The organism is Streptomyces sp. NPDC045026 (assembly GCF_056432625.1).
On record NZ_JBWKIS010000021.1, the window covers coordinates 1 to 54,976 of the forward strand.

General features: G+C 70.6%; 55 protein-coding genes and 1 pseudogene (1 of these 56 cut by a window edge). 31 read left to right on the plus strand and 25 right to left on the minus strand.

The features are described 5' to 3' along the window. Together AC07EJ_RS32605 and AC07EJ_RS32610 are read left to right on the plus strand one after the other, a co-directional pair. Window positions 1-213: pseudogene (locus AC07EJ_RS32605) on the plus strand (glucose-6-phosphate isomerase); the annotation flags it as partial. 87 nt (window positions 214-300) lie between these two features. After that, complete coding sequence (locus AC07EJ_RS32610; RefSeq protein WP_389475351.1) at window positions 301-780, plus strand: DUF2087 domain-containing protein; 480 nt, start codon at window positions 301-303, stop codon at window positions 778-780. A gap of 64 nt (window positions 781-844) precedes the next feature. Here the strand turns inward: AC07EJ_RS32610 and pgl are convergent, their stop codons facing one another. The 5 genes from pgl to tkt are packed head-to-tail and all read right to left on the minus strand — an operon-like array spanning window position 845 to window position 7,471. Next, complete coding sequence (gene pgl, locus AC07EJ_RS32615) at window positions 845-1,624, minus strand: 6-phosphogluconolactonase (RefSeq protein WP_389475353.1); 780 nt, start codon at window positions 1,622-1,624, stop codon at window positions 845-847. Beyond that, window positions 1,624-2,697, minus strand: coding sequence for a glucose-6-phosphate dehydrogenase assembly protein OpcA (gene opcA / locus AC07EJ_RS32620; protein WP_389475355.1), 1,074 nt, complete (start codon window positions 2,695-2,697; stop codon window positions 1,624-1,626). The genes pgl and opcA overlap by 1 nt, the downstream gene beginning before the upstream one ends. Beyond that, the gene (zwf, locus tag AC07EJ_RS32625; RefSeq protein WP_389475357.1) at window positions 2,694-4,226 is read right to left on the minus strand and encodes a glucose-6-phosphate dehydrogenase; all 1,533 of its coding nucleotides are present in this window, start codon (window positions 4,224-4,226) and stop codon (window positions 2,694-2,696) included. The genes opcA and zwf overlap by 4 nt, the downstream gene beginning before the upstream one ends. A 4-nt stretch (window positions 4,227-4,230) precedes the next feature. Continuing rightward, window positions 4,231-5,349 carry a transaldolase gene (tal, locus tag AC07EJ_RS32630; RefSeq protein ID WP_389475359.1) on the minus strand — a complete coding sequence of 373 codons (1,119 nt, stop codon included), beginning with the start codon at window positions 5,347-5,349 and terminating at the stop codon, window positions 4,231-4,233. A gap of 34 nt (window positions 5,350-5,383) precedes the next feature. Continuing rightward, window positions 5,384-7,471, minus strand: coding sequence for a transketolase (gene tkt, locus AC07EJ_RS32635; RefSeq protein ID WP_389475361.1), 2,088 nt, complete (start codon window positions 7,469-7,471; stop codon window positions 5,384-5,386). Between the two features lie 312 nt (window positions 7,472-7,783). On the opposite strand from tkt, the gene AC07EJ_RS32640 reads away from it, so the two are divergent. The 3 genes from AC07EJ_RS32640 to AC07EJ_RS32650 all read left to right on the plus strand — a co-directional run bounded on the left by AC07EJ_RS32640 (window position 7,784) and on the right by AC07EJ_RS32650 (window position 10,405). After that, window positions 7,784-8,737, plus strand: coding sequence for a heme o synthase (locus tag AC07EJ_RS32640; RefSeq protein ID WP_389475363.1), 954 nt, complete (start codon window positions 7,784-7,786; stop codon window positions 8,735-8,737). Between the two features lie 94 nt (window positions 8,738-8,831). Beyond that, window positions 8,832-9,179 (plus strand): hypothetical protein, encoded by a 348-nt coding sequence (locus AC07EJ_RS32645; protein ID WP_266565591.1) that lies wholly within the window; start codon window positions 8,832-8,834, stop codon window positions 9,177-9,179. A gap of 95 nt (window positions 9,180-9,274) precedes the next feature. Beyond that, the gene (locus AC07EJ_RS32650) at window positions 9,275-10,405 is read left to right on the plus strand and encodes an amidohydrolase family protein (RefSeq protein ID WP_389475366.1); all 1,131 of its coding nucleotides are present in this window, start codon (window positions 9,275-9,277) and stop codon (window positions 10,403-10,405) included. A gap of 22 nt (window positions 10,406-10,427) precedes the next feature. On the opposite strand, the gene AC07EJ_RS32655 is transcribed toward AC07EJ_RS32650, so the two are convergent. The 4 genes from AC07EJ_RS32655 to AC07EJ_RS32670 all read right to left on the minus strand — a co-directional run bounded on the left by AC07EJ_RS32655 (window position 10,428) and on the right by AC07EJ_RS32670 (window position 14,053). Then, on the minus strand, window positions 10,428-11,432 hold the full coding sequence (locus tag AC07EJ_RS32655) for a COX15/CtaA family protein (protein WP_389475368.1): 1,005 nt from the start codon (window positions 11,430-11,432) through the stop codon (window positions 10,428-10,430). Window positions 11,433-11,512: 80 nt separating this feature from the next. After that, window positions 11,513-12,283, minus strand: coding sequence for an ABC transporter permease (locus AC07EJ_RS32660; protein WP_389475370.1), 771 nt, complete (start codon window positions 12,281-12,283; stop codon window positions 11,513-11,515). Continuing rightward, window positions 12,280-13,203 carry an ABC transporter ATP-binding protein gene (locus AC07EJ_RS32665; RefSeq protein ID WP_389475372.1) on the minus strand — a complete coding sequence of 308 codons (924 nt, stop codon included), beginning with the start codon at window positions 13,201-13,203 and terminating at the stop codon, window positions 12,280-12,282. Before AC07EJ_RS32665 ends, AC07EJ_RS32660 begins: the two co-directional genes overlap by 4 nt. Before the next feature lie 55 nt (window positions 13,204-13,258). Beyond that, window positions 13,259-14,053, minus strand: a complete 795-nt coding sequence (locus tag AC07EJ_RS32670) for an AAC(3) family N-acetyltransferase (protein WP_478885628.1) — start codon at window positions 14,051-14,053, stop codon at window positions 13,259-13,261. Between the two features lie 160 nt (window positions 14,054-14,213). Between AC07EJ_RS32670 and AC07EJ_RS32675 the strand changes: the two genes are divergently transcribed. The 10 genes from AC07EJ_RS32675 to AC07EJ_RS32720 all read left to right on the plus strand — a co-directional run bounded on the left by AC07EJ_RS32675 (window position 14,214) and on the right by AC07EJ_RS32720 (window position 22,767). After that, entirely contained in the window at window positions 14,214-14,975 is a 762-nt protein-coding gene (locus AC07EJ_RS32675) for a helix-turn-helix transcriptional regulator (RefSeq protein WP_393585873.1), read from the plus strand. Continuing rightward, window positions 14,972-16,396: a Fe-S cluster assembly protein SufB gene (gene sufB, locus AC07EJ_RS32680; RefSeq protein WP_100592406.1), complete on the plus strand. Its 1,425-nt coding sequence runs from the start codon at window positions 14,972-14,974 to the stop codon at window positions 16,394-16,396. Before AC07EJ_RS32675 ends, sufB begins: the two co-directional genes overlap by 4 nt. Before the next feature lie 60 nt (window positions 16,397-16,456). Continuing rightward, a complete protein-coding gene (gene sufD, locus AC07EJ_RS32685) occupies window positions 16,457-17,635 on the plus strand; it encodes a Fe-S cluster assembly protein SufD (RefSeq protein WP_389475379.1) in 1,179 nt (392 codons plus the stop codon). After that, on the plus strand, window positions 17,635-17,967 hold the full coding sequence (locus AC07EJ_RS32690) for a non-heme iron oxygenase ferredoxin subunit (RefSeq protein ID WP_362908019.1): 333 nt from the start codon (window positions 17,635-17,637) through the stop codon (window positions 17,965-17,967). The genes sufD and AC07EJ_RS32690 overlap by 1 nt, the downstream gene beginning before the upstream one ends. Window positions 17,968-17,974: 7 nt before the next feature. Beyond that, entirely contained in the window at window positions 17,975-18,739 is a 765-nt protein-coding gene (sufC, locus tag AC07EJ_RS32695; RefSeq protein WP_100592409.1) for a Fe-S cluster assembly ATPase SufC, read from the plus strand. Next, on the plus strand, window positions 18,736-19,992 hold the full coding sequence (locus AC07EJ_RS32700) for a cysteine desulfurase (RefSeq protein ID WP_383886175.1): 1,257 nt from the start codon (window positions 18,736-18,738) through the stop codon (window positions 19,990-19,992). Before sufC ends, AC07EJ_RS32700 begins: the two co-directional genes overlap by 4 nt. Before the next feature lie 16 nt (window positions 19,993-20,008). After that, window positions 20,009-20,470, plus strand: coding sequence for a Fe-S cluster assembly sulfur transfer protein SufU (sufU, locus tag AC07EJ_RS32705; protein ID WP_389475383.1), 462 nt, complete (start codon window positions 20,009-20,011; stop codon window positions 20,468-20,470). Continuing rightward, window positions 20,467-20,799 carry a metal-sulfur cluster assembly factor gene (locus AC07EJ_RS32710; protein ID WP_100592412.1) on the plus strand — a complete coding sequence of 111 codons (333 nt, stop codon included), beginning with the start codon at window positions 20,467-20,469 and terminating at the stop codon, window positions 20,797-20,799. The genes sufU and AC07EJ_RS32710 overlap by 4 nt, the downstream gene beginning before the upstream one ends. 157 nt (window positions 20,800-20,956) lie before the next feature. Next, a complete protein-coding gene (locus AC07EJ_RS32715; RefSeq protein WP_389475385.1) occupies window positions 20,957-22,351 on the plus strand; it encodes a hypothetical protein in 1,395 nt (464 codons plus the stop codon). Window positions 22,352-22,401: 50 nt separating this feature from the next. After that, on the plus strand, window positions 22,402-22,767 hold the full coding sequence (locus AC07EJ_RS32720; RefSeq protein WP_389475387.1) for a VOC family protein: 366 nt from the start codon (window positions 22,402-22,404) through the stop codon (window positions 22,765-22,767). Between the two features lie 17 nt (window positions 22,768-22,784). Here AC07EJ_RS32720 and AC07EJ_RS32725 read toward each other — a convergent pair whose 3' ends face one another. Next, window positions 22,785-23,837, minus strand: coding sequence for a DUF7847 domain-containing protein (locus tag AC07EJ_RS32725; protein WP_389475389.1), 1,053 nt, complete (start codon window positions 23,835-23,837; stop codon window positions 22,785-22,787). A 184-nt stretch (window positions 23,838-24,021) separates the two neighbouring features. Between AC07EJ_RS32725 and AC07EJ_RS32730 the strand changes: the two genes are divergently transcribed. The 3 genes from AC07EJ_RS32730 to dapD all read left to right on the plus strand — a co-directional run bounded on the left by AC07EJ_RS32730 (window position 24,022) and on the right by dapD (window position 26,138). Beyond that, a complete protein-coding gene (locus tag AC07EJ_RS32730; RefSeq protein WP_266669279.1) occupies window positions 24,022-24,342 on the plus strand; it encodes a DMT family transporter in 321 nt (106 codons plus the stop codon). Beyond that, window positions 24,342-24,893, plus strand: coding sequence for a TetR/AcrR family transcriptional regulator (locus tag AC07EJ_RS32735; protein WP_389475392.1), 552 nt, complete (start codon window positions 24,342-24,344; stop codon window positions 24,891-24,893). The genes AC07EJ_RS32730 and AC07EJ_RS32735 overlap by 1 nt, the downstream gene beginning before the upstream one ends. Window positions 24,894-25,136: 243 nt before the next feature. After that, window positions 25,137-26,138 (plus strand): 2,3,4,5-tetrahydropyridine-2,6-dicarboxylate N-succinyltransferase, encoded by a 1,002-nt coding sequence (gene dapD / locus AC07EJ_RS32740; RefSeq protein ID WP_116502754.1) that lies wholly within the window; start codon window positions 25,137-25,139, stop codon window positions 26,136-26,138. 230 nt (window positions 26,139-26,368) lie between these two features. Here the strand turns inward: dapD and AC07EJ_RS32745 are convergent, their stop codons facing one another. After that, window positions 26,369-27,427 carry an autotransporter outer membrane beta-barrel domain-containing protein gene (locus AC07EJ_RS32745; protein ID WP_389475394.1) on the minus strand — a complete coding sequence of 353 codons (1,059 nt, stop codon included), beginning with the start codon at window positions 27,425-27,427 and terminating at the stop codon, window positions 26,369-26,371. Window positions 27,428-27,685: 258 nt separating this feature from the next. Next, a complete protein-coding gene (gene dapA, locus AC07EJ_RS32750) occupies window positions 27,686-28,588 on the minus strand; it encodes a 4-hydroxy-tetrahydrodipicolinate synthase (protein WP_389475396.1) in 903 nt (300 codons plus the stop codon). A 207-nt stretch (window positions 28,589-28,795) separates the two neighbouring features. Here dapA and AC07EJ_RS32755 point away from each other — a divergent pair, with 207 nt between their 5' ends. After that, complete coding sequence (locus tag AC07EJ_RS32755) at window positions 28,796-29,035, plus strand: hypothetical protein (protein WP_393585863.1); 240 nt, start codon at window positions 28,796-28,798, stop codon at window positions 29,033-29,035. Window positions 29,036-29,149: 114 nt separating this feature from the next. On the opposite strand, the gene AC07EJ_RS32760 is transcribed toward AC07EJ_RS32755, so the two are convergent. The 4 genes from AC07EJ_RS32760 to AC07EJ_RS32775 all read right to left on the minus strand — a co-directional run bounded on the left by AC07EJ_RS32760 (window position 29,150) and on the right by AC07EJ_RS32775 (window position 32,484). Continuing rightward, window positions 29,150-29,944, minus strand: coding sequence for an ABC transporter permease (locus AC07EJ_RS32760; RefSeq protein WP_389475400.1), 795 nt, complete (start codon window positions 29,942-29,944; stop codon window positions 29,150-29,152). Then, window positions 29,941-30,951, minus strand: coding sequence for an ATP-binding cassette domain-containing protein (locus tag AC07EJ_RS32765; RefSeq protein WP_389475402.1), 1,011 nt, complete (start codon window positions 30,949-30,951; stop codon window positions 29,941-29,943). The genes AC07EJ_RS32760 and AC07EJ_RS32765 overlap by 4 nt, the downstream gene beginning before the upstream one ends. An 81-nt stretch (window positions 30,952-31,032) precedes the next feature. Next, entirely contained in the window at window positions 31,033-31,878 is an 846-nt protein-coding gene (locus tag AC07EJ_RS32770) for a DUF4097 family beta strand repeat-containing protein (protein WP_362908033.1), read from the minus strand. A gap of 66 nt (window positions 31,879-31,944) precedes the next feature. Further along, on the minus strand, window positions 31,945-32,484 hold the full coding sequence (locus AC07EJ_RS32775) for a hypothetical protein (RefSeq protein ID WP_393585859.1): 540 nt from the start codon (window positions 32,482-32,484) through the stop codon (window positions 31,945-31,947). 385 nt (window positions 32,485-32,869) lie between these two features. Between AC07EJ_RS32775 and AC07EJ_RS32780 the strand changes: the two genes are divergently transcribed. Next, a complete protein-coding gene (locus tag AC07EJ_RS32780; RefSeq protein ID WP_393585857.1) occupies window positions 32,870-33,490 on the plus strand; it encodes an ArsR/SmtB family transcription factor in 621 nt (206 codons plus the stop codon). 27 nt (window positions 33,491-33,517) lie between these two features. After that, a complete protein-coding gene (locus AC07EJ_RS32785) occupies window positions 33,518-34,261 on the plus strand; it encodes an SRPBCC family protein (protein ID WP_478885629.1) in 744 nt (247 codons plus the stop codon). Window positions 34,262-34,334: 73 nt separating this feature from the next. On the opposite strand, the gene AC07EJ_RS32790 is transcribed toward AC07EJ_RS32785, so the two are convergent. Continuing rightward, the gene (locus tag AC07EJ_RS32790) at window positions 34,335-36,158 is read right to left on the minus strand and encodes an endonuclease/exonuclease/phosphatase family protein (protein ID WP_389475410.1); all 1,824 of its coding nucleotides are present in this window, start codon (window positions 36,156-36,158) and stop codon (window positions 34,335-34,337) included. A gap of 215 nt (window positions 36,159-36,373) precedes the next feature. Here AC07EJ_RS32790 and AC07EJ_RS32795 point away from each other — a divergent pair, with 215 nt between their 5' ends. Together AC07EJ_RS32795 and AC07EJ_RS32800 are read left to right on the plus strand one after the other, a co-directional pair. Beyond that, complete coding sequence (locus tag AC07EJ_RS32795) at window positions 36,374-37,825, plus strand: hypothetical protein (protein ID WP_389475412.1); 1,452 nt, start codon at window positions 36,374-36,376, stop codon at window positions 37,823-37,825. Window positions 37,826-38,056: 231 nt separating this feature from the next. Continuing rightward, window positions 38,057-39,532 (plus strand): alkaline phosphatase PhoX, encoded by a 1,476-nt coding sequence (locus tag AC07EJ_RS32800; protein WP_393585850.1) that lies wholly within the window; start codon window positions 38,057-38,059, stop codon window positions 39,530-39,532. Between the two features lie 111 nt (window positions 39,533-39,643). Here AC07EJ_RS32800 and AC07EJ_RS32805 read toward each other — a convergent pair whose 3' ends face one another. Then, window positions 39,644-40,534 carry a serine/threonine-protein kinase gene (locus AC07EJ_RS32805; protein WP_478885630.1) on the minus strand — a complete coding sequence of 297 codons (891 nt, stop codon included), beginning with the start codon at window positions 40,532-40,534 and terminating at the stop codon, window positions 39,644-39,646. Window positions 40,535-40,701: 167 nt separating this feature from the next. Between AC07EJ_RS32805 and AC07EJ_RS32810 the strand changes: the two genes are divergently transcribed. The 3 genes from AC07EJ_RS32810 (at window position 40,702) to AC07EJ_RS32820 (ending at window position 42,848) form a co-directional block, all read left to right on the plus strand. After that, complete coding sequence (locus AC07EJ_RS32810) at window positions 40,702-41,352, plus strand: GntR family transcriptional regulator (RefSeq protein WP_389475418.1); 651 nt, start codon at window positions 40,702-40,704, stop codon at window positions 41,350-41,352. A gap of 105 nt (window positions 41,353-41,457) precedes the next feature. Further along, on the plus strand, window positions 41,458-42,477 hold the full coding sequence (locus AC07EJ_RS32815; RefSeq protein ID WP_478885631.1) for a 1-aminocyclopropane-1-carboxylate deaminase: 1,020 nt from the start codon (window positions 41,458-41,460) through the stop codon (window positions 42,475-42,477). 143 nt (window positions 42,478-42,620) lie between these two features. Next, window positions 42,621-42,848, plus strand: a complete 228-nt coding sequence (locus AC07EJ_RS32820; protein WP_116502770.1) for a CarD family transcriptional regulator — start codon at window positions 42,621-42,623, stop codon at window positions 42,846-42,848. A gap of 253 nt (window positions 42,849-43,101) precedes the next feature. On the opposite strand, the gene AC07EJ_RS32825 is transcribed toward AC07EJ_RS32820, so the two are convergent. The 6 genes from AC07EJ_RS32825 to AC07EJ_RS32850 all read right to left on the minus strand — a co-directional run bounded on the left by AC07EJ_RS32825 (window position 43,102) and on the right by AC07EJ_RS32850 (window position 49,394). After that, the gene (locus AC07EJ_RS32825) at window positions 43,102-44,346 is read right to left on the minus strand and encodes a TerD family protein (RefSeq protein WP_389475660.1); all 1,245 of its coding nucleotides are present in this window, start codon (window positions 44,344-44,346) and stop codon (window positions 43,102-43,104) included. 73 nt (window positions 44,347-44,419) lie between these two features. After that, entirely contained in the window at window positions 44,420-45,409 is a 990-nt protein-coding gene (locus AC07EJ_RS32830) for a zinc-dependent alcohol dehydrogenase family protein (protein ID WP_389475423.1), read from the minus strand. Continuing rightward, window positions 45,406-46,236 carry a carbohydrate ABC transporter permease gene (locus AC07EJ_RS32835; RefSeq protein ID WP_383886223.1) on the minus strand — a complete coding sequence of 277 codons (831 nt, stop codon included), beginning with the start codon at window positions 46,234-46,236 and terminating at the stop codon, window positions 45,406-45,408. The genes AC07EJ_RS32830 and AC07EJ_RS32835 overlap by 4 nt, the downstream gene beginning before the upstream one ends. Continuing rightward, on the minus strand, window positions 46,233-47,168 hold the full coding sequence (locus AC07EJ_RS32840) for a carbohydrate ABC transporter permease (RefSeq protein ID WP_362908043.1): 936 nt from the start codon (window positions 47,166-47,168) through the stop codon (window positions 46,233-46,235). Before AC07EJ_RS32840 ends, AC07EJ_RS32835 begins: the two co-directional genes overlap by 4 nt. Beyond that, entirely contained in the window at window positions 47,165-48,535 is a 1,371-nt protein-coding gene (locus tag AC07EJ_RS32845) for an ABC transporter substrate-binding protein (protein ID WP_478885632.1), read from the minus strand. The genes AC07EJ_RS32840 and AC07EJ_RS32845 overlap by 4 nt, the downstream gene beginning before the upstream one ends. A gap of 97 nt (window positions 48,536-48,632) precedes the next feature. Continuing rightward, window positions 48,633-49,394 (minus strand): DeoR/GlpR family DNA-binding transcription regulator, encoded by a 762-nt coding sequence (locus tag AC07EJ_RS32850; RefSeq protein ID WP_478885633.1) that lies wholly within the window; start codon window positions 49,392-49,394, stop codon window positions 48,633-48,635. Between the two features lie 477 nt (window positions 49,395-49,871). Between AC07EJ_RS32850 and AC07EJ_RS32855 the strand changes: the two genes are divergently transcribed. Both AC07EJ_RS32855 and lysA read left to right on the plus strand, forming a co-directional pair. Next, window positions 49,872-50,174, plus strand: coding sequence for an SAV_915 family protein (locus AC07EJ_RS32855; RefSeq protein WP_389475430.1), 303 nt, complete (start codon window positions 49,872-49,874; stop codon window positions 50,172-50,174). Between the two features lie 13 nt (window positions 50,175-50,187). Further along, the gene (lysA, locus tag AC07EJ_RS32860) at window positions 50,188-51,528 is read left to right on the plus strand and encodes a diaminopimelate decarboxylase (protein ID WP_478885634.1); all 1,341 of its coding nucleotides are present in this window, start codon (window positions 50,188-50,190) and stop codon (window positions 51,526-51,528) included. Window positions 51,529-51,537: 9 nt separating this feature from the next. On the opposite strand, the gene AC07EJ_RS32865 is transcribed toward lysA, so the two are convergent. Continuing rightward, window positions 51,538-52,347: an NAD-dependent epimerase/dehydratase family protein gene (locus AC07EJ_RS32865; protein WP_389475435.1), complete on the minus strand. Its 810-nt coding sequence runs from the start codon at window positions 52,345-52,347 to the stop codon at window positions 51,538-51,540. Window positions 52,348-52,577: 230 nt separating this feature from the next. Here AC07EJ_RS32865 and AC07EJ_RS32870 point away from each other — a divergent pair, with 230 nt between their 5' ends. The 3 genes from AC07EJ_RS32870 to AC07EJ_RS32880 form a co-directional block, all read left to right on the plus strand. Further along, a complete protein-coding gene (locus AC07EJ_RS32870) occupies window positions 52,578-53,528 on the plus strand; it encodes a 5-dehydro-4-deoxyglucarate dehydratase (protein WP_389475437.1) in 951 nt (316 codons plus the stop codon). Beyond that, entirely contained in the window at window positions 53,525-54,688 is a 1,164-nt protein-coding gene (locus AC07EJ_RS32875) for a hypothetical protein (protein ID WP_389475439.1), read from the plus strand. The genes AC07EJ_RS32870 and AC07EJ_RS32875 overlap by 4 nt, the downstream gene beginning before the upstream one ends. Window positions 54,689-54,796: 108 nt before the next feature. Further along, window positions 54,797-54,976 carry the 5' end (the start) of a S28 family serine protease gene (locus tag AC07EJ_RS32880; RefSeq protein ID WP_389475441.1) on the plus strand. Its footprint extends 1,173 nt past the window's final position, so the window shows 180 of its 1,353 coding nt (coding positions 1-180); the start codon lies at window positions 54,797-54,799; the stop codon falls past the right edge of the window.

Sequence of the window (54,976 nt, forward strand, 5' to 3'; positions counted from 1 at the left end):
GTCCTGGGCCAGCTCATCGCCCTCTACGAGCACAAGGTGTTCGTCCAGGGTGCCGTCTGGAACATCGACTCCTTCGACCAGTGGGGCGTCGAACTGGGCAAGGTCCTCGCCAAGCGCATCGAACCCGCCCTCACCGAAGGCGCCGACGTGCCGGGACTCGACGGGTCCACCGAGGCGCTGGTGGCCAAGTACCGCGAGCTGCGCGGCCGTTAGATCGCTGAGCGGCGCATCTAATTCGGGTGCGCCGCCGCCTCCGGCGGGTGACACTGCTCCGGTCGCGTCACCTGCCGGGAGGACCTCATGGACCAGCTCATGTCCGCGCTCGCCGACCCCGAACGACTGAAGCTGTACGCGCGGATCGTGCTGGACGAACTGCCGCCCGCCGACGAGAGCTCCCCGGCCGTGCGCAAGCACCTGGGGCGCCTCGTCTCCACCGGGCTCGTCGAAAGGCGGCCGGACGGATCGCTGCGGGCGGACCCCGCCGTGTTCCGCCGCGAGCGCCCGGCGGAGATCCACCCCGCCGTGCCCCGCCGCCTCACCGGCTTCTTCGCGCGTGGACGCCTCACCTCGATCCCGGTCCGCGCCACCGTGCGCCACGAACTCCTCGTCCACCTCACGGGCACGCTCTTCGACTCCGGGCGCACCTACACCGAGGGCGAGGTCAACGACGCGTTCCGCACCGTCCACGAGGACACTTCGGCGCTGCGCAGGTACTGCGTGAGCGACGGGCTCCTCGTACGGGAGCGCGACGGCAGCAGCTATCGCAGGGCGCACGCGTAGAGGCCCCGCACCGGTCAACTTCGGTGCGGGGCCCCTGCGTTCGTGTCTTCGCGTGTGGCGAGCCTCAGGCGATGTGCGGCGGGTACAGGGCGGGCGGGAGCTGCGAAGCCGCCGCCGAGTCGAGCAGCCACAGGGTGCGCGAGCGGCCGTACGCGCCGGCAGCCGGCGCCTGGATCTCGCCCGCGCCGGACAGCGCGATCGCCGCGGCCTCCGCCTTGTCCTCGCCCGCCGCGAGCAGCCACACCTCGCGCGCGGCCCGGATCGCCGGGAGCGTGAGCGAGACGCGGGTGGGCGGCGGCTTGGGCGCACCGTGCACACCGACCACGGTGCGCTCGGTCTCCCGGACGGCCGGCAGCTCGGGGAAGAGCGACGCGACATGCGTGTCCGGGCCGACCCCCAGCATCAGGACGTCGAACGTCGGCACCGGACCGTGGTCCTCCGGCCCCGCGGCGGCGGCCAGTTCGGCGGCGTACACCTGCGCGGCGGCGTCCACCTCGTACGGGCCGTCCGAAGCCGGCATGGGGTGGACCCGGTCCGGGTTCAGCGGCACCGAGTCGAGGAGCGCCTCGCGGGCCTGCGTGTAGTTCCGCTCGGGATCGCCGTCCGGCAGGAACCGCTCGTCGCCCCACCACAGGTCGAGGCGCGTCCAGTCGACCGCGTCCCGGGCGGGAGCGGTGGCGAGGGCCGCCAGGAGCCCGTTGCCGTTGCGTCCGCCCGTCAGGACGATGGACGCGTAGCCGCGGGCGGCCTGGGCGTCCACGATCTTCGTGATGAGCCGGGCCGCGGCGGCCTGCGCCATCAGCTCCTTGTCGCGGTGCACCACCAACTGGGGTGCCGAGCTCATCACTTGGCGGCCGCCTTCGAAGCGGACTTCTTGGCGGCGGGTTTGGCGGGTGCCTTCTTGGCCGCCGCCTTCTTCGCGGGAGCGGACGCCGGAGCGGATGCCGGAGCCGCCTGCTCGGCCGCGGGCTTCTTCCCGTCCGGCGCCCCCGGCTCGCCGAGCCGGTGCACACCGAACTTCAGCGAGGCCGCGTAGGTGTCGTCCGGGTCGAGGCGGCGCAGCTCCTCCGCGATCAGCTCGGACGTCTCGCGGCGCTTGAGCGCCACCGCGCGGTCCGGCTGACCCTGGATCGACAGCGTTGCCAGCGAACCGTCCGGACGGTCGAGCACGATGGCGCCGCAGTCCGTCTCCATGCGTACGGCCGTCAGGCCGGGGCCCGACGACACCGACCGGTTGACCGGCACGCCGAGCCGGTCCGCGAGCCACATGGCGAGCAGCTCGCAGCTCGGGTTGAACTCCTCGCCCTCCACCTCCACCGCGTTGACCTTGCAGGCCACCTGGTCGAGAGCGGCGGCGAGCATGGAGCGCCACGGCGTGATCCGGGTCCACGACAGGTCCGTGTCACCGGGCGTGTAGGCGCCGGCTCGGGCCGCCAGCTCGTCGTTGGGCTGCTCCGCCGCGTAGGTGTCCGTCACGCGGCGCTGGGCGAGCGCGCCCAGCGGGTCCTTGGCCGGGTCGAGCGGAGCGTTCACCGGCCACCAGGCCACGACCGGGGCGTCCGGCAGGAGCAGTGGCAGGACGACCGACTGGGCGTGGTTGATGACCTCGCCGTACAGCCGCAGGACGACCGTCTCGCCGGTCCCCGCCTCCACGCCGACCCGTACCTCGGCGTCGAGCCTCGACGTCGTGCGGTCGCGCGGCGAACGGGAGACGCGCTTGATGACCACGAGGGTGCGCGAGGGGTGCTCGCGGGACGCCTCGTTGGCGGCCTTCAGCGCGTCGTAGGCGTTCTCCTCATCGGTCACGATGACGAGGGTGAGCACCATGCCGACGGCGGGGGTGCCGATGGCGCGGCGGCCGTGCATGAGCGCCTTGTTGATCTTGCTGGACGTGGTGTCCGTGAGGTCGATCTTCATGGCCGGCGCCAGCTCCGTCCGTCTCGTGCGAGCATCTCGTCCGCCTCGGCGGGCCCCCACGTGCCGGACGGGTACTGTGCCGGCTTGCCGTGCTTGTCCCAGTACTTCTCGATCGGGTCGAGGATCTTCCAGGACAGCTCGACCTCCTCCGTGCGCGGGAAGAGGTTCGAGTCGCCGAGCAGAACGTCCAGGATCAGGCGCTCGTACGCCTCCGGGCTCGACTCCGTGAACGACTCGCCGTACGCGAAGTCCATCGACACGTCCCGGATCTCCATGGAGGTGCCGGGCACCTTGGAGCCGAAGCGGACCGTGATGCCCTCGTCCGGCTGGACGCGGATGACGATCGCGTTCTGGCCGAGTTCCTCCGTCGCCGTGTGGTCGAAGGGGGAGTGGGGCGCGCGCTGGAAGACGACGGCGATCTCGGTGACGCGGCGGCCGAGGCGCTTGCCGGTGCGCAGATAGAAGGGGACGCCCGCCCAGCGGCGGTTGTCGACCCCCAGCTTGATCGCCGCGTAGGTGTCGGTCTTCGACTTGGGGTCGATGCCGTCTTCCTGGAGATAGCCGACGGCCTTCTCGCCGCCCTGCCACCCGGCCGCGTACTGGCCGCGGACCGTGTGGTCGCCGAGCTCCTTGGGCAGCCGGACCGCGCCGAGCACCTTGGCCTTCTCGGCGACGAGCGCGTCCGCGTCGAAGGAGGCGGGCTCCTCCATGGCGGTCAGTGCCATGAGCTGGAGGAGGTGGTTCTGGATGACGTCACGGGCGGCGCCGATGCCGTCGTAGTAGCCGGCGCGGCCGCCGATGCCGATGTCCTCGGCCATCGTGATCTGCACGTGGTCGACGTACGACCGGTTCCAGATCGGCTCGAAGAGGGTGTTGGCGAAGCGCAGGGCCAGGATGTTCTGGACGGTCTCCTTGCCGAGGTAGTGGTCGATCCGGAACACCTGGTCCGGGGCGAACACCTCGTGCACGATCGCGTTCAGTTCCTTGGCCGACTCGAGGTCGTGGCCGAACGGCTTCTCGATGACCGCGCGGCGCCACGAACCCTCGGGCGCGTCCGCGAGGCCGTGCTTCTTGAGCTGCTGCACGACCTGCGGGAAGAACTTGGGGGGCACGGAGAGGTAGAAGGCGAAGTTGCCGCCCGTCCCCTGCGCCTTGTCGAGCTCATGCATCGTCGACTTCAGGCGCTCGAAGGCGTCGTCGTCGTCGAAGTTGCCCTGGACGAAGCGCATGCCCTGGACGAGCTGCTGCCAGACCTCCTCGCGGAACGGCGTACGCGCGTGTTCCTTGACCGCGTCGTGCACCTCCTGCGCGAAGTCCTCGTCCTCCCATTCGCGTCGGGCGAAGCCGATCAACGAGAAGCCCGGCGGAAGCAGACCCCGGTTGGCGAGGTCATAAACGGCAGGCATCAGCTTTTTACGGGACAAATCGCCCGTGACACCGAAGATGACCAGGCCCGACGGCCCCGCGATACGCGGGAGCCGTCGGTCTGCGGCGTCACGGAGCGGGTTCGCTCCATGAACTGGCGTCAAGATCTCAGCCCTTCGAGGGGGCGAGGCGCTGCAGCTCCGCCTCGGTCGACTTGAGCAGGTCGTTCCAGGACGCCTCGAACTTGTCGACGCCCTCGTCCTCGAGCACCTGCACGACGTCGTCGTACGAGATGCCGAGCTTCTCCACGGCCTCGATCTCGGTGCGGGACTGGTCGTACGTGCCCGCGATCGTGTTGCCGGTGACCTCACCGTGGTCGGCGGTCGCGTCGAGCGTGGCCTCCGGCATGGTGTTGACGGTGCCGGGCGCGACCAGGTCCACGACGTACAGGGTGTCCTTGTACGCCGGGTCCTTCACGCCGGTCGACGCCCACAGGGGGCGCTGCTTGTTGGCCTGCGACTTGTCGAGCGCGGTCCAGCGGTCCGAGGAGAAGACCTCCTCGAACGCCTCGTACGCGAGACGGGCGTTGGCCAGTGCGGCCTTGCCCTTGAGCGCCTTGGCCTCGTCGGTGCCGAGGGCGTCCAGGCGCTTGTCGATCTCCGAGTCCACACGGGACACGAAGAAGGACGCCACCGAGTGGATCTTGGAGAGGTCCAGGCCCGCGGCCTTCGCCTTCTCCAGACCCGCCAGGTACGCGTCCATGACCTCGCGGTAGCGCTCCAGCGAGAAGATCAGCGTCACGTTCACGCTGATGCCCTTGCCGATGACCTCGGTGATCGCGGGCAGGCCCGCCTTCGTCGCCGGGATCTTGATGAGCGTGTTCGGGCGGTCCACCAGCCAGGCCAGCTGCTTGGCCTCGGCGATCGTGGCCTCCGTGTTGTGGGCCAGACGCGGGTCGACCTCGATCGACACGCGGCCGTCCTGGCCCTGCGTCGCCTCGAACACCGGACGCAGGATGTCGGCGGCGTCACGGACGTCCGCCGTCGTGATCATGCGGATGGCCTCTTCGACGGTGACCTTGCGGGCGGCGAGGTCGGCGAGCTGCTGCTCGTAACCGTCACCGTGCGAGATCGCCTTCTGGAAGATCGACGGGTTGGTCGTGACGCCCACGACGTGCTGCTGGTCGATCAGCTCGGCAAGGTTGCCGGACGTGATCCGCTTGCGCGACAGGTCGTCCAGCCAGATCGCGACGCCCTCTTCGGAGAGGCGCTTCAGTGCGTCTGTCATGGAAAATGCATCTCCTAGGTGTCGTATATGAGCGTCAGCGCTGGGCTGCGGCAAGGGATTCCCGGGCGGCGGCGGCCACGGCGTCACCAGTGAAGCCGAACTCCCGGAAGAGGACCTTGCCGTCGGCGGAAGCACCGAAGTGCTCCAGCGAAACAATCTGTCCGGCGTCACCGACGAAGCGGTGCCACGTGAGACCGATGCCGGCCTCGACCGCGACGCGCGCCTTGACCGACGGCGGCAGGACCGAGTCCTTGTACTCCTGGTCCTGCTCGTCGAACCACTCCACCGACGGCATGGACACGACCCGCGTGGGGATCCCCGCGGCCTGGAGCTGCTCACGCGCCTCGACGGCGAGCTGCACCTCGGAACCGGTACCGATCAGGATCACCTGCGGCTGACCGCCCTCGGCGTCGAGCAGGACGTAACCACCCTTGGCCGCGTCCTCGTTCGCCTCGTACGTCGGCACGCCCTGACGGGTCAGGACGAGGCCGTGCGGAGCGCCCTTGCCGAACACCTTCGTGTACCGCTTGAGGATCTCGCGCCAGGCGATCACGGTCTCGTTGGCGTCCGCGGGGCGGACGACGTTCAGGCCGGGGATCGCGCGCAGCGCCGCCAGGTGCTCGACCGGCTGGTGCGTCGGGCCGTCCTCGCCCAGACCGATCGAGTCGTGCGTCCACACGTACGTGACCGGCAGGTGCATCAGGGCCGACAGGCGGACCGAGTTGCGCATGTAGTCGGAGAACACCAGGAAGGTGCCGCCGTAGATGCGGGTGTTGCCGTGCAGCGCGATGCCGTTCATCTCGGCGGCCATCGAGTGCTCGCGGATGCCGAAGTGGATCGTGCGGCCGTACGGGTCGGCCTCCGGCAGCGGGTTGTCCGCCGGCAGGAACGACGACGTCTTGTCGATCGTCGTGTTGTTCGAGCCCGCGAGGTCGGCCGAGCCGCCCCACAGCTCCGGGATGACCGGGCCGAGCGCCTGGAGGACCTTGCCGGACGCGGCACGGGTGGCGACACCCTTGCCGGTCTCGAAGGTCGGCAGGTGCGACTCCCAGCCCTCGGGCAGGTCGGTCGCCTCGATGCGGTCGTACTCGGCGGCGCGCTCCGGGTTGGCCGTGCGCCAGGCGGCGAACGACTTCTCCCACTCGGCCTTCGCCTCGCGGCCGCGGTCCAGGGCCTCACGCGTGTGCGCGATGACCTCGTCGGCGACCTCGAACGACTTCTCCGGGTCGAAACCGAGGACGCGCTTGGTGGCCGCGACCTCGTCGTCGCCGAGCGCCGAGCCGTGCGCGGCCTCGGTGTTCTGCGCGTTCGGCGCGGGCCAGGCGATGATCGAGCGCATCGCGATGAAGGAGGGACGCTCGGTCTCGCCCTTCGCGGCCTCGATCGCGGCGAACAGGGCCTCGGGGTCGAGGTCGCCGTTCTCCTTCGGCTCCACGCGCTGCACGTGCCAGCCGTAGGCCTCGTACCGCTTCATGGTGTCCTCGGAGACCGCGGTCTCCGTGTCACCCTCGATCGAGATGTGGTTGTCGTCCCACAGCAGGACGAGGCTGCCGAGCTTCTGGTGCCCGGCCATCGAGGACGCCTCGGAGGAGATGCCCTCCTGGAGGCAGCCGTCGCCGGCGATGGCGAAGATGTGGTGGTCGAACGGGGAGGTGCCGGGGGCCGCCTCCGGGTCGAACAGGCCCCGCTCGAAACGGGCGGCCATCGCCATGCCCACGGCGTTGGCGACACCCTGGCCGAGCGGCCCGGTCGTCGTCTCCACGCCCGTGGTGTGCCCGTACTCCGGGTGACCCGGGGTCTTGCTGCCCCAGGTACGGAACGCCTTCAGATCATCGAGCTGGAGGCCGAAACCGGCCAGGTACAGCTGGATGTAAAGGGTCAGGGACGAGTGTCCCGCGGACAGCACGAACCGGTCGCGCCCGAGCCAGTCGGCGTCCGCCGGGTCGTGCCGCATCACCTTCTGAAAGAGGGTGTACGCGGCCGGTGCCAGGCTCATCGCCGTACCCGGATGGCCGTTACCGACCTTCTGTACGGCGTCCGCGGCCAGGACGCGAGCGGTGTCAACGGCCCGCTGGTCCAACTCGGTCCACTGAAGGTCTGTGGTGGTCGGCTTGCTGCTCACCCTGGGTCAGGGCTCCTCTCCACATGTCGAATGCCAGTGATGATGGGCTCACCGGCTGTTGTCGAGCCTACCCCTGCGAGTACGCGCATTTTTTCGACTCAATCCAGACTGCCGGGCCCGGCCGCAATCCGCCTCCTGACAGGCATCCGTGCCACTCGACAAGTGAATACGAGACCGCTCATCTGGGGTGCTCCGAAACACGAACCGACCCCCACGAAGAGCCAGGTATAGGCAACGTCTACAGTGGCGTGGTACGCGCGAGCCTTTACCGGGACTTCACATCCGGGGGCTTGCTGGGAGTCTCTGTCAGGGGTGTGCGTGACGGCCGTCGAATCCCGTCCAGCGGGGCAACTCGGGACGAGCATCAGCCCGAGCCAACGGCCGTTCGGGGCCCGTATCAAGGCATTCGTGGCGCTGACCAAGCCGCGGATCATCGAACTGTTGCTGATCACCACGGTTCCGGTCATGTTCCTCGCGCAGCAGGGTGTGCCCGATCTGACGCTGGTGCTCCTCACCTGCCTCGGCGGCTACCTGTCCGCGGGCGGCGCGAACGCGCTGAACATGTACATCGACCGTGACATCGACGCGCTCATGGAGCGCACGTCGCAGCGGCCACTGGTCACCGGAATGGTCAGCCCGCGGGAGTGCCTCGCCTTCGGCATCGCCCTCGCGGTCATCTCCACGCTGCTGTTCGGGCTGGCCGTCAACTGGCTCTCCGCCTGGCTCTCGCTCGGCGCGCTCCTCTTCTATGTGGTCGTCTACACGATGATCCTGAAGCGCCGCACCTCGCAGAACATCGTCTGGGGCGGCATCGCCGGCTGCCTGCCGGTCCTCATCGGCTGGTCCGCGGTCACGAACTCGATGTCGTGGGCCCCGGTCATCCTCTTCCTCGTCATGTTCTTCTGGACGCCGCCGCACTACTGGCCGCTGTCCATGAAGGTCAAGGACGACTACGCGCGCGTGGGCGTGCCGATGCTGCCCGTCGTCGCCTCCAACAAGGTGGTCGCGAAGCAGATCGTCATCTACAGCTGGGTGATGGTCGTCGTCTCCCTGCTCCTGACGCCGCTCGGCTACACCGGCTGGTTCTACACCGCGGTCGCCCTGCTGGCCGGCGGGTTCTGGCTGTGGGAGGCGCACGGGCTGCAGAACCGCGCCAACGCCGAGGTGTCGGGCGCGAAGCTCAAGGAGATGCGCCTCTTCCACTGGTCGATCACCTATGTCTCGATCCTCTTCGTGGCGGTCGCGGTGGACCCCTTCCTTCGCTGACCCACCCAGGAATTTCCCGACGGGCGGGGGGCAGTGGCCAAGGCCACGCCCCCGCCCGTCGCCAGTTGATCTACCTGTCAGTAGCATCCTGTCCATGGCAGACACTCAAGCGGTTGACGACCCGAAGCAGGCGGCGAAGGACGAGCGCAGGGCCGCCCGGCTCGCCCGCGAGATCGGGACGTTCGCCAAGCAGCACGGCGGCGCCGAGGGACAGCTCGCGTATCTCGGGGAGCGCGGCACGCGCATCGCGCTCGTCGGCGAGGACGGCGGCTGGGGCAATCTCGTGGCACCTTCCGACGCCATCGCACGCAAGGCGGTGGAGAAGGCCGGGATCACCGTCCGCGAGGACTTCGACGGCGAGATGGCCGCCAAGGTGAAGACCGGACCGTACGAATGGACCCGTATGGCGGGCATCCAGGTCGGCGGCCCGAGCAACAAGTAGCCGCCCGTCCAATGCGTCAGGTGTACGAGACCAACACCTGGCGCAGGTTTCACCCGTTAGGACCGTAGAAGCACGGTCCAGCTACGGGAGCCCGGATGATCGATACGCCATCCCTCGTGGACCAGTACTGCCACGGGGTACTGCGGACGGAACTCGGCCTCGGCACGTTCGAGGCCCATCTCGGCCGGGGCGATCGCCCGCCCGCCCCCGGCACGACCTTCTTCGACACCCAGACGGGCTTCGCCGTACGGCGCTGGTGTCCGCCGCTTCTCGGTCTCGAACCCCACTGCCCGCCGGCCCGCTACCTCGCGCGCCGCCGCGAACTGGGCGTCATGGAGTCGGGCCGCAGACTGCTGCGGGGCAGCGGCATCACCACGTACCTGGTCGACACGGGACTGCCGGGCGACCTCACCGGGCCCAGCGAGATGGCCTCCGCCGGCGACGCGGACGCGCACGAGATCGTCCGGCTCGAACTCCTCGCCGAACAGGTCGCCGACACCTCGGGCACGGTCGAGTCCTTCCTCGCCAACCTCGCCGAGTCGGTGCACGCCGCCGCTGCGAACGCCGTCGCCTTCACCTCCGTGGCGGGCGTACGGCACGGCCTCGCGCTCGCGCCACAGCCGCCCGGACCCGGCGAAGTGCGCGGAGCCGCGGGACGCTGGCTCGCGGCACGCCGGGTCGGCGGCTCTCTCACCGACCCCGTGCTCCTGCGCCATCTCCTGTGGATCGCCGTGGCCTCCGGCCGGCCGCTGCAGCTCCACGCCGGCCTCGGCGAACCCGGCCTGCGTCTCGACCGCACCGACCCGGTCCTGCTCACGGACTTCGCCCGCGCCACGGCCGGACTCGGCACCGACCTGATCCTGCTGCACGGCTACCCGTACCACCGGCACGCGGCGCACCTCGCCGGCATCTTCCCGCACGTGTACGCGGACCTCGGCCCGGCGCTCGCCCGCACCGGGGCGCGCGCGGCGGCCGTACTCGCGGAGATCCTGGAACTCGCCCCGTTCGGCAAGCTGCTGTTCTCCAGCGGCGCGCACGGCCTGCCGGAGCTGCACGTGGTGGGGGCGCGGCTGTTCCGCGAGGCGCTCGGGCGGGTGCTCGGCGGCTGGGTCGCGGAGGGCGCGTGGTCGCTGGCGGACGCGCAGCGGGTGGCCGGGATGATCGGGTCGGTGACGGCCCAGCGGGTCTACGGCCTCAGCGGCACGGGCGCCGCGCAGGGCGGCTGACCCGGGCCCCGGGCTGTTCGGTTCAGACGGTGGAGAGGGCCGGGTCCGCCTGGGCCGGGACCTCCGCCGTGCCCAGCGGGCGCTCCCGCAGCGACAGCAGGACCCGCAGGACCGCGATCCACACCAGGGCCGAGCCCATCATGTGCAGGCCGACGAGGACCTCGGGCAGGTCGGTGAAGTACTGGACGTAGCCGATGACGCCCTGCGCGAGCAGGACGAGGAAGAGGTCGCGGGTGCGGTGCAGCGGGCCCTTGGGGGCGTCGACCGCCTTGAGGACGAACCACAGCGCGAACGTCAGCGTCACCACGATCCAGGCCAGGACCGCGTGCGCCTTGCTGATGGTCTCCCAGTCGAGCGGCATCCGCTCCACGTCACTGGAGTCGCCGGCGTGCGGGCCCGAGCCGGTCACGACCGTGCCGACCATGATCAGCAGGACCGTGGCGGCGACCAGGATCCAGACGAGCTGGCGTACGGCCTTGCCGACGAGGGGGCGCGGCGCGGCGTCACCCTCACGGGTGCGCTGCCACATCACCGTGGCGACCGCGATCAGCGCGGTGGACAGCAGGAAGTGGGCCGCGACCGTGTACGGGTTGAGGCCGACGAGGACGACGATGCCGCCGAGGACGGCGTTGCCCATGACGAGCCAGAACTGGGCCCAGCCGAGCCGGGTCAGGCCGCGCCGCCACGGCTTCTGCGAGCGGGCGGCGATGATCGCCCAGCCGACCGCGGCGCACAGGACGTACGTCAGCATGCGGTTGCCGAACTCGATGGCTCCGTGGAAGCCCATCGCGCTCGTCGCGGTGAGGGACTCGTCGGTGCACTTGGGCCACGTCGGACAGCCGAGGCCCGAGCCCGTCAGGCGCACCGCCCCGCCGGTGACGACGATGACCACCGTCATGACGACGGCGGAGAGCGCGGCACGCCGGACGGTCCGCTGAGCGGGGGTCCAGCGTTCGGCGATGAAGGCGAGCGGGTTGCGCACGGCTTGGGCGGCGTCGGCCGGGGTCACTTTTGGCACGGGCACCATCGTAGGACGCCGCTTGTGCATGTCTTCACGAGGGGGCCGATCCGGGACGATTGTGACGCCCCGCACGTGCCGTACGGCCCCTACTCCCAGCGGAAGAAGCGCGCCGCGGCGCCCAGCCCGAGGACCGCCCAGACCGCGAGGATCCCGAGGTCGCCCCACGGCATCGCCGCGCCGTGCTGGAGGACGTCCCGCAGCCCGTCGGACAGCGCCGAGATCGGCAGCAGGCCGAGGACGGACTGCGCCGCGTCCGGGAACTTGTCGAGCGGCACGATGACGCCGCCGCCGACGAGCAGGAGCAGGAAGACGAGGTTCGCGGCGGCGAGCGTCGCCTCCGCCTTGAGCGTGCCCGCCATCAGCAGGCCGAGCCCGGAGAACGCGGCGGTGCCGAGCACCAGCAGGAGCAGCACGGCGAGCGGGTTGCCGTGCGGGGACCAGCCGAGCGCGAAGGCGATCACCGTCACGAGGATCACCTGGAGGACCTCGGTGACCAGGACGGACAGCGTCTTCGCGGTCATCAGGGCCCAGCGCGGCAGCGGCGAGGACGCGAGCAGCTTGAGCACGCCGTAGCGGCGCTCGAAGCCCGTCGCGATGGCCTGGCCGGTGAACGCGGTCGACATCACGGCGAGCGCGAGGATGCCCGGGGCGAGGAAGTCCACGGCCTTCCCGTCGCCCGTGTCGACGATGTCGACCGCGCTGAACAGGACGAGCAGCAGGGTGGGGATGATGACGGTGAGCAGCAGCTGCTCGCCGTTGCGCAGGAGCATCTTCGTCTCGAGGACGGCCTGCGCGCCGATCATGCGAGGCAGCGGCGCGGCCCCCGGCTTCGGCGTGTACGTACCGGCGACACTCATCCGCGCAGCTCCCTGCCGGTCATCTCAAGAAATACGTCTTCGAGGGTGTGGCGTTCGACCGAGATCTTCTCCGGCATCACACCGTGCTGCGCGCACCACGACGTCACCGTCGCGAGCAGCTGCGGGTCGACCTCGCCGCTCACGCGGTACGAACCCGGGGTGAGCTCGGCCGCCGCGGAGTCCGTCGGGAGGGCCTTGAGGAGCGAGGCGACGTCGAGGCCGGGGCGTCCGGAGAAGCGCAGGGTGTTCTCGGCGCCGCCACGGCACAGCTGCTCGGGGGAGCCCTGCGCGATGACCCGGCCCGCGTCGATGATCGCGACGTCGTCGGAGAGTGCCTCCGCCTCGTCCATGTGGTGCGTGGTGAGGATGACGGAGACGCCGTCGGCCCGCAGATCCCGTACGAGGTCCCAGGTCGCGCGGCGTGCCTGCGGGTCGAGGCCGGCGGTCGGCTCGTCCAGGAAGACGAGCTCGGGGCGGCCGACGACGGCCATGGCGAGCGCGAGGCGCTGCTGCTGGCCGCCGGAGAGCCTGCGGTAGGTGGTGCGGCCGCAGCTGCCGAGGCCGAGGCGCTCGATGAGCGCGTCCACGTCCAGCGGGTGCGCGTGGAGCTTCGCCACGTGGCGCAGCATCTCGTCCGCGCGGGCGCCGGAGTAGACGCCTCCGGACTGGAGCATCACGCCGATCCGGGGGCGCAGTTCACCGGCCTGGCCGACGGGGTCGAGCCCGAGGACCCGGACCGTCCCCGCGTCCGGCCGGCGGTAGCCCTCGCAGGTTTCGATCGTGGTGGTCTTTCCGGCGCCGTTGGGGCCGAGGACGGCGGTGATGCCGGCCGAGGCCTCCAGATCGAGGCCGTCGACCGCGGTCTTGGTTCCGTACCGCTTGACCAGACTCTGGATCCGGACGACGGGCTCGCTTCGCATGAGCGCCAAGTCTAGGGACGCGCCGCACGTCCCCGGCGGGCGGGGCCCAAGGTGCTCAGGCCCGGTGCCTCGCCAGCCACCTCTGGGCATACGCCACCGCGTCGGCCACGGGGAAGAGCAGGGCGTCGGCCGCGCCCACCCGGCCGCGTACGACCCCGCCGTCGCGCTCGAATGCCGCGCCGAGTTCGTGGAACCCGTCCGCGCTGATGTCGACCTCGCTCACCGTCTCCCAGCGCCGCCCGCCGGGGGTGAGGACCGCGCGGCCCATCTCGGTCCTGGGGGACGGGATCCGGTACTCGGCGAGATGGAAGGACGTACAGGTGGCGAACGTCGCGCCGAGGAGGAGCACGCGCGCGCCCCTCTCCTCCAGACGTGCCAGTGGGCTGTCTTCGCCCAGCGAACAGTCGGTGGCGTGGCCGTCGGTGATCGCGGCGGCCTGGGGGCCGACGGCCGCGAACGACGTATGGGGGTGCGCGCTGCGCACGGCTCCGGGCCAGCGGCGCACGCTCTCGGCGATCGCGCCCATGCCGTCACTGGGCGTGACGGCCGGGTCGTAGGCGGGCATCGACGCGCGGATCTCGGCCCACCACTCCTCGGGCACCGGGGGCCTGCGCCAGCCGGCGGGGTCGGAGTTGCCGCCGGTGTGCGTGGGGACGGTGAGTGTCCCGTCCGGACCCAGCGCGTCGAGCAGTCCTTGCACCACGGAAACGGCGCCTCCGCAGACCCACCCGAGCGCGCTGAGGGAGGAGTGGAGGAGGAGGGTCTCGCCGGGCCGGACGCCGAGCGCGCGCAGGTCGGCGCCGAGGGTGGCGCGCGTGACAAGTGGGCCGGTGGGAGGGGGTGTGGGCATGGGGGGAGTGTCCTCCGCGGAGGCGGGGCGGCACCACCGAATTGATCGATCAAAGATCGTTTCCGCAGGTCATCTTAGGTATGCCTAAGTGATGCAGGGCACCGGAGATCATCCAGGGCTGCGCTTGTCAGGCCCTGAGGAATTACGCAACAATGGCGTTGTGAAATACGTCGGCGAGGCTCAGGAGGCTCCCCAGGGAGCCCCGCAGGAGGAGATCGCGACCGGTGAGCGTTCGACGCGCAACCGGGTCGCCCGCTCCATCCTGGACCACGGCCCGTCCACCGTCGCCGATCTGGCCGGCCGCCTCCGTCTCACCCAGGCCGCCGTGCGCCGCCATCTGGACGCGCTGGCCGCCGACGAGGTCGTCGAAGCACGGGAACAGAAGATCTACGGAGCCCGTACGCGCGGCCGTCCCGCCAAGGTGTTCGTCCTGACGGACTGTGGCCGGGACGCCTTCGACCAGTCGTACGACACGCTCGCCGCCGACGCCCTGCGCTGGATCGCGCAGCGCGAGGGCGGGGAGGAGGCCGTCGTCGCCTTCGCCCGCGCCAGGATCGCCGAGCAGGCCGGGGCGTACCGCGCGGCCGTCGAGTCCGCCGCCCCCGAGAAGCGCACGGAAGCCCTCGCCAAGGCCCTGAGCGCCGACGGGTACGCTGCTACGGCGCGAAGCGCACCGGTCGGCGAGCAGCTGTGTCAGCACCACTGCCCGGTCGCGCACGTCGCCGAGCAGTTCCCGCAGCTGTGCGAGGCGGAGACCGAGATCTTCTCCCAGCTGCTCGGCACACACGTGCAGCGGCTGGCCACCATCGCCCACGGCGACGGGGTGTGCACGACCTTCATTCCGAAGATCGCACCCAAGACCACCGCCACACAAAACGACACAAACGCATCCGCAAGCACCGCCGGGAGGAACCCCGCATGACGCTCCCCATCGAGGAGACTGCCCACCCCGAGCTCGAGGGTCTGGGCAAGTACGAATACGGCTGGGCCGACTCCGACGCCGCCGGTGCCTCTGCCAAGCGCGGCATCAACGAGGACGTCGTCCGTGACATCTCGGCCAAGAAGTCCGAGCCGGAGTGGATGACCAAGCTCCGCCTCAAGGGCCTGCGCCTCTTCGACAAGAAGCCCATGCCGAACTGGGGCTCGGACCTGTCGGGCATCGACTTCGACAACATCAAGTACTTCGTGCGGTCCACCGAGAAGCAGGCCCAGTCCTGGGAGGACCTGCCCGAGGACATCAAGAACACGTACGACAAGCTCGGCATCCCCGAGGCGGAGAAGCAGCGCCTCGTCGCCGGTGTCGCGGCCCAGTACGAGTCCGAGGTCGTCTACCACCAGATCCGTGAGGACCTGGAGGAGCAGGGCGTCATCTTCCTGGACACCGACACGGCCCTGAAGGAGCACCCGGAGCTCTTCAAGGAGTACTTCGGCACGGTCATCCCGGTCGGCGACAACAAGTTCGCGTCGCTGAACTCGGCCGTGTGGTCCGGCGGATCCTTCATCTACGTGCCCAAGGGCGTGCAGGTCGAGATCCCGCTCCAGGCCTACTTCCGTATCAACACGGAGAACATGGGCCAGTTCGAGCGGACGCTGATCATCGTCGACGAGGGCGCCTACGTCCACTACGTCGAGGGCTGCACGGCGCCGATCTACCAGTCGGACTCCCTGCACTCCGCGGTGGTCGAGATCATCGTGAAGAAGGGCGCCCGCTGCCGTTACACGACCATCCAGAACTGGTCGAACAACGTCTACAACCTGGTCACCAAGCGCGCCGTGGCGTACGAGGGCGCGACCATGGAGTGGATCGACGGCAACATCGGCTCCAAGGTCACCATGAAGTACCCGGCCGTCTACCTGATGGGCGAGCACGCCAAGGGCGAGACCCTGTCCATCGCCTTCGCGGGCGAGGGGCAGCACCAGGACGCCGGCTCCAAGATGGTCCACATGGCGCCGAACACCTCCTCCAACATCGTGTCGAAGTCGGTGGCCCGTGGCGGCGGCCGTACCTCGTACCGCGGTCTGGTCGAGATCGGTGAGGGTGCCCACGGCTCCAAGTCGAACGTGCTGTGCGACGCGCTGCTCGTCGATACGATCTCCCGCTCCGACACGTACCCGTACGTCGACGTCCGCGAGGACGACGTGTCCATGGGCCACGAGGCGACGGTCTCCAAGGTCTCCGACGACCAGCTCTTCTACCTGATGAGCCGCGGTATGACGGAGTTCGAGGCGATGGCGATGATCGTGCGCGGCTTCGTCGAGCCGATCGCGAAGGAGCTGCCGATGGAGTACGCCCTCGAGCTCAACCGGCTGATCGAGCTGCAGATGGAAGGCGCCGTCGGCTAACGCCGAAAGCCCGTCCGTCAGCACACGTCTTGAACTGAGAAAGAGAGCACTACGACAGCCATGGCTGAGGCTCAGAACACAGCGGCGGGATCCACCACCGCCGGCTCGATCGCGGTGGCCGCAGAGTCGACCGTCGCCACGCGCATGAGCGCGCCCCCGTCCTACGACGTCGCGGACTTCCCGGTCCCGCACGGCCGTGAGGAGGAGTGGCGGTTCACGCCGCTCGAGCGGCTGCGCGGCCTGCACGACGGGACGGCGGTCGCCCAGGGCGGCCTCCGCGTCGAGGTGACCGCCCCCGCGGGCGTCACCCAGGAGACCGTCGGGCGCGACGACGCCCGCGTCGGCAAGGCCGGCAAGCCGGTGGACCGCGTCGCCGCCCAGGCGTTCTCGTCCTTCGAGAAGGCCTCGGTCGTGTCCGTCCCCAAGGAGACGGTGCTCACGGAGCCCATCCGCATCGCCGTGCACGGCGAGGGCGGTACGGCCTTCGCGCACCAGGTCATCGAGCTCGGCGCGTTCGCCGAGGCCGTGGTGGTCATCGACCACACCGGTGACGCGGTGCTCGCCGCCAACGTCGACTACATCCTGGGCGACGGCGCCAAGCTGACCGTCGTCTCCGTGCAGGACTGGGACGAGAAGGCCGTCCACGTCGCGCAGCACAACGCGCTGATCGGCCGCGACGCCTCCTTCAAGTCCGTCGTCGTCACCTTCGGCGGTGACCTCGTCCGTCTGCACCCGCGCGTGAACTACGCGGGCCCCGGCGGCGAGGCCGAGCTGCTCGGCCTGTACGTCACCGACGCCGGCCAGCACCAGGAGCACCGCCTCCTGGTCGACCACGCGGCCCCGCACTGCAAGTCGAACGTCGCCTACAAGGGCGCGCTCCAGGGCCAGGACGCACACGCCGTCTGGATCGGCGACGTCCTCATCGAGGCCTCCGCCGAGGGCACCGACACGTACGAGCTGAACCGCAACCTCGTGCTGACGGACGGCGCCCGCGTGGACTCGGTCCCGAACCTGGAGATCGAGACCGGCGAGATCGTCGGCGCGGGCCACGCCTCGGCGACCGGCCGCTTCGACGACGAGCAGCTCTTCTACCTGCGCTCGCGCGGCATCCCGGCCGACGAGGCCCGCCGCCTCGTGGTCCGCGGCTTCTTCGCCGAGCTCGTCCAGCAGATCGGTCTGCCGGACGTCCAGGAGCGCCTGCTCGCCAAGATCGAGGCCGAGCTGGAGGCTTCCGTCTGATGGCCTTCGACCGTGCCCGATTCACTCGGGTCTGCGGCTTGAGCGAGCTGGAGGAGGACACCCCGAAGCGGGTGGAACTCGACGGCACGCCGGTCTCGGTCGTCTACACCGAGGGCGAGGTGTTCGCGATCAACGACATCTGCTCGCACGCGAACGTGTCGCTCTCCGAGGGCGAGGTGGAGGACTGCCAGATCGAGTGCTGGCTGCACGGCTCCGCGTTCGACCTCCGCACCGGTAAGCCGTCCGGCCTTCCCGCGACGCGCCCCGTCCCCGTTTACCCCGTACAGATCGAAGGGGACGACGTGCTCGTCTCCCTCTCCCAGGAGTCCTGAGGCACCCATGGCAACGCTTGAAATCAAGGACCTGCACGTCACCGTCGAGGCCGACAACTCCACCAAGGAGATCCTCAAGGGCGTCGACCTGACCGTGAAGCAGGGCGAGACGCACGCCATCATGGGCCCGAACGGCTCCGGCAAGTCGACCCTCGCCTACTCCATCGCAGGTCACCCCAAGTACACGATCACCCAGGGCACCGTCACCCTCGACGGCGAGGACGTCCTCGAGATGTCCGTCGACGAGCGCGCCCGCGCCGGCATGTTCCTCGCCATGCAGTACCCGGTCGAGGTCCCCGGCGTCTCGGTCTCCAACTTCCTGCGCACCTCGGCCACCGCGATCCGCGGCGAGGCCCCCAAGCTGCGCACGTGGGTCAAGGAGGTCAAGACCGCGATGGAGCAGCTCCAGATGGACCCTGCCTTCGCCGAGCGCAACGTGAACGAGGGCTTCTCCGGCGGTGAGAAGAAGCGCCACGAGATCCTCCAGATGGAGCTCCTCAAGCCGAAGATCGCGATCCTCGACGAGACCGACTCCGGTCTCGACGTCGACGCGCTGCGCCAGGTCTCCGAGGGCGTCAACCGCGTCCGCGAGACCGGTGAGGTCGGCACCCTGCTGATCACGCACTACACGCGCATCCTGCGCTACATCAAGCCGGACTTCGTCCATGTCTTCTCGCAGGGCAGGATCGTCGAGTCCGGCGGCCCCGAGCTCGCCGACAAGCTCGAGGCCGAGGGCTACGAGGCATACACGAAGGGCGGCGCATCCGCGTGACACAGCTGCCGGGCCTCCTCGACACCGAGGCGATCCGCAAGGACTTCCCGATCCTCGACCGGGTACTTCACGACGGCAAGAAGCTCGTGTACCTGGACAACGCGGCGACCTCGCAGACGCCGCGCCAGGTCATCGACACGCTCAGTGAGTACTACGAACAGCACAACGCCAACGTCCACCGGGGCGTGCACGTGCTCGCCGAGGAGGCCACGGCGCTGTACGAAGGTGCGCGTGACAAGGTCGCGGCCTTCATCAACGCGCCGAGCCGCGACGAGGTCATCTTCACCAAGAACGCCTCCGAGTCGCTCAACCTCGTGGCGAACATGCTGGGCTGGGCCGACGAGCCCTACCGCGTGGACCACGAGACCGAGATCGTCATCACGGAGATGGAGCACCACTCCAACATCGTGCCGTGGCAGCTGCTCTCGCAGCGCACCGGCGCGAAGCTGCGGTGGTTCGGGCTGACCGACGACGGCCGCCTCGACCTCTCCAACATCGACGAGGTCATCACCGAGAAGACGAAGATCGTCTCGTTCGTCCTCGTCTCGAACATCCTGGGCACGCTCAACCCGGTCGAGGCCATCGTGCGCCGCGCCCAGGAGGTCGGCGCGCTCGTCCTCATCGACGCGTCCCAGGCCGCCCCGCACATGGTGCTCGACGTGCAGGCGCTCCAGGCCGACTTCGTGGCCTTCACCGGCCACAAGATGTGCGGCCCGACGGGCATCGGCGTCCTGTGGGGACGCCAGGAGCTCCTCGAGGACCTGCCGCCCTTCCTGGGCGGCGGCGAGATGATCGAGACGGTCTCCATGCACTCGTCGACGTACGCGCCGGCGCCGCACAAGTTCGAGGCGGGTACGCCCCCGATCGCCCAGGCCGTCGGCCTCGGCGCGGCCGTGGACTACCTGAACTCGATCGGCATGGACAAGATCGCCCAGCATGAGCACGCGATCACCGAGTACGCGGTGAAGCGGCTTCTGGAGGTCCCGGACCTGCGGATCATCGGCCCCACCACGGCCGAGGACCGCGGCGCCGCGATCTCGTTCACGCTCGGTGACATCCACCCGCACGACGTGGGCCAGGTCCTCGACGAGCAGGGCATCGCGGTCCGGGTCGGCCACCACTGCGCCCGCCCCGTCTGCCTGCGCTACGGAATTCCTGCGACCACGCGAGCGTCGTTCTATCTGTACACAACGCCAGGCGAGATCGATGCGCTGATCGACGGCCTGGAGCACGTACGGAACTTCTTCGGCTGAGGGGCTGGCTGGGAACGTGAAGCTGGATTCGATGTACCAGGACGTCATCCTGGACCACTACAAGCACCCGCACGGGCGCGGTCTGCGCGATGGCGATGCCGAGGTGCACCACGTCAATCCGACGTGCGGCGACGAGATCACGCTGCGCGTGAAGTACGACGGCTCGACGATCAGTGACGTCTCGTACGAGGGCCAGGGCTGCTCGATCAGCCAGGCCTCGGCCTCTGTTCTGAACGAGCTGCTCGTCGGCAAGGACCTGGCCCAGGCGCAGAAGATCCAGGAGACCTTCCTGGAGCTGATGCAGTCGCGGGGCAGGATCGAGCCCGACGACGCGATGGAGGAGGTGCTGGAGGACGCGGTCGCGTTCGCCGGTGTCTCCAAGTACCCCGCCCGCGTGAAGTGCGCCCTCCTGAGCTGGATGGCGTGGAAGGACGCGACGGCCCAGGCGCTGGACGGCGCGGAGAGGAAGACGGCATGAGCGAGACAGTGACCACCAAGCCCGCGTCCGAGGAAGAGGTCCGTGAGGCGCTCTACGACGTCGTCGACCCCGAGCTGGGCATCGACGTCGTCAACCTGGGCCTGATCTACGGCATCCACATCGACGACGCCAACATCGCCACGATCGACATGACGCTCACGTCCGCGGCCTGTCCGCTGACCGACGTCATCGAGGACCAGGCGAAGTCGGCCACCGACGGCATCGTGAACGAGCTCCGGATCAACTGGGTCTGGATGCCGCCGTGGGGCCCGGACAAGATCACGGACGAGGGCCGCGAGCAGCTGCGCGCGCTCGGCTTCAACGTCTGATCGGTCCCCCGGTCCGCCACACCTGTACGGCCCCCTGTGCTCCCGGCACGGGGGGCCGTGCTGTCTGCTGTTCGCCCCCGGGCCGCACGGCGTACGCCTGTAGTTGGCGCACATGGCCGAAGGTTCTCGTCGACACCCGCCCCGACGAGAGGCCCCCATGCAGCACGTCCTTTCCCCGTCCCGCCGCAGAGCCGCCGCCGTCGCGGGCGGAGTGCTCACGCTGGCCCTCGCGGGTCTCAACAGCCCGGCGGGCGCCGCGAGTTACGGGACGCCGACGATCGCACTCTCCGCCGGGTACCTCTCCGGGGCGGTCGACGCCACGGGCGACCCGGTCGTGACCGTCACCGTCGGCCAGAGCGGTGCCGACGCGTCGGCGCTGACCGTGGCCGCGTCCGCGAGCACCAAGTCGTCCGTCGCCGGCACCGGGAACGTCACCGTCACCGGGGAGGGCGCCACCCGGCAGGTGTCCGTCGCCGCCCAGGGCCGCGGCTACACCGACCTCACCCTCAAGGTGACCGGCGTCGACGGCAAGACCGCCACCAAGACGCTCCACTACGCCGCCTCGGCCGCCGTGCAACAGGGCCCCGACACCCGCTACTTCACGGGTTCCAGCGACGCGTCCGCCGCCGTCGACGCGGGCGGCGGCTACGTCCTGGTCGCCGACGACGAGTCCAACGTCCTGCGCCTCTACAGTGGTTCGGTCTCCGGCGCGCCCGTCAGGACCTGGGACTTCAGCTCACAGCTCGGGGTGGACAAGGAGGTCGACATCGAGGGCGCCACGCGCGTCGGCGACACGATCTACTGGACCGGGTCCCTCGGCAACAACAAGGACGGCGAGTACAAGTCCCCCCGGAACACGGTCTTCACGACCACCGTGAGCGGCAGCGGGGCCGCGACGCAGCTGTCGTACGGCAAGGCGTACAAGAAGCTGCGGGACGACCTGGTCGCCTGGGACGAGGCGAACGGGGACCGCTACGGGTTCGCCGCCGGGGCCGAGGACGGGCAGGTGCCCAAGCAGATCGACGGGTTCAACGTCGAGGGCCTCGAATTCGCGCCCGGGTCCACCAGCACCGCATACATCGGGTTCCGCGCGCCGCTCGTGCCGCCGAAGGACGGGGGCAAGGCGCTGCTCGTGCCCGTCACCAACTTCGACAAGGTCGTGGCGAGCGGCACGAAGCCCGTGTTCGGGACGCCCGTCGAGCTGGACCTCGGCGGCCTTTCGGTGCGCGACATCCGCAAGAACGCCGCGAACCAGTACCTGATCGTGGCCGGCAGCTGGGCCGCCGACGACAACTCCGACCCATACGCCCTGTACCGGTGGGACGGCGTGGCGGGACACGCGCCGGTCAAGCGGATGGACCTGCCGACGAGTGACCCGGGCGGCTGGGAGGCCGTGGTGAGCGTCCCCGACCTGACGCAGTCCGGCGCCCGCGCGCAGCTCCTGACCGACAACGGCTCCGCCGACCTCTACGGCGACGGCACCGAGGCCAAGGACCTCACGCACCCGGAGTGGAAGAAGTCCAGGGCCGCCTGGTTCGACGTCACCGGCTGATCCGCCGGTACGACGCGCGTGGCGCGGGCCCGCGCGGCAGACTGGGCGTCATGGCTTCTTCGCTGTACCAAGTCGTCGTGAACGCCCACGATCTGCCCGCGCAGGCCCGCTTCTGGTGTCAAGTCCTCGACTGGAAGGTGCTGTTCGAGGCCGAGGACGAGATCGTCATCGGCGCCGACGCGACCACGCTGCCGGGGTTCTGCTTCGTGCCGGTGGACGACGCCAAGACCGTCCACAACCGCCTGCACATCGACCTCAGCCCGGATGACCGGGACGCCGAGGTCGAGCGCATCGTCGGCCTCGGGGCGCGGCGCGTGGACGTCGGGCAGGGCGAGGACGTCACGTGGGTCGTCCTCGCCGACCCCGAGGGCAACGAGTTCTGCGTACTGCGGCCGAAGAAGACGCTCCTCGACTGAGGCGCAGACCCTAAGGCCTAGGCGTCGGACCGGGCCGCGAGCTCCAGTGAGTGGGCGAGGCCCTCCCTGCGGATGCGCTGGTCGATGTAGAGCAGCGCGGTGACCAGCGGCAGGAACACCGAACTGACCAGCTGCACCAGCAGATTGCCGATCATGGACAGGGCCATGACCACGCCCAGCTTCGGCAGCATCGCCTCGAACACGTCGGAGGCGGTCTGCCCCGGCTCGTACGCCTGCGGAGTCGTGTCGGGCATCGCGATCTGGAGCGGTACACGCACCGCGAGCGACACGCCCGCCATGATCACGCCGGCCAGCAGGGAGATGCCGAACGTGCGCCACCAGGCGCCCCGCACCAGGCGCGCCGAACGGCGCAGCGCCTGGATCGGCCCCGCCTCCTCGAGCGTGGCGGCCGCGGGGCCGAACAGGAACAGGACGTATACCCAGACCACGAGCGGCACCGTCACCGCCATGAGCAGGAACAGCAGGCCCACCGGCGCGACCGACTGTGTGAGCAGCATGACGAAGACCGACACCATGAACGCCACGGCCAGGCCCGCCGGGATCAGCGCGATCAGGCCCATCAGCAGGCCCACGCCGAGCACGGAAGGCGTGCGCGACCAGGCGCGCCGCCACACCGCCCCGAACCGCGCGGGACGGCCGAGCACCGCCTCGCGCAGCACCACCGTGCACGCGGACTGGATGAACGCCGAGCTGACCGTGAGCGCCAGCATGCCGACGGCCCACACCACGCCGAACGCGACGAACACCGGCCGCGCGTGGCTCCAGGCGAACTCGGTGTCCCGGTCCAGGAGCGCCCGTACGTCGTCCGAGACGGCCGCGTAACCGAGCGCCAGCGCGCCCGCCATGAGGACGGCGAGCACCGCGTACACGATGAGGACCGTGCCGAACAGCGGCTTCGCGTAGCGGCGCATCGTGGTGAACGCGCCGCCGAGTATCCGGTCGGCGCCGAGCGGGGCGAGCGGGATGACGCCCGGCTGGGGCGGGGGCGGCGGCCACGCACCCCAGCCGCCGTAACCGCCCGGTCCGTGTCCCGGTCCGTATCCGGGCACAGGACCCGGCCCCCATCCCTGCCCCGGCCCCTGACCTGGCCCCTGTCCCCACATGTCCGTCATCTCGCCGCACTCCCGGGAGTAGTTCGTCCCTGTGGCCCCCCACAGTGATCGCGACACGATAGCCCGACGAGCCGCACCGCGGTGTGTACGGTTGTACGCAACGATGCGTACACTCGTACACATGGGATACGTACTGCTCTCCGGCGCCATCGCGGCGGAAGTGGCCGCCACCACCGCCATGAAGTACAGCGAGGGATTCAGCAGGCTCTGGCCCTCCCTGATCACCGTCTCCGGCTATCTGATCGCCTTCGCGCTGCTCGCCCAGACGCTGAAGACCGTGCAGGTCGGGACCGCGTACGCGATCTGGGCCGGCGTCGGCACGGCCGTCATCGCCGGGATAGGCATGCTCTTCCTCGGCGAGGCGATGACCGCGGCGCGGCTCGCGGGCATCGCCCTGGTCATCGGCGGCGTGGTGCTGCTCAACATGGGCGGCGCCCACTGATGGCCCGGCGCTACGACCCCGAGCGGCGGCAGCGCATCATCGACGCCGCGATCCGGGTGGTGGGCGAGAAGGGCATCGGCGGACTCAGTCACCGCAGCGTCGCCGCCGAGGCCGACGTGCCGCTCGGCTCGACGACGTACCACTTCAAGACCCTCGACGAACTGCTGGTCGCCGCGCTGCGCCAGGCCAACGAGGGCTTCGCGAAGGCCCTGGCCGGCAGTGCCGTCTTCGAGGCGCCGCGCTCCCGGCTCGCCGCCGGGCTCGCTGCGGTCCTCGGCGAGTGGCTCGCCGGTGAACGCACCGGCGTCGAGCTCGAGTACGAGCTGTATCTCGCCGCCCTGCGCAAGCCCGCGCTGCGGTTCGTCGCCGCAGAGTGGGGCGAGGGCATCGCCGAAGGGCTCGCCCGCCGCACCGACCCCGTCACCGCCCGCGCGCTGGTCGCCCTGATGGACGGAATCTGCCTCCAGGTGCTGCTCACGGACGCCGTCTACGAGGAGGAGTACGCGCGCGACATGCTCGCGCGGGTCATCGACGGAGCCCCCGGCGGCTGAGGCCTCTCGATCGGACCGTGCCGGGCTCCCCGGGCCTGGCACGCCGACCTGCGGCGTTGTCGTCGGCACCAGCCGTCGCCGGCCTGCGCCGACCGGTCGAGGCCACCGTGCGCGACCTGATCCGCCGGACAGACCCCAGGCCGACCCGCGGCCGACCGGTCGGGGCCGCGCGGCGCGCCCGGTACCTGAGACACCGGGCGCACCGGTTCGCCCCCGCGGCGCACCTCCGGTTAGGTTTCACCCATGTCTGACTCTCCCGCCAGCACCACCGCTCAGCGCACCACCGGAGCCGTCGCCGCAGGCCTCGCCACGCTCACCGCGGACGGCACCGTCCTCGACACCTGGTTCCCCGCCCCGTCCCTCCAGGACGAGCCGGGCCCGGCCGGCACCGAGCGGCTCTCCGCCGAGCGCGCCGCCGAACTGCTCGGCGAGGGCGCCGCGAAGGCCATCGGCACCGACGCCCGCCGCGGTGTGGAGACCGTCGCCGTGCGCACGGTCATCGCCTCGCTCGACGACAAGCCGCTCGACGCGCACGACGCGTACCTGCGCCTTCACCTGCTCTCGCACCGACTGGTCAAGCCGCACGGGCAGAACCTGGACGGCGTCTTCGGCCTCCTCGCCAACGTCGCCTGGACCTCGCTCGGCCCGGTCGCCGTCGACGACGTGGAGAAGGTGCGTCTCAACGCCCGCGCCGAGGGCCTGCACCTCGCCGTGACGTCCATCGACAAGTTCCCCCGCATGACGGACTACGTCGCGCCGAAGGGCGTCCGCATCGCCGACGCCGACCGCGTACGGCTCGGCGCGCACCTCGCCGAGGGCACCACCGTCATGCACGAGGGCTTCGTCAACTTCAACGCCGGCACCCTCGGCACGTCGATGGTCGAGGGCCGCATCTCCGCCGGCGTCGTCGTCGGCAACGGCTCCGACATCGGCGGCGGCGCCTCCACCATGGGCACGCTCTCCGGCGGCGGCAACGTCCGCATCACGATCGGCGAGCGCTGCCTCGTCGGCGCCGAGGCGGGCGTCGGCATCGCGCTGGGCGACGAGTGCGTCGTCGAGGCCGGTCTGTACGTCACGGCCGGTACGCGCGTCACGATGCCCGACGGTGAGATCGTCAAGGCCCGCGACCTGTCCGGCGCCTCGAACATCCTTTTCCGCCGCAACTCGGTCACCGGCGCCGTCGAGGCCCGCCCGAACAACGCGGTGTGGGGCGGCCTGAACGAGGTTCTGCACAGCCACAACTGATCACAGGCGGCCGCAACTTGCGGCCGCCTGATCGATCAATACTTCTGACCTGCTGCTGAGCACTCTGACCTGCTGCTGAGCTGTCGGCAGTTGTCGACGTCGGTCACCAACGAGCGCCCTTCCATGGCCCAGGACGGCCCGGGAGGGCGCTCGTGCGTGAGCGGTGCTCGTGGACCCGCTGGTGCCGCTGCGGCATGCCGGCCGGGAGCCGGCTGCGGGACGTGGGCAGGTCAGCCGGTGCAACCGGCCACGGGAGACGGGCTGCCGACGCAGTTGGTAGGAAGGTTTCCCGTGATGGGGGAGTGCTTGTTCACCACGACGTCTCCGATGTCGTTGAACACGCCTCCGGGGGCACTGCCCGCTTTGTTCTGGGTGACGGAGCTGAGGTTGAGGACGAGGTAGGTGCCGGCGTCGACGTTGTAGATACCGCCGGCCTGCAGACCGGCGGTGTTCTTCGTGATGGTGCTCGAGTTGAAGGTGGCTCTTCCGAGCTGTGCGTTGGTGACGCCGCCTCCGTGGTCGCTGGCGTTGTTGTCGGCGATCTTGCTGTCGTTGACGGTCATCTGGAAGTTGTTCCAAAGGCCGCCGCCGTCGCCTTCCGTAACCCTGTTGCCGGTGATGGAGCTGTGGGTGATGGTGATCATGTTGTCGTTGAACACGCCGCCACCAAAGAATCTGCTGGCCGAGTTGCCGTCAACCGAGGTGGAAATGACGGAGGCGGCGCCTTCGCTGGAAATCCCCCCACCGGAGCGTGCGGCATCGTTGTCGGTAACCCTGGACCGAATGAGCCTCAGGGTTCCCATGTTCTCGATGCCGCCGCCGTTGTTACTGGCGGTGTTCCCCTTGACGAGGAGATTCGTCGCGTTCAGTGTCCCCCCGTTTTGGACGAGGAGGCCCCCGCCGTCGCCGGTCACGTTGCCATTCTCGATTTTGAGATTGCTGAGCGTCACCCTTCCACCGGTTGCGACGTCGAGAAGGCGGAAGAGGTTCGAGGTAGTACCGCGCCGGAGAGTGGCGCCGTTTCCGTCGACGGTGACGGGCACCGTGATGGGAGGTGTCGCGTCATCACCCGAGAAGGGTGCTGTGAAGTCGTAGACGCAGCCCTTGGCGAGACTGAGTTCGCCAAAACCTTGGGCGTTGGCTTTGGTGATGGCGGCAGTAAGAGCACTCTTCGTGCACTGCACACGCTCAGGGGTGTGGGCGGCTGCGGGGACAGAGGTGAAGGCGGTGAAGGCGGTAGTAACCGTGGCAATCGCGGCGGCACCGGCAAGAACTCGGAGTGCGGTCAAGGCGGCATTCCTGCTTTCGGATCGACGGGCTCCAGGCTTACGACCTGCATGGGCGCGCAACACGAATACGCGACAGCGTTGAGAATGTGCCTTTCCGATTTTCGGCACATGGAGCCACGCTGGGTGTCCCCTCGTTCGGTCGGCGAGGACAACCCGAAGAGACCTGCTACCCGACGCCCGGTGGCAGTGGCCGACGGGCACGGAGGACGCGCCTGTGCGGCCGGGGGCCCGGGGGCTGTCCCCCGGGAAGGCACAGCACTATGCGTTGACGCAGCTCTCGTACGCGGACAGCAGTCCGTCGGTCACCTCGTGGCCGGCGGGCCGCAGCGGTGCGCGGACCGGGCCGCCCGGTAGGCCGAGCGCGCCGAGCAGCGCCTTCGCGGTGACCGTGCCCGGCAGGCCGGACGCCATCATCAACTCCACGAGCGGCGCCGCGAGTTGCTGGCGCCGGGCCGCCTCCCCGGTGTCACCCGCGTCGAAGGCGTCAAGGACCGCCCGCAGCGCGCGCGGCGCCACGTTCGCGACCGTCGACACGAAGCCCGCCCCGCCCACCGCGTACAGCGGAAGCGCGAACTCCTCGCAGCCCGCGTAGTACGCGAGACCGGTCGCGCCGAGCACCTTCTGCGTACCGAGCATGTCGTACGCGCAGTCCTTGACGGCCACGATCCGGGGGTGGGACGCGAGCCGGATCAGGGTGTCCGGCTCGATGCGCGTGCCGGTGCGGCCCGGGATGTCGTACAGCATCACCGGCAGTCCGGACGCGTCCGCGATCTCACGGAAGTGTGCCTCCAGAGCGTCCTGCGGCGGGCGGCTGTAGTACGGGCTGACGACCAACACGCCGTCCGCGCCCGCCTTTTCGGCCCCGGCCGCCAGCTGCACGGTGTGCCGGGTGTCCGCCGTGCCGACGCCCGCGACGACGGGGACCCGCTCCCCGACGGCGTCCTTCACGGCCCGCACGAGCGCGGCCTTCTCGCCGTCCGACGTCGTCGGTGACTCGCCGGTGGTGCCGGACAGGACCAGACCGTCGCAGCCCTCGGCCACCAGGTGGGACGCCAGGCGCTGTGCGCCGTCCAGGTCCAGGGTGCCGTCGTCGGCGAACGGCGTGACCATGGCGCACAGGGCGCGGCCGAAGGGCGGTTGGGGGAAGTTCGCGAGGCTCATAGGTGCAGTCTCGGCGCCCCCACCGTGCAGCTCCACTTAATTCTTCTACGAGGTAACGGCAAGGCTTGCTGAACGGTTGAGGGTGCGTGGCCGAGTTCCGACGGGAGATTGGCCGGGGGCGACCTTCAGGAAGTGCGCCCGGATTCCGAGATATCAGGGAGAAGTCGCACGTATGCGTAGACATATAAAACGTATAAGGATCCTTCCGTGGTGCGTGACATCGTCCTGGCCCTCGCCGTTCCCCTGCTGATCTGCGCGAGTGGCGTCTACGCCGCATGTGACGTGTGGTGGCGCCGCAGTCACCCCGCACCGGACCCGCACTCGCACGCGGGGCGCCGCCTCGCCGCCGAACGGGCGGTGTCCGACGCGGAGGCGATCGTGGCCGACCGGTACGCGATCCTCGCCGAGGCGGAACGTGGCGCCGCGCGCCTGGGCGGACAGCAGTAGGGCGGGGCGCTCACTCCCTGCCGGTGAGTGAGCGCCCCGCCCTTGTACGTTCCCGTGCTCAGTGCTCAGTGCTCAGTGCTCAGTGCTCCGTGCTTCCTGCTCGGTGTTCGGCTCTCAGTTCTTCGGGGTGCCGTTGTAGAGCGAGCGCGACCAGGCGTAGCCCAGTACGGCGAGACCCACGCACCAGCCCACGGCCAGCCACCCGTTGTTGCCGATCTCGGTGCCGAGCAGCAGTCCGCGCAGGGTCTCGATGGCCGGGGTGAACGGCTGGTACTCGGCGATCGGCTGGAACCAGCCCGGCATCGCGTCGACCGGCACGAAGGCGCTGGACAGGAGTGGCAGGACCATCAGCGGCATGGCGTTGTTGCTGGCCGCCTCGGCGTTCGGGCTGGACAGGCCCATCCCGACCGCGATCCAGGTGAGCGCCAGGGAGACGAGGGCCAGCAGTCCGAGCGCCAGGATCCACTCCAGGGCGGTCGCGTCTGTGGAGCGGAAGCCGATCGCCACGGCGACGGCCCCGACGAGCACGACGCTCATCACGCACTGCAGGACGCTGCCGATGACATGCCCGATGAGCACCGACCCGCGGTGGATCGCCATCGTGCGGAAGCGGGCGATGATGCCCTCGGTCATGTCCATGGAGACGGACACCGCACTGCCGATCGTGGTGCCGCCGATGGTCAGCATCAGGATGCCCGGGACGAGATACGCGATGTACGCGGAGCGGTCCGCGTGACCGCCGCCGATGCCCGCGCTCATCACGTCGCCGAAGATGTAGACGAAGAGCAGCAGCAGGACGACGGGCGTGAGCAGCAGATTCAGCGTCATGGAGGGGTAGCGCCGCGCGTGCAGGAGGTTGCGGCGCAGCATCGTGGACGAGTCGCGCACGGCGAGGGACAGGGAGCTCATCGGTCAGCCTCCTTGGGCTGGGTCGGCAGGTTGGGGACGCCGGCGCCGCCGGTCAGGGCGAAGAACACGTCGTCGAGGTCGGGGGTGTGCACCGTCAGCTCGTCCGCCTCGATGCCCAGCGAGTCGAGCCAGTCGAGGATGGAGCGCAGCTCGCGCTGGCTGCCGTCGCTGGGGAGTTGCAGCGTGAGGGCCTCGTCGTCCCCGTGTGCCTCGCGCAGCGAGACGGCGGCGGACCGGTAGGCGCCCGGGTCGGTGAAACGGAGCCGGATGTGGCCGCCGGGGATGAGCCGCTTGAGCTCCTCGGCGGTGCCTTCGGCGGCGATCTTGCCGTCGTTGAGCACGGCGATGCGGTCGGCGAGTTCGTCGGCCTCGTCCAGGTACTGCGTGGTGAGGAAGACGGTGACTCCGTCGGAGACCAACTCGCGGATGATGCCCCACATGTTGTGCCGGGCGCGCGGGTCGAGGCCGGTGGTCGGCTCGTCGAGGAAGATGATCCGCGGGCTGCCGACGAGCGTCATGGCGATGTCGAGGCGGCGCTTCATGCCGCCGGAGTAGGTGGAGGCGGGCTTCTTCGCCGCCTCGCTCAGGTCGAAGCGCTCCAGGAGGTCGGCGGCGACGCGCCGCCCCTCGCGCTTGGGCAGGTGGTGCAGGTCCGCCATGAGGAGCATGTTCTCCTCGCCGGTGATCAGCCCGTCGACGGCGGAGAACTGGCCGGTGACGCCGATCGCGGCGCGTACGCCGTCGGGCGCAGTGGCGACGTCGTGGCCCGCGACCTGGGCCTGGCCGCCGTCGGCCGAGATGAGCGTGGACAGGATCTTGACGGCGGTGGTCTTGCCGGCGCCGTTCGGCCCGAGCAGGGCGAACACCGAGCCGGTCGGGATGTGCAGGTCGATGCCGTCGAGGACGGTCTTGTCGCCGTACGACTTGCGCAGGTCGACGGCGGAGACGGCGGCGGGCGGCTGCTGGTCGATGCCCAGCTTGGGCGTGGGCATGACAGACGAAGGCATGGGGCCCTCCATTCGAAGGCGTGGTGAGCGGCGAAGTGGTGAGCGGTGAAGTGGTGTGTGGCGTAAGGGGCTTCGGGCGGGTCAGGCCCGGGCGCGGCGGATGTCGATGTTGCCGAACTTGGTCCGGGCGCGGACCTCGACGGTTTCCTCGCTCTTCTCCGGGCTGTCGGACGCGGTGAGCGTGTTGCGCACCTGCCCGTTGCCCGAGCCGGCGTCGAGCCAGGCGGCCGTGCCCTCGCGGATGCCGACGTCGATGGCGCCGTAGGAGGTCTCCAGCTGGACGGTGCCGCGGGCCACGTCGCCCACGCGCAGGGTGCCGTGGGCGGTGGTCGCGGTGACCGAGCTCTCGGCGCGCCGGATGTCGATGTCGCCGTTGGCGCCGCTCACCCGCAGATCGCCGATCGCGGTGCCGACGGTCGTGGAGCCGTGCGAGTTCTTCAGGACGGCCGGGCCGTCCACGACACCGACGCGCAGGCTGCCGGAGCTGGTGGTGATCTCGGCCAGGCCCTCGACGTGGTCCACAGTGATCGAGCCGTGCGACGCGGTCAGCTGGAGCGGGCCCGTCACGTCCAGGCGGACGTCACCCGACGACGTCTTCACGCGGACCTCGCCGAGCCGGCCCTCGCCGAGCACCTGGGTCCAGGAGCCGGTCGTGTCGATGTGGGAGCCGGTGGGCAGTTCGACCGTCACGTCGACGCTGCCGGTGGGACCGACGAGGTAGCGCCCCTTGGGCGTCCGGATGGTCAGCACGCCGTTCGCGTACGTGACCTCGGTCTGCTCGGCGACCCGCACGTCCTTGTCCTTCTTCGGGTCGCGGGGCCGCAGCTCGACGACCGTGTCGAGGCGGTCGCTCGCGGAGAACTGGATGGAACCGGCGGCCACGTTTGCGGTGACCGAGATCGGCTGGGGAGTGTCGAAAGAAGGCATGGCTGTCCCGTCCTCTTGGGTCTCAGGGTGAAATTCCGGGTGAATTCGGGCGGGCTGGGTGCGCGGCTAGCGCACCCAGCCCGTGAAGCTCTGTCCGACGCTGCGGGTGGTGCGGGTGGCCTGGGGGCTTCCCGGCGCACGTGACGGGGTGCCGCCGTCGACCGCGGCCGACACGGCTCGTACCAGCCACGCGTTGACCGAAAGGCCCTCGCGGCTCGCGGCGTCCTCTGCGCGCGCCTTGAGGTGGGCGGGCAGGCGCAGGTTGACGCGGGCGGTGCCGCCGTCGTCTCCGTCGGCCGGGGCCGGGGCCGGCGCCTTGAGCGGCTCGGCCGGCCCGCTCCTGTCCTCGTACGCCTCGTCGCCCGCCGGCCGTGTCACCACGAAGTCGGGGTCGAGTCCGCGCAGTCGTACGTCGACCGAGCCCGGGGCGAGTTCGCGGGTGATCTCGCCCATCGCGGCGGAGAGCACGTTGAGCATCGTCAGGCGGGTCGCCGACTCCAGGGGAGCGGTGAGCCGCTCGGCCAGCTCGCGGGCTTCTTCGCCGCCGGCTTCGGCGGCCACCGCGAGTTCGCGGCGGAGGTTGTCGACATACGGCGTGAGGTCCATGACGTCATAGTGGCACCATGGTGGTGCCATGCGCAAGCGCATGGGGGGATTGAATGCGGGTCGGGGGTGAGGTGGCCTTTCTGACCTGCGGAAACGTGCCGAGATTGGGCTGCGTCAATGCGGTGCCATGTGGCGTCTCGGCCGCTCTGACGTCTCTGGTGGTGCCATGTGGTGCCATGTGGTGCCTCGTGGCGCCACGCGGCGCGTCGTGGTGTCACCGTGACCGACCCGCGCGGATCCTTGGCCTCAACTCTGGGTGGATCACCCGGTGGAGGGCGCCCGGCGATAGGTCGTCCAGTGGCAGGTCGCCGGGTCGGTCGCTCCGTGACGCACCGAACAATCGAGCCGCCTGGACAAAAAAAGTTGTCGGTGGGACGATGGAGTCATGTTGGACGTCACCGTGATCGAGGACCCGGCGGCAGCCGCGGTCTCCCTCGACCCGATCAGGGCCCGGCTGCTCGCGGAGCTGGCCGCAGGACCCGCATCCGCCGCGATGCTCGCCCCCAAGGTCGGCCTGCCGCGCCAGAAGGTGAACTACCACCTCAAGGCGCTGGAGAAGCACGGCCTGGTCGAGCTGGCGGGGGAGCGGCGCAAGGGCAATGTCACCGAGCGCCTGATGCGGGCCACGGCCGCCTCGTACGTGATCTCACCGGTCGCGCTCGGCGCCGTGCAGCCCGACCCGGACCGGGCCCGCGACCAGCTCTCCGCCCGCTGGCTGCTCGCCGTCGCCGCACGGCTCGTACAGGACGTGGGAGCGCTGCTGACCGGGGCCGCCAAGGCGAAGAAGCGCCTGGCCACCTATGCGCTCGACGGCGAGGTGAGGTTCGCGTCCGCCGCGGACCGGGCCGCGTTCATCGAGGAGCTGACCCAAGGGGTCGGCGCGCTCGTCCGCAAATACCACGACGGATCCGCGGAGGGCGGCCGCGACCACCGCGTGGTGATCGCCGTGCATCCCACGGTGAAGGACCCGCAGCCCCGACCGCCCCTCGAAGACCGACCGCACTGAGACCGACCGCACCAAGGAGTTACCGCCATGACGAACGAACCCAGGGAATTCGAGATCGCCCGCGAGTTCGAGGTCGACGCCACCCCCGAGCAGGTCTGGGAGGCGCTCACCTCGGGCACCGGCGGCTGGCTGTGGCCGATGGAGTACGAGCCGAAGGAGGGCGGCCGGGGCCCGCACGGCGCCACGATCACCGCCTGGGACCCCGAGCACCGGCTCACCGCCCGCTCGGACAACCCGGACGCGCTGCCCCCGTTCCAGACCCTCAACCAGCTGGACCACGTCATCGAGGCCCGCGACGGCGGCCGCCGCGCCTGGGTCCGCTACGTCCACAGCGGAATCTTCACCGACAACTGGGACGACTACTACGACGGCGCCGACAAGCACACCGACTTCTACCTGCACACGCTGCGCCAGTACCTGACGCACTTCGCGGGCCGCCCCGTCGCCTTCTCCATGTTCGACGGTCCCGCCGCTTCGGCGAACCCCGAGGCCCTCGCCGCCGTCGGCCGCGCCCTCGGCCTGCCCGACGACGCCGTCGAGGGCACCGAGCTGCGGGTCCAGGGCCCCGGCGGCGAGACCCTGGAAGCCGTACTCGACTACCGCAATCCGTACTTCATCGGCCTGCGCACCGACGACGCCCTGTACCGCGTCTTCGGCCGTGGCCGCTGGGGCGCGCCCGTCGGCATCGTCGTCCACGACTTCGCGCCGGACGCCGACGCCGCGCAGGACGAGGCGGCCTGGCGCGCCTGGCTGGACGGGGTCTTCGCCTGACCGACCCCGCCCGCCGGACGGCCCGCAGGTGCTGCGTACGGAACCGCAAGGGCTACGCACAGACCCGCAGGTGCTACGGACGGAACCGCAGCACCTGCGGGTCATGGTCGCTGATCTGGTCGTTGAACTCGCTGTTGATGTGCACGCTGTCGTACGCGAAGTCGTCGTGCCGGATCGACGGGCTGATCAGGATCTGGTCGAGGACCTGGCTGTTGCCCTGGTAGTCGTACGTGTAACGCTCGCTCCTCGGCAGGGACTTGATCGCCGACCACAGGGCGCCGCCGTCCTCCAGGCGCTGCGCCGTGCCGGAGAACTCGAAGTCGTTGATGTCGCCGAGCGTGACGACGTCGGCGTTCTTCTGCGCCTTGAGGATCTCCTTCACGAAGCCGTTCACCGCGTTCGCCTGCGCGTGGCGCTGGGTCTCCGAGCTGCGCGCCGGCGGCTGGTACTGGGCCGTCAGGCCCTGGTCGCCGCCCTTGGACGCGAAGTGGTTGGCGATCACGAACACGGTCTTCCCGCGGAAGACGAACTCGCCCGCGAGCGGCTTGCGGCTGTTCTTCCACGCCTCGTCGGCCGGGGCGATCCGGCCCGGGGACGCGGTCAGCGCGGCCCGCCCGTGCGTCCGTGTCACGCCCACCGGCGTCGTGGAGTCGCCGCCCGCGCGGTCGGTGAACGAGACGCGCTCGGGGTTGAAGAGGAACACCTGGCGGATGTTGCCGCCGGGCTCGCCGCCGTCCTGGTCGTTGACCGGGTCGACGGAGCGCCAGTCGTACTTCGGGCCGCCCGCGGCGACGATCGCGTCGATCAGCTTGTTCACCGTGACGTCCGCGGCGACCGTGCCGTCGTCCTTCGCGCCGTTGTTGTCCTGGATCTCCTCCAGGGACACGACGTCGGGCGACTGCAGGTGATCGACGATCGCGGCCGCGTGCGCGGCGAAGGTGCCGTCGCCCGGGTCCAGGTTCTCGACGTTGTACGTGGCCACGGCCAGCTCGCCGCGCTTCTGCTGCCGCGTCGTCTCCCGCTCGATGCCCCCCTTGCCCAGGGTGCCGAGCTCCCGCGCGACCAGCGTGTAACCGCCGAACTGGTTGTAGTCCAGGGGCCCTTCGGTCCGTCCCGCCAGGGTGTCCCCGACGTTCGCGGCGGGGAAGTCGGCGACCGTGCCGAGCGACTGGATCTGCAGACGGCCCGTGTTCTGGGACCCGTACGAGCCGTAGACGGTGCCGCCGCGGCGCGTCGGGTTCTCGTGCGGCTTGACCGTCACCCACAGCTCGGCGTACGCGTCGGAGGCGGTGACGACGCGGGAGGAGCCGACGCGTACGTTCATGCCCTCCAGGGACTCGTAGAGGTCGAGGGCGTACTTCGACGGGCGCAGCGGCAGGGCGTTGACCGAGCCGTTCGCCGCCGGGTCGCCGGCCGGGGCGTACGCGGCGGGGACCGACTTCGCGTCGATGACCGTGGCGGCCGGGAGCGCGTTGCCCGACGAGACGACCGTGACCGTCGGCTTGGTGATCTCCGTGACGGACTGGTTGCCCGACGAGGCGCCGCCGGGGACGTACTCCGAGACCGTGCCCGAGACCGTCACCGCGTCACCGGCGGTGGCCTTCGGGGCCGAGCTGGTGAAGACGAACACGCCCTCGCTCGTGGCAGGGTCGGCGTCGGGCGCCGTGTCCTGGATCCAGAAGCCCTTGGACGAGCCGTACGTTCTGACGCCCGTGACCACCCCGGCCACGTCCGTGACCTGTTTCCCGGCCAGCGGGGACGTCCGGGTCGCGCCCTGGATGTCATGGATGCGTATCGCGTCCGCGTGTGCGGGCGAGGTCAGGACGACGGCGGAGACGGTGGAGCAGACGGCGGCGACGGTCAGCGCGGCGAGGCGCGACGAGTTCTTGCTCGGCAAGGGGTCCCTCCGGGGACGTGCGTGAGGCGCCGGGACGAGGGTGGAGCGAGTGGTCGCTCCGTACTCTTCTACGCGCGTAAATGTCTTGTGGAGCAAGGGGAGTTGTCAAGGTTTCACCGGTGTACGGTTTCTGACGGGTACATGAACCGGGCGGCATGATGGCAAATCCGTCTAGGCTGAGCGGTCGCACAACACGTCCGGAGGAGAACAAGGCGATGTCAGACAGCTCCCCCCTGCCGCCGGCGAGGCTGCACTCCGAAGCGGAGCTCGCGCGGGACGCCCTCGCCACCCCGCTGCTCTCCCGCGCGGTCCGGCTCGCCCGCTGGGCGGGACCCGCGACCCGGGTCGGCGCGGGCGGCGAACTCGTCGAGGAACAGCTGCCCGCCGCGGCGCTCGAACTCGGGCTCGGCGCGGACTCCGACGGGGCCGCGGACGCGAGCGAGGCCTGGCGGGTCGCCGTCGACACCGGACTCGTGGAGATCGTGGACGAGGAGGAGGGCACCGTCGCCGCGGGCGAGGACCTCGCCGTCGTCACCTCCGGCAGCCCGCAGGACATCCTCGGCCTCTGGCTCGGCGCCCTGGACACCGCGCTCGCCGACGCGAGCATCCCGGACATCGAGGACATGGACCACCTCGTCGACGTCCTGGAGGAGACCGGCGAGGTCGACTTCTCGCAGCTCGACTGGGACCCCGAGGCGGAGGCCGAGTTCCTCGAAGGCGTCCTCGGCAACCTCTATCTCCTGACCGTCACCGAGGGCGGCGCCGGCGACGAACCCGTCCCGCTGCCCGCCCTCGCCGCGTCGATGATCGTGCCCGACGACATGGGCGAGCCCACGGACGACGTCCTGGAGCAGGTGTCGGACGCGATGCTGAAGCTGGACGACCAGTTCCGGCTGCTCACCCCGGTGGGGCTCGTCGAGTTCCAGCCGGTCGACGAGGCGCTGATGGCGGAGATCGAGGAAGGCGACGGGATTTCCGAGCCCGACACCTTCGACGACTCGGACGTCACGCGGTACGGCATGGTGCGGCTCACCCCGCTCGGGCTCTACGGCGTTCGCGCGCGCATGATCGACGCGGGCCTCGACGCGCCCGTCGTCGGCGACCTCGCGGACAAGGGCGCCGACACGCTGCTCGACGGCACGTCGTCCTTCCCGCAGGCCGCCGCGCAGGCCGAGATCGAGCAGTGGCTCGCACAGCGCGAACAGCTCGCGGCGGCACGGGAGTTGCTGGCCGCGGCGCGCGGCGCGGACGCCGGGGCGCCGCTGCGGCGGCTGCGCTGCCAGCAGGCGCTGTCCCTGGTGGGCCGCGAGGCGGAGCCGGCGCTCAGGGAGGTGCTCGACGACGCGGAGCTGGGCGGTCTCGCGCGGGTCTGGCTCGCCGAGCACGGGGCGAGCGACGTACCCGCGCCGCCGGAGTCCCTGATCTTCTGGCTCACCGTCGACACGATCGCCGCGCAGCTCGCCCTGGAGGGCAACTCCGACGAGCTCCAGGGCCTGGTCGAGGGGCTCGCGGCCCAGCACCGCGGGTTCTTCGCGGCGGCGTGGAAGGTGGACCACCCGGCGACGGCGGACGTGCTGGAGGCGATGGGCCGCCTGCACCCCGACAAGAAGGTGGCCAAGGAGGCCCGCAAGGCGGCGTTCAAGGCGAGGTCCGCGCAGGGCGGATAGCGACGGCGGGGCAGTGAGGGGGCGGGGCGCGCGGGCGCCCCGCCCCCTTCGCGTACCGCCTCTCCGCACCCACCCGGCCACCGGGCCCGCCGATGACCGTGAACGTGTTCGCTCTGCCTGCGTCGTACGGAGTTCAGCCCCCGTTCAGGCATGGCAGGGAACGTGTGGCCGAAACGCCAACAGCGCCAGCTCCACCGCCACCGTCACCGCCACCCGGTCACAGGAGACACCATGTCGCTCACCCGCAGGGACTTCACGAGACGCTCCGCCGCCACCGGCGCGGGCATCGCCCTGACCGGCACCGTCGGCGCGCTCGCCACCGCTCCCGGTGCGCTGGCGGCCGAAGGCGAACATGAGGACATCGCGCACACCGAGGGCCACGAAGGTCACGAGGACCACGACGGGCACCACCACGGTGTCGGCTACGGCCCGCTCGTGGACGACCCGAAGGGCCTGCTCGCGCTGCCCGCCGGATTCTCGTACCGCGTCATCACGTACACCGGAAAGACGACGCTGGAGTCCGGTGAGTCGACGCCGTCGAACCACGACGGCACCGCCACCTTCGACGGTCCCCGCGGTACCACGCTGCTCGTCAACAACCACGAGATCGGCGGCGCCCGCACCAAGGCGAAATACCCGGTCCCGCTGGCCGAGGGCCTCGTCTACGACCCGGCCGCCGCCGGCGGCTGCACCGTCGTCGAGGTCCGCCGCGACGGACACGTCGCCGAGTGGGTCGGCATCGCCGGCACCGCCACCAACTGCGCGGGCGGACGCACCCCTTGGGACACCTGGCTGACCTGCGAGGAGACCGAGGACAAGGCCGGCGCCAACGGCATGACCAAGGACCACGGCTACGTCTTCGAGGTCGATCCCGCGGACAGCCGCGCGAACCGCGCGCCCAAGCCGGTCAAGGCCTTCGGCCGGTACGCCCACGAGGCCGTCGTCATCGACCCCAAGCGCGGCCACGCCTACCTCACCGAGGACGCGGCGGGCCCCAACGGCCTGCTCTACCGCTGGACCCCGCCCAAGGGCTTCCAGCACGGCCGAGGCAAGCTGCGCACGCTCGCCGACGACGCGGGCGTCCTCCAGGCCACCAAGTGCTTCGACTCCGGCGGCCGCTTCGTCGACGACCTGTCGCGTGCCACGCGGATCGGCACGGTCTACGGCGTGGACTGGATCGACGTGTCCGACCGCGACGCCAGGACGGTCTCCGTGCGCAAGCAGTTCGCCGAGGGTGAGGTCACCCGCGCCCGCAAGCTCGAAGGCATGTGGTGGGCCGACGGCGGCACGTACATCGTCTCCTCGTTCGCCCGTGAGGAGAGCCCCGTCCAGCACGACGGACAGGTCTGGTTCTACGACCCCAAGCGCCGCACCCTGACGCTCAAGGTCCTCCTCGGCGTGAACGCGGACCCCTCCAAGGACGGCGCCTTCGACGGTCCGGACAACATCACGGTCTCCCCGTACGGCGGCCTCGTCATCGCCGAGGACGGCAACGGCATCCAGCACCTGTTCGGCGCGACCGACAGCGGACGCACGTACCCGATCGCGCGCAACGAGCTGAACATCGGCAGCGAAGAGGAGCCGGAGTACAGCGAGTTCACCGGCGTCACCTTCTCGCCCGACGGCCGGACCCTCTACGCGAACATCCAGACCCCGGGCATCATGCTCGCCATCACGGGGCCCTGGAAGCGGCAGCGCTCGAACTGATCACGCTCCACCCGAAGCGGCTGACGGCTGACCTCCGGCCGACGGCTGACGACCGTCTTCCGGCCGACGCGCACGCACCTGCCGTGCGCGTCGGCCGCGGTCGTCCCCGGATCAGTCCTGTTCCTGTTCCTGCTCCTCCGCCACCAGCCGCTCCGCGAGCGACTCCTCGTGGACGTGGATGAGGGCCGCGACCTCCTCCTGCTCCCACCAGGGGTACGGCGTAGCCCGCGCGACGCACCACGCCAGGACCTCGGGAACGGTCGGACGGGCGTAGGGGGACTTGGCCAGGCAGCCGCCGAGGAACGCCTGCCACTCCTGGTCCGGTACGCCGACGAGATCCGGCTCCTCGTGCAGCGTGCGGTGGATGACGTGCGGGGCGTTGCCCGCGCCGTGCGGATTGCGGCCCGTCGCGCAGAGGCCGAGCAGCGCGCCGAGCGCGAACACGTCCGCGGGGGCGCCGGCCGGGACTGCGTGGGTGATCTGCTCGGGCGCCATGAAGCCCGGGGAGCCGGCCGGTTCGCCGGACGTCCCGTGGCCCGGGACCGCCGCCTTCGCGACGCCGAAGTCGATGACCTTGGGCCCGGTGGCCGTCACGACGACGTTCGCCGGCTTGAGATCGCCGTGCACGAGCCCCGTCGCATGGATCGCCGTGAGCGCCGCCGCGAGCGAGGCGCCGATCGCGCCCAGGGCACCCGGGTCCGGCAGACCGAGCGCCGCCACCGCCTCCGACAGCGAGGGGCCCACGCAGAACTCGGCCGCGAGCCAGGGCACCGCCGCCTCGGGGTCGGCATCGAGGACGACCGCCGTGAAGGGCCCCCGCACGGCCCGCGCCGCCTCGGTCTCCCACCGGTACCGCGCCCTGAACAGCGGCTCGGCAGCGAGAGATTCCCGCACCGCCTTGACCACCACGACCTGGCCCGCGGGGGAGCGCGCCAGGTGGGCGGTCCCCGTGCCGCCGTCGCCGAGCTGACTGACGAGGCGGTAACCCGCGAGACGCACCATGGAACGGCATCCTCCTGTACGGCTTCGAACAGCGGTACCGCGGCTCGCCGCCGGCGGCCAGGGAGACCCGGAAGACCCGGGCCGCGAGAACCGCCGACGATCACTGCGACGCAAGGCCGGCACCCGGGGGTTCCCGCGAAGACTATTGGTATCTAACATTTCAGTTCATGGCGGCCATCCGAAGGGTGCAGCGCACCCTCCTGAAAGACCAGGCCTGTACGGCGATCCGTGACGCCATCGTCGGCGGGGACATCGCGCCGGGCGCGGTCGTACGTGACGCGGATCTCGCCGAACTCCTCGGCCTGTCCCGCGCGCCCGTCCGCGCGGCGTTCTCGCGGCTCGTGGACGAGGGGCTCCTGGAGACCAAACCGCAGAGCCACACCCGGGTGACCCCCCTGGTGGCGGCCGACGTACGGGACGCGGCCGCCGTCGTGCGCGCCATGCACGAGCTCGCCGTCCGCACCGCCGTGCCCCGCCTCACCCGGGCCGACACCGACGCGATGCGCGAGGCCAACGGGCGGTTCGCGGCGGCCGTCGCGGCCGGTGACGTGGACGCGGCCCTGCGTGCGGACGACGAGCTGCACGGCGTCCTGGTCCGCGTCTCGGGCAACCGTGCCGCGGCCGGCACCATCGCCCGCTACACGCCGCTCATCCGCCGCCTGGAGCGGCGCCGCTTCGGCCAGGGCGCCGCGTGCGGCTCCGCCGAGCCGCACGCCCGCCTCATCGACGCCTGCGCCGCGGGGGACGTGGCGGCCGCGGTACGGATCACGACGGAGATCTGGCGCGTACTGGAGGAACTGGCCGACGACGAGGCGTAGCCGGCCGGCGCGCAAGGCGGGCCCCGCACCCGCGGCCCCGAACCGACCGAACCGACTGAATCGACCGAATCAATCGAATCGACCGAACCGACCCCGGGAGGTCCCGTGACGATCGACGCGTACGAGCGCTATCCCCTGCTCTTCGGCCCCTCACCCGTGCACCCGCTGGACCGGCTCACCGCCGACCTCGGCGGGGCCGCGCTCTGGGCCAAGCGGGAGGACTGCAACTCCGGGATCGCGTACGGCGGGAACAAGACCCGCAAGCTGGAGTACCTCGTCGCGGACGCGCTCGCGCAGGGCTGCGACACGCTCGTGTCGATCGGCGGGGTGCAGTCGAACCACACCCGCCAGGTCGCGGCCGTCGCGGCCCGGACGGGCCTCAAGTGCGTTCTCGTGCAGGAGAGTTGGGTGGAGTGGCCGGACTCCGTCTACGACAAGGTCGGCAACATCCTCATCTCCCGGCTCGCGGGCGCGGAGGTGCGTCTGGTGCGGGCCGGGTTCGGCATCGGCGTCAAGGAGAGCTGGGAGCAGGCCGTGCGCGAGGTGGAGGAGGCGGGCGGCCGCCCGTACGCGATCCCGGCCGGCTGCTCCGAACACCGCCTCGGCGGCCTGGGGTTCGCCCGGTGGGCTCACGAACTGGCCGATCAGGAACATGAGTTGGGCGTCTTCTTCGACACCGTCGTCGTCTGCTCGGTCACCGGGTCGACCCAGGCGGGGATGATCGCGGGGTGCGCGGCGCTCGTCGAGTCCGGCGGCCGTCCCCGGCGCATCCTCGGCATCGACGCCTCCGCCGAACCGGCCCGCACCCGCGAACAGATCCTGCGGATCGCCCGGGGCACGGCCCGGCTCATCGGCGTACGGAGGGAGCTGACGCAGGACGAGGTCGAGCTCGACGAGCGGTACCACGCGGGGACGTACGGCGTCCCCGACGAGGCCACGCTCGACGCGATGCGACGGGCGGCCCGCACGGAGGGCATGGTGACCGATCCCGTGTACGAGGGAAAGTCGATGGCCGGGATGATCGACCTGGTCGCCCGGGGCGAGATCGGCCCCGACGCGACCGTCCTGTACGCCCACCTCGGCGGCCAGCCCGCCCTGAACGCGTACAGCGCGCTTTTCCAGTGATCTGCGTCGCTGCGAAAAGCCCGTGCCGGAGGGGCTCAGGCGCAGGTGAGCGCAGGTCGCGAGGGGTGCTTCACGGACATCGTCACCGAAGTGTGAGCACGTAGGCGTGGTGTCCGCGGGGGCGCGGGGCGCATACTCATTGAATGACAAGGCCCCCCAGTACGCGCCGCCACCTTCCGGGCAGCCCCTTCAACGTTCCGGCAAAGCCCGCTCCGCCGGTAGAGCAGTTCGCCGTGGGCGACCGCGTTTCCCATGATCAGTACGGCCTCGGCAGGATCATCGGGGTCGAGGGCGACGAAGCCGTGCTCATCGACTTCGCCGGGCAGCAGGGCCGATTCCTGAGCCCGTTCTCCAAGCTGTCCAAGCTCTGACGTATCCGACGCTTCGGACCCGGCGCCCTGGATTCGGGGGTCGTGTCCACGGTTTCGGAGGCTGACGCCAAGAGGCGGTCGGCAACACGGGTTTCCGTGCCGCCGACCGCCTCTGTCCTGTCCGCCCGTCACCCCTCGTGACGCGCCGGATCCCGGCGGCAACCCCTCGCTCGCATGAGCGAGGGACTGCGCGCCTCGGTGCGCCCGCGCGTCAGGCCGTTCTCGGAGTGCCTGCGCGTCACGTCGTTCGCTCTCAGAGTGCCTGTGCCGCCGACTTGACCATGCCGCGTACCGTCCGCGACTTCACGAAGTCGCCCATGGCCGTCATGTCCCACTCGCCGGAGAACTGGCGGACGAGCTTCGCCATCATCACGCCCGTCTGCGCCTCCGCGTTCGTCAGGTCGAAGCGGACCAGCTCCTCGCCCGTCGCCGCGTCGATGAGACGGCAGTACGCCTTGGCGACCTCGGTGAACTTCTGGCCCGAGAACGAGTTCACCGTGAACACCAGGCCCGTCACCTCCTGCGGGATCCGGCCCAGGTCGACGACGATGACCTCGTCGTCCCCGCCGCCCTCGCCCGTGAGGTTGTCGCCGGAGTGCTTGATCGCGCCGTTCACGATCGAGAGCTTGCCGAAGTAGCAGCTGTCCACGTGGTTGCGCTGGGGGCCGAAGGCGATGACCGACGCGTCCAGGTCGATGTTCTTGCCGCGGAAGGCGGGCTCCCAGCCGAGACCCATCTTGACCTGCGAGAGCAGCGGCTGCCCGCCCTTGACGAGAGACACCGTCTGGTTCTTCTGGAGGCTGACGCGGCCCTTGTCCAGATTGATCTTCCCGGCGCCCGGCGCGGGTGCGGCGGGCGCCGCTGCCGGGGCCGCGGCGGCCGGGGCGGGCGGTGCCACGCGCGGGTCGACCGGGGGAGTGGTCGGCGCGGGCATGGCCTGCACGGGCTGTGCGGGCTGTACAGGCGCGTGCTGTGCCGGAGCGGGGGCCGGTGCCGGGGCGGCGGGCTCCTCGACGCTCACGCCGAAGTCCGTGGCGATGCCCGCCAGACCGTTCGCATAGCCCTGGCCCACCGCGCGGGCCTTCCACGCGCCGTTGCGGAGGTAGATCTCGACGATCACCAGGGCCGTCTCGGTGCCGAGCTGCGGCGGCGTGAACGTGGCCAGCACGGAGCCGTCGTCGACACCCCGGATCGTGGCCGTGGGCTCGATGCCCTGGAAGGTCTGGCCCGCCGCGTCCGGGCTCGCGGTGACGACGATCTTCTCGATGCCCGGCGGCACGGCGGCCGTGTCCACCACGATCGCGTCCGGTGCCGTGCCGCCGCCGGAGCGGTAGGCCACGCCCGGGCCCGAGGGCTGGTTGTAGAAGATGAAGTCGTCGTCGGAACGCACCTTGCCGTCGGCGGTGAGCAGCAGGCCCGAGACGTCGAGCCGCACCGGGGCGGCGACGTCCACCGCCACGCGGGCGGTGGACAGCGGGATGTTCGAGCCGGGGGTCATAGCGGTCATGCCGGGGTAACGAGCGATACGGCTTTGCCGTTCCCTTACCTGCCGACGACTTCGCACCGATGGCTCACGGCACCACCACGATCTTGCGTCCCACGCCCGACGCGAACTGGTCGAGCGCCTGCGGATACGCGTCGAGCGGCAGCCGGTCGCTGATGAACACGTCCGGGTCGAGGACACCTGCCGCGAACAGTTCGGCGGCCCGCTCGTAGCTGTGCAGGACGGCCATCGAGCCGGTGATGGTGATCTCCTGGTTGTAGATCCGGTACGGGTCGATGGACACGCGCGTCGCGTAGTCCGCGACGCCGAACTGGAGGAACGTTCCGGCCTTCGAGACCCGCTCCAGACCGTCCTGGATCGCGCCCGCGTTGCCCGTCGCGTCGATGACGACGTCCCAGCCCTGCGGCCGGTCCAGCTCGTCCGCGTTCGCCCCGGACCCCGAGACGCCCAGCTTCCGGGCGGTGGCGAGCCGGTCCGCGTTGAGGTCCACGACGTCCACGCTCGCGGCGCCGGTCCGCTTGGCGAGCTCCAGCATCATCAGGCCCATCGTCCCGGAGCCGTAGATCAGCACGTGCGAGCCGAGGCGCGAGTTCAGCACGTCGTAGCCGCGCACGGCGCACGACAGGGGCTCGATGAGGGCCGCGTCCTGGGTGCGGACGTGCTCCGGGAGGCGTACGCAGTTGGCCACGGGCGCGACGGCGTACTGGGCCGCGCCGCCGGCGGTGGTGACGCCGATCGCGGCCCACCGCTCGCAGAGGTTGTTGTGGCCCGAGCGGCAGTAGCGGCACTCGTGGCAGTACAGGGAAGGGTCGACGGCGACGCGGTCGCCGACCGACAGTTCGCGGACGTCACGCCCGAGGCCGACGACCACGCCCGCGAACTCATGGCCGGGGACCACCGGCAGGGTCGGCGCGAACTCGCCCTGGAGGATGTGCAGATCGGTGCCGCACAGCCCGCACGCCGCGACCTCCACGACGACGTCACGTGGTCCTGGCGTGGGGTCGGGGACCTCCGTGACCACTGCCTTGCCGACGGACTCGATGACGGCGGCCTTCATTTCACAGCTCCCAACGACAGGCCCTGGACCAGTTTGTCCTGGGCGGCGAATCCCGCGGCGAGTACCGGCAGGGAGACAACGAGGGACGCGGCACACACCTTCGCCAGGAACAGGCCCTGGCTCGTGATGAAGCCGGTCAGGAAGACGGGCGCGGTCTGGGCGACGACACCGCTGAGCACGCGCGCGAAGAGGAGTTCGTTCCAGCTGAAGATGAAGCAGATCAGCGCGGTCGCGGCGATGCCCGGCATGGCGATGGGGGCCACCACGCGCGCGAGGAGGGTCGGCAGGCGCGCCCCGTCGATCCGCGCGGCCTCGATGACCGCGATCGGGACCTCGGCGAGGAACGACTGCATCATCCACACCGCGATCGGCAGATTCATCGACGTGTAGAGGATGACCAGGAGCCAGATGTTGTCGAGCATCCCGGCGTTCTTGGCGAACAGGTAGATCGGCAGGAGGCCCGCCACGACGGGGAGCATCTTCGTCGACAGGAAGAAGAACAGGACGTCGGTCCACTTCTTCACGGGCCGGATCGACAGTGCGTACGCGGCCGGCAGGGCCAGGACCAGGACGAACAGGGTCGAGGCGAGCGACGCCACCGTCGAGTTGACGAGCGCGGGCCACGGGCTCGGGCCGCCCGCCGTGCCGAAGAAGTCGCGGTAGCCGTCGAGGGTGAGGGAGGCCGCGAACGAGGGCGGGTTGGTGGCGGCGTTCTCCTCCGAGTGGAAGGACGTCAGCACCATCCAGGCGATGGGCAGGAAGAACAGGATGCCGGCGAGCCAGGCGACGAGCCCGAGCCCTTTGACACGCGGTAGACGGAGATTCATGCGCGGGACGCCTCCTCACGGAACAGCGACGACACCACGCGCAGCGCGAACGTCGCGATGATGATCGAGCCGATGACGACCAGGACGCCGGCGGCCGACGCGAGGCCGTTCTCGTGGGCCTGGTAGAAGCTCTGGTAGACGGTGTACGGCAGGTTGGCGGTGCCGAGGCCGCCCGAGGTGATCGTGAAGACGGCGTCGAAGTTCTGCACGATGTACACCGAGCCGAGCAGGGCGCCCAGTTCGAGGTAGCGGCGCAGGTGGGGCAGCGTCAGATACCGGAAGACCTGCCAGTTGCCGGCGCCGTCCATGCGGGCCGCCTCGATGAGTTCGGGGGAGCGGGACTGGAGGCCCGCGAGCAGGATCAGCATCATGAACGGCGTCCACTGCCACACCAGGGCCGTCTCGACGGCGAGCAGCGGGGTGTTGGAGATCCAGTCGGGCTGGGGGCCGCCGACGTAGTGCAGCAGGCCGTTGAGGAGCCCGTACTCGGGGTTGTACAGGACGTGCTTCCACAGCAGCGCGGCGGCGACGGGGACCAGCAGGAACGGTGCGATGAGGAGCGTGCGCACGAGGCCCCGGCCGCGGAACTTCCGGTCGAGGAGCAGCGCGAGGCCGAGTCCGACGACCAGGCTCACGATGACGACCGTCGCGGTCAGCAGGATCGTCGTCAGGACGGACTTGCGCAGGTCCGCATCGGTGAGCACGTCGCTGTAGTTGGCGAACCAGGCGAAGTGCCGGGCGTCCGGATACAGGGCGTTCCAGTCGAAGAACGAGATCACCAGCGTCGCCACGAAGGGCAGCTGGGTCACCACGATCATGAACACGAGTGCGGGCAGGAGCGGGGCCCTGGTGGCCCAGGCGCGCAGCCGGCCGGGGGTTTTGGCGGTGCCCACGCGCGCGTGGGCGACGGGAACGGTCGTGGTCGCGGTCATCGTCCCTCGTACTCCTTCGCGATCTCGTCGGCGAGCTTCTGGGACTTCCTCAGGGCCGTGTCGACCGACTGGCGACCGGCGATGGCCGCGCTGATCTCCTGCGAGACCTTGGTGCCGAGATCGGTGAACTCGGGGATGCCGACGAACTGGATGCCGGGCGCGGGCCGCGGCTGGACGCCCGGGTCGCGGGGGCGCGCCCCTTCGATGGCCGCGCGCATGACGTCCTGGAAGGCGCCGGCCTCCTTGCGGTACTCGGGGTTGGCGTAGGTCGAGGCACGCTTGCCGGCCGGCACGTTCGACCAGCCGATCTCCTTGCCGACCAGGTTCTCGTAGCCCTTGCCGGACGCCCAGGAGACGAACTTCCACGCCTTGTCGGGGTTGCGCGAGGCGTTCTGCACGCCCCAGGCCCAGGTGTAGAGCCAGCCCGAGCTCCCGGTCTTCTCGACCGGCGCGGGTACATAGCCGATCTTGCCCTTGACCGGGGACTTCGCGGCTTCGAGCGAACCGGCGGCGGCCGTGGCGTCGTACCACATGGCGGTCTTGCCCTGGGTGAGGTTGTTGAGGCACTCCGCGTAGCCGGACTGGGCCGCTCCGGACTCGCCGTGCTTGCGGACGAGGTCCACGTAGAAGCGGGTCGCCTTCTCGAATCCGGGCGAGATGAGCTGCGCCTTCCAGTTCTTGTCGAACCAGGTGCCCCCGAAGGTGTTCACCACCGTCGTCAGCGGCGCCATGAGCTCGCCCCAGCCGGGCAGACCGCGCAGGCAGATGCCCTTCATCCCGGGCTCGGCGCCGTCCGCCTTCGCGGCGAGGTCGGCGACCTGCTGCCAGGTGGGGTGCGCGGGCATGCGCAGGCCCTTCTTCGCGAAGACGTCCTTGCGGTACATGAGGAAGGACGACTCGCCGTAGAACGGCTGGCCGTATAGCTTGCCGTCGTCCCCGGTGAGCGACTCTCGCATCGGCTTCAGGATGTCCCGCTCGTCGTACGCGGTGTCCTTGCGCGCGTACGAACCCAGCTCGTGCAGCCAGCCGTTGCGGGCGTAGATCGGGATCTCGTAGTTGCTCAGGGTCGCGACGTCGTACTGGCCCGCCTGGTTGGCGAAGTCCTGGCTGATCTTGTCGCGGACGTCGTTCTCCGGCAGGACGGTGAAGTTGACCTTGATGCCCGTCTCCTTGGTGAAGTGCGCGGCGGTCAGCTTCTGCAGCTCGGTCATCTGCGGGTTGTTCACCATCAGGACGTTGATGGAGTCACCGCCCGAGCCGGTCCCGCCGGCACCGGCCCAGCAGCCGGAGAGCAGTGGGGTGAGCAGCGTCCCTGCGGCGGCCGCAGCGCACAGCGCGCGCGGCCTCCGTCGGCTCTGGGTTCGCATGAATGCTCCTGAACGTGTGAGGCAAATGGGGAGAAAGCGGGAGGAAAGGGGTACGCCTGGGTGTGCGGAACCCGTCGGAGTACGCAGGCAGGGGGTGTCAGACGCGGATGACCTGGGGCCCCTGCAACGCATAGCGGTGAGCCTCGGACGCGGGCAGCAGCAGGCTGGTCACGATCGCCTCCATCGAGGAGACCGTCGCGAACCGGCAGAAGCTGACCGCGCCGAACTTGGTGTGCACGCCCGCGAACACGGTGCGCCTCGACGCCCGCACGGCCTGCGCCTTGACCTCGCTGACCGCGGGGTCGGGCGTGGTCAGGCCGTGTTCACGCGAGATGCCGTTGGCGCCGATGTACGCCAGGTCGATCACGAACCCGGCGAGCATCTTCGTCGTCCAGTGGTCGACCGTGGCGAGGGTGCCGGACCGCACCCTGCCGCCGAGCAGCAGCACCGTCATGTTGTCCGCCTCCGCGAGCGCCCCCGCCGTGGCCAGCGACGCGGTGACCACGGTGAGCGGCCGGTCCCGCGGCAGGGCCTCGGCGATGAGCTGGGGCGTGAACCCCTCGTCGACGAAGACGGTCTCCGCGTCCCCGAGCAGCTCGGCCGCCGCGGCGGCGATCCGGCGCTTCTCCGGGACGTGCATGGTGGTGCGGAAGGCGAGCGTCGTCTCGAACCCGGCGCTCTCCACGGGATAGGCGCCGCCGTGCGTGCGCCGCACCAGCCCGTGGTCCTCCAGGGCCCGCAGGTCGCGCCGCACGGTCTCCTTCGCGACGCCCAGTTCGGCCGCGAGCACGGTGACGTCGACGGAGCCGGTGCGGCGTGCGGCGCGCACGATCTCCCGCTGGCGTTCCTCCGCGCTCATGCTGTGCACCTCTCTGTGCGGGTCCTTGCTGTGCGGTCCGGGCTGTGCAGCCCAGGTTGTGCAGTCCGGGCCGTGCAGTCCGGACTTGTGCGGTCCGGGTTGTGCGGCTCTGCCCGGTGTCCGGTTCCGCCGCCCGTTCGGGCCCTGCGATGACTCTGGGAAATTTGTACAGCGGGCCCGCGGCCGTGACCAGGTTCGTTACCGGTCCGATGCTGCCCGTCTGTGCCCGTTCGCACCGGCGTCTGCCCGCCGCGGACCTGGGGCGGCACGCGTAAGCGGGCACGGCGATGCCCGTTCGGGGGACCGCGGCCGCCCGTTCGCTGCCCGCCTGCCGCGTTCGCTTTGCGTCAAGGAGTGCCGAGAAGGCGTCAACAGCGCGTCATCGGCGGGGCCGGAGAGGGGCCCGGTGGGCATAACGTCACTGCCGGAGCGCCCTTTCCTCGGACGGCGCTCTCTCGTCATCACCCAGGAGCAGCCGTGAACGACCGCATCGAAGCCGACGACGCCGAGCCCTGCGAACCCACCCCGGTCGGACCTCTGTTCGTCCCCGTCCGGCCGGGACCCGGGACCTGCGCGACCCGCCTCTTCCGCACCGCGCTCGGCGGCCGCACCGCTGTCGCATTCACCAGCGAGCGCCTCCTCGTCGACGTGCTCGGCCCTCAGCAGCCGTGGATCAGGCTCGCCGAACCCGCCCTGCGGGCCCTCACCGGACCCGTGGGCGTCACCGAGCTCACCGTCGACCCGCACCCGGCGGCCGCGACCGCCGGCCGCCGCGGCTGAGGGGCCGGTCCACATGGCCGTCACCACCGTCGCCACCACCATCCCCGCGCAGTCGCCCGACGATCTCTCCGTCTGGCCCGCCACCACCGTCCGGGGCCCGCACGGCGACCCGACCGTCTCCGGGGTCGAACTCCTCGACGTGGCCGAGCAGTTCGGCACCCCCGTCCATGTACTCGACGAGACGGACGTGCGTGAACGCTGCCGTGCCTACCGCAGCGCCTTCCCCAACGCCGACGTCCTCTACGCGGCCAAGGCCTTCCTGTGCCGCGCGATGGTCCACTGGGTCCACGAGGAGGGCCTCGGGCTCGACGTGTGCTCGGCGGGCGAGCTGGAACTCGCCGTCATCGCCGGCCTGCCGCCCGAGCGGATCGTCTTCCACGGCCACGCCAAGAGGCCCGACGACCTGCGCGCGGCCCTGCGGCAGGGCGTGGGCCGCATCGTCGTCGACTCGACCTCCGAGATCGCCCGCCTCGCCGCGTACGTCCCCCGGGGCACCCGGCAGCGCGTCATGGCGCGCGTCGTGCCGGGCGTCGCCGCGGGCGGGCACGCCGCGATCCGCACCGGGACGGACGACCAGAAGTCCGGCCTGTCCATCGCCGACGGCTCCGCGATGCACGCCGTGACACGCCTCGTCGAGCAGCCGGGGCTCGAACTGACCGGACTGCACTGCCACATCGGCTCGCAGATCGACACCGTGAAGCCGTACGTCGTCGCCGTGCGCCACCTCGTCGGCCTGATGGCCCGCATCCGGGACCGGCACGGGATCACGCTGCCCGAACTCGACATCGGCGGCGGCCACGCGGTCGCCCACCGGCCCGGCGAGCACCCGCTGGACGTGCCGGAGCTGGCCCGCCGCGTGCGCCGCGAACTCGCCGACGCCTGCGCGCAGTCGGACCTTCCCGTGCCGCGCCTCGCCGTCGAGCCGGGCCGGGCCGTCGTCGCCCGCGCGGGTGTAGCCCTGTACCGGGTGCTCGCGGTGAAGCGCACCGGCGCCCGCGTCTTCGTCGCCGTCGACGGCGGCATGAGCGACAACCCGAGGCCGGCGCTCTACGGCGTCCGTTACGCGCCCCGCCTGGTCGGCAGGCGTTCCACGGCGGCCACGCGCCCCGTGACGGTCGTCGGCCGGCACTGCGAGGCGGGCGACGTGCTCGCCTCGGACGTGCCGCTGCCCGACGACGTAAGGCCCGGGGACCTCCTTGCCGTGCCCGTGGCGGGTGCCTACCACCTGTCGATGGCGTCCGGCTACGACCTGGTGGGACGGCCGCCCGTCGTCGCCGTGGCGGACGGGCGCGCCAGGCTCCTGGTGCGCCGCGAGTCGGCGGAGGACCTCAGGAGCCGCGACATAGGGCTGTGAACTGCCCCCTCAGTACGGCCAGATGGGCGGGTTCGTCACGAAGTGCCCGCCCATCCGCGTGTGGTCGGGGTTGGCCGGGTCCAGCTCACCGAACTCGGCGAGCAGCTTCTCGGCGTACTGCTCCGAGTCGTCCTGCGGCTCGTAACCGAGTGCCCGCGCCGAGGAGAGGTCCCACCACACGCGCGTGTTGTCGGACGAGCCGTAGACGACGGCGTGCCCGACGCCCTCGGCCCTGATCGCGGCGTCGAAGAGCCTCGCGCCGTCGCCCGGACTCAGCCACACGGACATCATCCGTACGTTCGTCGGCTCCATGAAGCACGAGCCGATGCGCACGGACACGGTCTCCTGGCCGAACTTGTCCCAGTAGAACTGCGCGAGGTCCTCGCCGAACGACTTGGACAGGCCGTAGTAGGTGTCGGGGCGGCGGGGCGTGTCGATGGGCACGCGCGGTTCGCCGTCCGTGGGGCGGGGCGTGTAGCCGATCGCGTGGTTCGACGAGGCGAACACGATGCGGCGCACGCCTTCCTCGCGCGCGGCCTCGTAGAGGTTGTAGAGCCCTTCGATGTTCGCCTTGAGGATCTTGTCGAAGGTGGACTCCAGGGAGATGCCCGCGAGATGGATGATCGCGTCGACGCCGCGCACGGCCTCGCGCAGGGCGTCCCGGTCCGCGAGATCGGCCGTGATCGCGTCCGGCTCGCCCTCGATCGGGCGGGCGTCGAGGAGGCGCAACTCGTAGCCGTAGGCCGGGAGCAGTCCGCGCATCAGGGTGCCGAGGCCGCCGGCGGCTCCGGTGAGCAGGACGGTGCGGGGAGCGGGCATGCGGGGGTCTCCTCGGATGGTCAGCCAGATGGCCGTATTCATGCACGGAATTCACAACCGTGGACACGCTAAAGATTGCCTCCGGGGGGAGTCAAGGCCCTCGCGGAGGCTCGAAATCCGTTGCCAGGATGCGAGTTTGCGTGCTTGACCCACGCCCCGGGGGCGGATTAGCGTGAGCGTGTTCAGAAATATAGACGCAAATCAGAACCGTGCACGCACAGGGAGAGCCCGTGACGTCAGCCCCTCTCGCCGCTCGACTCAGCATCCCCAGCGGGCCGCTGTTCTTCCCGGTCACCGCCTTCGGGCCCGACGGCACCCTCGACCTCGACACCTTCCGCACTCATGTGCGCCAGGGCGTCGAGGCCGGTGCCGCCGCCGTCTTCGCGTGCTGCGGAACGGGCGAGTTCCACGCCCTGACCCCCGAGGAGTTCCAGGCGTGCGTGGCCGCAGCCGTCGAGGAGACCGCGGGACGGGTGCCGGTCGTCGCGGGCGCCGGGTACGGCACGGCCCTCGCCGTGCGCTACGCGCGCCTCGCCGAGGAAGCCGGCGCCGACGGGCTCCTCGCGATGCCGCCCTACCTCGTGGTCGCCGGCCAGGAGGGCCTGCTGCGCCACTACTCGGAGCTGGCCGACGCGACCTCCCTGGAGATCATCGTCTACCAGCGCGACAACGCCGTGTTCACGCCGGCGACCGTCATCGCCCTCGCCCGCCACCCCAAGATCCTCGGCCTCAAGGACGGCCTCGGCGACCTCGACCTGCTCCAGCGCACCATCAGCGCCGTACGCGCCGAGGGGCTCACCGACTTCCTCTACTTCAACGGCCTGCCCACCGCCGAACTCACCGGCCTCGCCTACCGCGGCATCGGCGTCGGCCTCTACTCCTCCGCCGTGTTCTGCTTCGCCCCCGACATCGCCCTCGCCTTCCACACGGCCCTGCGCACCGGCGACGACACCACGGCCAACCGCCTCCTCGACGGCTTCTACCGGCCGCTCGTCGAACTCCGCAACGAAGGCCGCGGCTACGCCGTCTCCCTCGTCAAGGCCGGGGTCCGGCTCACCGGCCTCGACGTCGGCGAGGTCCGCCCGCCCCTGCACGAGCCCACCGACGAGCACGTCAAGCAGCTCGCCGCCATCGTCGAGCGCGGCCGCGCGCTCCTGGCGGAGACGGGGGACCAGGCGTGAGGGCGTCCGCCTTCGTCTACCCCTGGGACGTCAACGGCGACCCCGAAGCCGCCTGCCGCATCGCCGGCCTCGGCGTCCAGCAGGCCACCCTGGCCTCCGCCTACCACTCCACCCGCGCCCTGACGCCCCGTCACCCGCACCACCGCGTCGTCACGGCCGAACACGCCGCGGTCCTCTATCCGCCGGGCGGCCGCTGGCAGGGCCGGGACCTGCGGCCGTACGAGGCGGGGGACTGGGCGCCCGGCGACGCCTTCGGGCGGGCCGCCGAGGCGCTCGCGGGCGCCGGGCTCGACGTCCACACCTGGGTCGTCCTCGCCCACAACTCCCGCCTGGGCGCGGAGCATCCGCACACCTCCGTCGTCAACGCCTACGGCGACCGCTACCCGTGGGCCCCCTGCATCGCTCAGCCCGCCACGCGCGCGTACCTCGTCGACCTGGCGGCGGAGGCGGCCGTGCGGCCCGGCGCGCAGGGCACCGAACTCGAATCCCTCGGCTGGTACGGGCTCGCGCATCTGCACGCCCACGACAAGACCGCGGGCGTCGGCCTCGGCGACGCGGGCCAGTACCTGATGTCGCTCTGCTTCTGCCCCTCGTGCCGCGCCGGATACGGCCGGCAGGGCCTGGACGCCGAGGAGCTGGCGGGCGAAGTCCGGCGCGCGCTGGAACCCCTGTGGCGCGGGGACGGTACCCAGGACGGCGGCTGGGAGGCGATCGAGAAACTGCTCGGGGTGCGCGCGGCGGCGGGCACGCGCGCGTGGCGCGACGGTGTCGCCCGCACCCTCCAGGAGGACGCCGTCGCCGCGGTCCGCGCGCAGGCCCCGGACGGCTTCCGGATCCTGCTGCACGCCGACCCGGCGTCGTACCACTGCGGGGCGAACGCGGGCGTGGACCCGGCGCACATCCTCGCCGTCGCGGACGGCGTGGTCGTGCCGTGCACCGGCGGCCCCGGACTCATAGCCCCCTTCGCCGCCCAGGGCAGGGGAGTCGTGGCCGCCAACCTCACCGTGGTCGCCGGGATGGGCGGCAGCCCCGGCACGCTCGCCGCCGACGCCCGGCGCGCCGCCGGACTCGGCGCCGACGAACTGCGGCTCTATCACGCCGGGTTGGCTTCGGACAGTGATCTGGAGCTGATCGCGGAGGGCCTGTCGGACCTCGCCTGAAAGCGGTTACCATCCGCGCACCACAATCGACGCTTCCTACGGAGGGGACACGAGGTGCGCGTGCGTAACGAGGGGCGGAGCCAGGGCCGCAGACAGGCTCGCGGTCAGGTGCGTAGTCAGGGGGCAGCCGCGCTGCTGTGCGCGGGGATGATGGCGGGCGCGGCGGTGCTCGGCGGGACGCTCCCCGCGGCGGCGGCACAGGCGGACGTGGCCGGTACCGCCGCCCAACAGGAGGACATCCAGGCACAGTTGGCGGCCATCCCCGGAATGTCGGTCGTCTCGGTGACC

What these genes read in the sequence shown, in the direction of transcription:
- AC07EJ_RS32660 (WP_389475370.1), bottom strand. Translation starts at nt 12,283, where the DNA reads ATGAGTGTCGCCGGTACGTACACGCCGAAGCCGGGGGCCGCGCCGCTG.
- AC07EJ_RS32650 (WP_389475366.1), top strand. Translation starts at nt 9,275, where the DNA reads ATGATCGATACGCCATCCCTCGTGGACCAGTACTGCCACGGGGTACTG.
- opcA (WP_389475355.1), bottom strand. Translation starts at nt 2,697, where the DNA reads ATGAAGATCGACCTCACGGACACCACGTCCAGCAAGATCAACAAGGCG.
- AC07EJ_RS32780 (WP_393585857.1), top strand. Translation starts at nt 32,870, where the DNA reads ATGTTGGACGTCACCGTGATCGAGGACCCGGCGGCAGCCGCGGTCTCC.
- AC07EJ_RS32805 (WP_478885630.1), bottom strand. Translation starts at nt 40,534, where the DNA reads ATGGTGCGTCTCGCGGGTTACCGCCTCGTCAGTCAGCTCGGCGACGGC.
- AC07EJ_RS32820 (WP_116502770.1), top strand. Translation starts at nt 42,621, where the DNA reads ATGACAAGGCCCCCCAGTACGCGCCGCCACCTTCCGGGCAGCCCCTTC.
- AC07EJ_RS32765 (WP_389475402.1), bottom strand. Translation starts at nt 30,951, where the DNA reads ATGCCTTCGTCTGTCATGCCCACGCCCAAGCTGGGCATCGACCAGCAG.
- AC07EJ_RS32800 (WP_393585850.1), top strand. Translation starts at nt 38,057, where the DNA reads ATGTCGCTCACCCGCAGGGACTTCACGAGACGCTCCGCCGCCACCGGC.
- AC07EJ_RS32760 (WP_389475400.1), bottom strand. Translation starts at nt 29,944, where the DNA reads ATGAGCTCCCTGTCCCTCGCCGTGCGCGACTCGTCCACGATGCTGCGC.
- AC07EJ_RS32710 (WP_100592412.1), top strand. Translation starts at nt 20,467, where the DNA reads ATGAGCGAGACAGTGACCACCAAGCCCGCGTCCGAGGAAGAGGTCCGT.
- AC07EJ_RS32840 (WP_362908043.1), bottom strand. Translation starts at nt 47,168, where the DNA reads ATGACCGCGACCACGACCGTTCCCGTCGCCCACGCGCGCGTGGGCACC.
- AC07EJ_RS32720 (WP_389475387.1), top strand. Translation starts at nt 22,402, where the DNA reads ATGGCTTCTTCGCTGTACCAAGTCGTCGTGAACGCCCACGATCTGCCC.
- sufD (WP_389475379.1), top strand. Translation starts at nt 16,457, where the DNA reads ATGGCTGAGGCTCAGAACACAGCGGCGGGATCCACCACCGCCGGCTCG.
- AC07EJ_RS32810 (WP_389475418.1), top strand. Translation starts at nt 40,702, where the DNA reads ATGGCGGCCATCCGAAGGGTGCAGCGCACCCTCCTGAAAGACCAGGCC.
- AC07EJ_RS32690 (WP_362908019.1), top strand. Translation starts at nt 17,635, where the DNA reads ATGGCCTTCGACCGTGCCCGATTCACTCGGGTCTGCGGCTTGAGCGAG.
- AC07EJ_RS32715 (WP_389475385.1), top strand. Translation starts at nt 20,957, where the DNA reads ATGCAGCACGTCCTTTCCCCGTCCCGCCGCAGAGCCGCCGCCGTCGCG.
- AC07EJ_RS32670 (WP_478885628.1), bottom strand. Translation starts at nt 14,053, where the DNA reads ATGCCCACACCCCCTCCCACCGGCCCACTTGTCACGCGCGCCACCCTC.
- AC07EJ_RS32775 (WP_393585859.1), bottom strand. Translation starts at nt 32,484, where the DNA reads ATGGACCTCACGCCGTATGTCGACAACCTCCGCCGCGAACTCGCGGTG.
- AC07EJ_RS32835 (WP_383886223.1), bottom strand. Translation starts at nt 46,236, where the DNA reads ATGAATCTCCGTCTACCGCGTGTCAAAGGGCTCGGGCTCGTCGCCTGG.
- AC07EJ_RS32610 (WP_389475351.1), top strand. Translation starts at nt 301, where the DNA reads ATGGACCAGCTCATGTCCGCGCTCGCCGACCCCGAACGACTGAAGCTG.
- AC07EJ_RS32830 (WP_389475423.1), bottom strand. Translation starts at nt 45,409, where the DNA reads ATGAAGGCCGCCGTCATCGAGTCCGTCGGCAAGGCAGTGGTCACGGAG.
- lysA (WP_478885634.1), top strand. Translation starts at nt 50,188, where the DNA reads ATGGCCGTCACCACCGTCGCCACCACCATCCCCGCGCAGTCGCCCGAC.
- AC07EJ_RS32845 (WP_478885632.1), bottom strand. Translation starts at nt 48,535, where the DNA reads ATGCGAACCCAGAGCCGACGGAGGCCGCGCGCGCTGTGCGCTGCGGCC.
- AC07EJ_RS32795 (WP_389475412.1), top strand. Translation starts at nt 36,374, where the DNA reads ATGTCAGACAGCTCCCCCCTGCCGCCGGCGAGGCTGCACTCCGAAGCG.
- AC07EJ_RS32865 (WP_389475435.1), bottom strand. Translation starts at nt 52,347, where the DNA reads ATGCCCGCTCCCCGCACCGTCCTGCTCACCGGAGCCGCCGGCGGCCTC.
- AC07EJ_RS32785 (WP_478885629.1), top strand. Translation starts at nt 33,518, where the DNA reads ATGACGAACGAACCCAGGGAATTCGAGATCGCCCGCGAGTTCGAGGTC.
- AC07EJ_RS32735 (WP_389475392.1), top strand. Translation starts at nt 24,342, where the DNA reads ATGGCCCGGCGCTACGACCCCGAGCGGCGGCAGCGCATCATCGACGCC.
- sufC (WP_100592409.1), top strand. Translation starts at nt 17,975, where the DNA reads ATGGCAACGCTTGAAATCAAGGACCTGCACGTCACCGTCGAGGCCGAC.
- dapD (WP_116502754.1), top strand. Translation starts at nt 25,137, where the DNA reads ATGTCTGACTCTCCCGCCAGCACCACCGCTCAGCGCACCACCGGAGCC.
- AC07EJ_RS32730 (WP_266669279.1), top strand. Translation starts at nt 24,022, where the DNA reads ATGGGATACGTACTGCTCTCCGGCGCCATCGCGGCGGAAGTGGCCGCC.
- AC07EJ_RS32665 (WP_389475372.1), bottom strand. Translation starts at nt 13,203, where the DNA reads ATGCGAAGCGAGCCCGTCGTCCGGATCCAGAGTCTGGTCAAGCGGTAC.
- dapA (WP_389475396.1), bottom strand. Translation starts at nt 28,588, where the DNA reads ATGAGCCTCGCGAACTTCCCCCAACCGCCCTTCGGCCGCGCCCTGTGC.
- pgl (WP_389475353.1), bottom strand. Translation starts at nt 1,624, where the DNA reads ATGAGCTCGGCACCCCAGTTGGTGGTGCACCGCGACAAGGAGCTGATG.
- AC07EJ_RS32655 (WP_389475368.1), bottom strand. Translation starts at nt 11,432, where the DNA reads ATGGTGCCCGTGCCAAAAGTGACCCCGGCCGACGCCGCCCAAGCCGTG.
- AC07EJ_RS32825 (WP_389475660.1), bottom strand. Translation starts at nt 44,346, where the DNA reads ATGACCCCCGGCTCGAACATCCCGCTGTCCACCGCCCGCGTGGCGGTG.
- AC07EJ_RS32850 (WP_478885633.1), bottom strand. Translation starts at nt 49,394, where the DNA reads ATGAGCGCGGAGGAACGCCAGCGGGAGATCGTGCGCGCCGCACGCCGC.
- AC07EJ_RS32770 (WP_362908033.1), bottom strand. Translation starts at nt 31,878, where the DNA reads ATGCCTTCTTTCGACACTCCCCAGCCGATCTCGGTCACCGCAAACGTG.
- tal (WP_389475359.1), bottom strand. Translation starts at nt 5,349, where the DNA reads ATGACAGACGCACTGAAGCGCCTCTCCGAAGAGGGCGTCGCGATCTGG.
- sufB (WP_100592406.1), top strand. Translation starts at nt 14,972, where the DNA reads ATGACGCTCCCCATCGAGGAGACTGCCCACCCCGAGCTCGAGGGTCTG.
- AC07EJ_RS32645 (WP_266565591.1), top strand. Translation starts at nt 8,832, where the DNA reads ATGGCAGACACTCAAGCGGTTGACGACCCGAAGCAGGCGGCGAAGGAC.